Source organism: Bacillus sp. RB3 (assembly GCF_030164735.1).
GTDB lineage: Bacteria > Bacillota > Bacilli > Bacillales > Bacillaceae_G > Bacillus_A > Bacillus_A cereus.
In genome coordinates, this window is sequence record NZ_JASNGE010000029.1 from 1 (window position 1) to 52,516 (window position 52,516).

The window sequence follows — 52,516 nt, forward strand, 5'->3', positions numbered from 1 at the left end:
GCCAATAACATCATTGGAAAACGAATAAGGCGTATAGAACTTGATAAATCATAATTAGAAACAATAAATGATGCAATGGCTGTAATAGATACGATAATAACCATAACGTTACTCACAAGTCCAGCTTGAACAGCCGCCTGTCCAATTACAATCCCTCCAACAATACCAATAGTTTGTCCAATAGGTTGTGGTAAGCGAATACCAGCTTCACGTAGCATTTCCAGTGTAATTTCCATTATAAAAGCTTCCAATAAGGGAGAGAAGGGGACCTTAACTCTTGACGTTGCAATAGAAGTGTATAAATCTATAGGAATGATCTCAAAGTGAAAGGATACTATAGCAATATAAAATGCGGGTAAAAAAATAGCTATAATAAATCCTGCAAATCGTAATAAGCGAAAAAAAGATGCAATGAGCCAATGAATATTATAGTCATCTGGGGTTTGAAAAAATCCAATCAAATTCATAGGAACAACCATAGCACCAGGGGATCTATCCATTAACACTGCTACTTTCCCATCAAGTATATGGTTTGAAATGGCGTCTGGACGTTCGCTTAAATAAGCCTGTGGAAAAGGAGTCCAATTTTGATCTTTTGTATAATTAGATAGCTCTCCAATACTTAATACCGCATCTGTTTTGATTTTGCAGATTCTAGTTTCTATTTCTTGGACTACATCTGCGTTTGCTACATCACCTAAGTAAATTAAATAGACTAAAGAAGTGGCTCGTTCTCCAATCGTCAGCTTTTTGATTTTTAACTCTGTAGAAGGAATATATCGACGAATTAGGCCTATATTTTTTGTGACATTCTCAATAAAACCATCATGTGAGCCTTTAATAGTAACTTCTGAAATTGGTTCTTGAATGGCTCTCTCTGCCCAGCCTTTTGTATTTATTAGAAGTGACCGATTTTCTCCTTCCATAAACAGTACACATTGACCCTCAAGTAATCCTTCTTTAATTTCATTCCATGTATATACGATTTTTGTATGAGTAGCAATAATATTAGAATTAAAAATTTGACTGTCTTCATTTACTTCTTGTAATAATGGTGTAACAACATTGGCTTTTAATGCAACACCATCTGTAAGGCCTTCAAAATAATAAAGTAAAATATTCGTGTTTGTTTTTAATTGCAAAGGATGTTCAATCAAATCTGCACTAATATCAAAGATATTATCTAGTGTATTTTTAAGTTGTTTTAGGTTATTTGTTTCGATCTTTTCAATGGTTTTATATGTCTTAGTTTCTAAGGTCTCTTCATTTAAGGACAAAATTGACACCTCTTTAATATATACCGATTAGTTGTAGTTATTATTTTTATATAATTGAATTTTATTCATTAATTTAATCGAATTGGATGTAAGAATTGATAAATTTGATGTGCTATATTATTAATTCAATAATTGAGAGGAAAAAAGTAGAGGTAATTTGTGTGAAAATCTAAGTTTCAAGATAGAATTAAAATTTCAATGATTATAACAAAAAAGAACCATTGATAGGCTCTTTTTCATAGTTGGTAAATATGTTATCAACAATAGATGGCGATTAAGGTAGTAATTTAGATGCCTTTAAGTTAATCATCTGAATTTTGTAGGAAGAATTCTTTTTCCATACCTTAATGCTCAATGAAAAAGGATATTTCATTTATTTGGGTGTTCTAGTGTATTTGAATCTTGCGCACTAACAAATTTTGTTTAGGGACAAAATGTATTTTCTTAATAATCAGAAAAATAACGCGGCAAAATTCTTATTAATTATTTTGGTAGGTATCAAATATTCCTTTGGCCTTATTTTCATGATATTACCGTACGCTTATATGTTTCTAAGGGAAAGAAATACTTTCATTTTTATGACCATCTATTGTTTGATTAAGATCGTAACACGAAATAGAAGCGTTTACAACCAGAAAATAAAGAAAAAATATTAAAATAAGACTTTTTTCGACAATTATTTTATGTTTATATTTCATTTTATTATAGGAAAAGGCGGGGGAAGCGGACCTTTTCCTATAAAATGTTTTGTTGGAATTAGAAATAACTAAAAAAGTAATATTAGCTTAAAATTAAAATGAAATTCAATGATAAGATTATAATTGAATTTTTAAACCTCAGGTGTATTGAAAGTATGGTCAAATTTTAATCCACTTTGCGTTTCTTCCCTTTGTAACTAGCTTAATATGGCCAAACACTTGCAAGGAATTTAAAGCCTTACTGATTGTACTTTCTGCAATGTCTGGATAAGTGTTACGAATACTCTCCTTAGTAAAAGGTTGTTTTTGTTTAAGTATAAAATCTTGAATTCTCTCAACTTTAGTATGTTTACATATAGAATCTAGAACTGTGTTATGAAGATCTTTGTAAGCCTCTAATATAATTGTTAAAAACGTTTTTAACCAAAAGCTATTATTATGTTCCTCGCAGTACCAATTGACCGAAGATTTATAAATCGAATTGTAATAATCAGATTCATTTTTCTTAATATATTTATCCAAACATACATATTTTACAAATGTATGTCCACTCTTAATTAACAGCAATTGCATTAACATAAATGCCAGCCTGTTATTACCTTGATTGAAAGGGACTATGCAATAAAAATTTAATATAAAACGAGCTATTAATAAAAGTGAATGTAGCCCCTTACTAGTATTTAATGAGTTGTATTGATCACATAATTGCTCCATAAACTGTGGAATGAGTTCATGCGGAAGAATGCGGTAACTATTCAAGTGCATTCCATGCTCAGGAATACCTGGAATAATAAAAGGTTTTTCACGCCATTTGGCACTGTCAGAGGTAAGGTAATGTATTAGTTGAAAATGTAATTCCTGTATAGTTGCTGGATTAATTGATAAAGTACAGGAGTTTTTATGTACAAAAGAAAGTGTTTGATAATAACAAAAAATAGCATCTTCAGAAATATTTTGAGGTACTATATCATCTAAAATAAGTTCTTTTAATCTTTTATTAGGAACTTTTATATCCTCATAAATAGTTGTGAAATTTTTTATGTAATGTAGTGGTATAGTTTTTTCTAAACTATTAAATATGTCAGGGTTTTGTTCCTGATAAGCAGCTAATTTTCCTTTGAATTCGCTAATTTCACTTATTAAATTGATTAACCTCCTTTTTAATTCAATATTTTTGTACTTATCATCAAAAAAGTCTCTCATTTTTGTTCCTCCTGTAACCCCTTAACACGTTGTTGCATATATCTTTCCATTCTAAAGGTATGCTACGACATCATTGTAAAATAAAGATATTTTCGGTCTGATTTTGAATATATATCAGAATCTATATTTTTATTTAACAATTAAAATATGGAAATTATAAAGAAGAATCGTTAGGATTCAATTTTAATAGGCATAATCCTAACATCAAATGCACAAATGTACAATAAAAAAATAAAAAAAATAAAACTATCGACTCTTTTGAAATATTATCTAAAAGAGTTTTAAGAAATTGTAGGTATAGATGTGCTTTGGTTTAGGAGTAAATAATAAAGCGGTAATAGAGTTTTCATAGGTAATTAAAAAGTAGATAGACTATTAATTTGTGACAATTACGTGCCTAATCTATCATATGCTTTTATGAGAATTTTAAAATTAAATCCTAACGAGCTGAATTTTCTATATTTAGCATAAATATTAGGGAGGCGTGCTGATGAAATGTATCATTTTATATAGAAATATGTAACGTTTAACACTCGTATTGTAAAATATTTTGACATACGTTAATTTAAATATTAGGTACAGGAACATTTAATAAAAACTCAGTACTAAAGTACCCTTTAAACGTTTCACCCTAAGAACGTTTCTCAAGCACACTGAAGTTTACCCGTTGTTTCTGTGCCTTATTAGATAAAAATAATATAATAAATTTTTAGAATATGATAATGAAAAATGGGTTTTCAAATATTTTCTCCTTAAATATTAACAATCTCTTGATAATCTGCTTAAAGTAAGAAAATGCAGGATAGACAATGGTTATTAATAAAGAAAATACAGTTAAGCTAGATACCTTAAGTCATTTTATAAGTAATTAAGCGTTAGATTGAATTAGTAAGAATATTATATGTGTTTGCTAAATGGCTTGTTTTAATTGTTCTGTTACTATTAATTTATGAATTTTAACATTTAGAAGCTAGTCAACATATAGGTTATATTGATTATGTGGGTTTTAAACCTCAAGTGTATATGTTTAAGGTTAAGGGATTTGTGAGTGTTATAAAAGAAGTGAAAGTCTGGAAGAAACGGGTATAATCGGTTTCTTCCAGACTTTTTTTGCTTTTTTGTAATATAAAAAAATTATTTTTCCTACATGATTTAATTATCTGTTTTAATATTTGAATTTTTTGTGAAATTAAACAAAGTTTTTATTCTTTTTTAAAAACATAATGTTACAAAATAGACTTATTGTATTTATTTTATTTTTATATGAGATTAAAAATAATAATAAACGTACCAATGTATGAGAGGTATTAGTATATTTATTAGTAATTTGTTCGTTTATCTCTATATTGCTATTATATTAGCGATAACAATAATATATTGGGGGGACAAGAATGAATTTGAAATTAACATCTAAATTGGAAAGATTAAGAAAAAGTAAAAAAGGAATTGGTGCTTGTGTTTTAGCTGCAGGGGTAACGGCTATTACTATGATTCCTCAAAGTGCTTATGCACATGGATTTGTTGAAAAGCCAAGTAGCCGTGCTGCTTTATGTAGTCAGAATTATGGAGCACTGAATTTAAATTGTGGAAATATAATGTACGAACCTCAAAGCCTAGAAGCACCTAAAGGATTCCCAGATGGGGGACCGATTGATGGAAAAATCGCTTCGGCAGGAGGACTGTTTGGAGGAATTCTTGACCAACAAACATCAAATCGCTGGTTCAAAAACACGATTAAGGGTGGAGCAAATACCTTTACATGGAAATATACAGCTGCACATCCTACAAGTAATTGGCATTATTACATTACAAAAAAGGGATGGGATCCTAATAAACCATTAACACGTGCTGAATTAGAACCAATTGGAACTGTGAAACATGATGGTTCTGCCGCATCAAATAATTTAACACATACAATTAATGTACCAACTGATCGCAATGGTTATCATGTTATTTTAGCTGTATGGGATGTAGCAGATACGTCAAATGCGTTTTATAATGTTATTGATGTAAATCTAGTAAATAATGAAACTCCCGATACAGTAGCTCCAAGTCAACCAACTGAATTAAATGCGTCTAAAGTTACTGCCAATAGTGTTGCACTAACATGGAAGGCTTCTACGGATAATATAGGTGTAAAGGAATATCAAGTGTTACGCAATGGGGAAGTAATTGATACGGTACCAGGTACAACATTTATTGATAAAAAACTAAAAGCAAATACGGAATATACCTATACAATAAAGGCGTTAGACTCTGCTGGAAACATATCAAAAGAAAGTGAAGAACTAAAGGTTAAGACCACAAATGAAATCCCAGATATAGAAGCTCCGACTCAACCGAAAGGATTACATAGTATGAGTACAACAGCAACAACTGTTGACTTGATGTGGAGTCCGTCTGAAGATAATGTAGGCGTAGACCATTATATTGTATATAGAGAAAGCGCTGGGGTTATGAATAAAATTGGGATAGCTGCTAATACATCCTTTATGGATAAAGATTTGAAGGCTAATACATCGTATAAATATGTAGTGACGGCGGTTGATTTAGCTGGAAATGAATCTAGTAGAAGTGATGTTTTGAATGTAACAACAAAATCAGAGGATTCCACATATGAAAAATGGGATGCAAGAAAAGCATATACTAAGGGTGATAGAGTAGTACATGAGGGAAAAGTGTATGAAGCGGTTCAAGATCATCAAGGAAATGGTGACTCAAATTGGATTTTTGCCTTATCGCTTTGGAAGCCAGTTTTGAATAAATGATAAGGTGGAAAAGGTAGTTAACAATTTTGAATTTCTCTTTAAAAAGTAAGGGCCGTTCCAAACATGAATTATCTAATGGTTTAAATGGTATATAAATAAATTTAATCATCATCCTAATGTTAACGAATTAAAATCAAAAAAGAATCCGAATGGTATTCCATCAAAAAGGAATTTCATTTGGATTCTTTATTTTTTAATTTGTAATAGCATATATTTTCACTGTGAATTTGCTAGTGGCACCAATTGGACTTGCAATATAATATTTAGTATTTGTGTAAGCTTCAGTCCTAGATCCATGTGAAATGTTTTTCCAACGAGTAGAATCTATTCCAAGGGAAACATCAATCATTACATTGAAAGAGATAGTAGAAGAATAATCTTTTTCTGAAGGCTCAATAACCCATTTTAATTCTTTGGTACCTACAGGTAAACTATCAATTTTAAAGTTTTGACTGGATCGATTTTGTTGTCCGGATAATGGACTAGATTCAGATGATGTTTGCGAAATTAATATTTCTTTTTCATTAGAATGTATACCATTTAATTTAATGATACTACCAATTAAACCTGGACCAGGAAAATCAGCTGCGATGATACCAGAATGTTTAATGATGCCTTGTTGTAAGAGTTCGGTCCCAAGTGTATTCATTCCTCCATAGTATACTTGTTCGTTTCTATCGCGAGGGAAATCACTCCATGCATTTGTGGAATTCGTTTGAATTAATTTAGGACTACTATCAGTATTTCTGCTCTCTTTGCCGCTTGCAATAAACCAAGGATATACATTATTTAAAAATGCTGCTGCGCCTCCTGTACCACTAAAATGGTTGAGATAAATTTTTCCATTATTAAAGTTAGTATTTGCATTTTGTAGATGGGTTTTTATCTCAATCCATTTTGCATATATTTCATCTGGTCCGCTTCCAATTTCAAACTTATCTTGTATATTCAAACCTTCGTAATCAATACCGTACAATTGAGTGGATGTAAAGTTTTGTAAGATTACAATTTTCCCGCGGGTATCTCCTAAAGCAGGGTTATTTCTATCTGAAGTTGGTACGGAATTAGGGTTCCAAAAATATGAAGCATTAACGTTTTTATATTTTAAAAATATCTCCTCAAATGATAGAGAGCCGCTTTCAGGAGTAGTTTCTTCTTTTAGGCGCATTAATATTGTTTCTGTTGGATGATCTTTTAAAAATTGAATTGTCTCTTTTAATACATCTTCAAACATAGCTTTTTGATTTACAATGCCATGATACATTGCAAAAGAATCTTTTCCACGTTTAACACGCATATCTACATATCGGATTCCAGAATTTAATTGTTGGGATAGACTCATAGTTTGATTTCTTGTCAAATTTTCATCAAGAAAGCTTGCTCCATGTAAAGCCATAGTACCATGAGTCCCTGGAATAGATATTTCACTTAATTTTGTAGAATCTTCTATTTTCGACATCCACGCTGGATTTTGATATCCTATATTGGATTCATAGGAATAACCTGAATGACTATCAGCTAAAATAGTAGATGGTGTACTTAAACTTGCTAGTGTAATACAAGTGAGGATGCTAATTTTAATGGAATTTCTCATTTTTATTTTCTTCATTTGATCTCTCCTGACTTTTAAATAATCGCTAGAAGATTTTTTACTATATTTATTGTTTTTCATTCTTAAGGTAATAAATTTTTGGAGTTGATAATAATTAAAAATAGGGGGAGTAAGTTATTTGAGACTTTAATAATTTGTTTTTATAAATTGTACCTAATAGCCAAACGTATTCTTGAAAAATCGAAATATAGCCTCCAAAAACCAACCGTTGCTCGTATTGTATACAAACAAAACAGAAGCCTTAAAAAAGACTTCTATTTTATGACATATAATGAATGATTAGGTGGTAAACAAATCAAGATAATGTGACTGAGTGGTAAAAATTTATTAATAGCTGTTTTAGAATCTCTTATAATAAGGCTAATTACGAAAAGTGGATCTCTACAATGCTAATAAAAATTGGGAAATCCTACTTGTTAAAACTTAGACTAACTACAGTTGCGATTGATTGGGCTGCATGTTCCCAGCTTCCATCTATAACTTTACCAATCTGCTGACCAAGTGTATTTAAATCATTTGGATTAACTGGAATTCCATTATACGCAGCAAGAATTGATAAAAGTGGAGCAGCAAATGGTGTCCAACCACCTCTATCAATATTAAATACAGGTTTATCTAGTACCTTTCCATCTTGTACGGTAAACCCATAATAAAATTGATCATCTGGACGAAAACTTAAATGATGAGAAATTTGCCCCTTAACATATTTTTTCCTGCACCTAGATTTACTACTTCTATTTCTTTCACATTAAATTCATGTTCAAATACTTTGATTTTTTTGACTTCTGGACCGTTTAAGGCAGCTTGAACGGCTGTTTCCAAATTGTTTTGTGCAAAAGGTTGAATACTCATTTGTGCCTCTTTTTGTTGAATAGGAACCTCTTTTTCTGCAGCAAATACCGAGGTAGTAGGTAGTGCACCTGTAGCTAATGTAGCTGCAAGGGCTGTTGTCATGATGCTTTTTCTTTTCATCTTCATAGTTTTCCTTCCTCTCTTAAAGTTATGATATATAATCTTTTCAAGACTGACACGGTACAATTTTTTCATAATGTACGTAAAAATTAGTTTAAGAATAATGTGAAATTGTGTCAGAAAATTAAAGTTAATTATATATATTTAAGATGATATATATCTACACGTATTTTTTAAATTTTTAGATAAATGTAATAGTAATGATTTCTTAAGAATCAATTTAGCACCTTGTTTATCTGGAAAAGTCCTATAAAATACATTTAGTTCATAGTAAAAGTAATATATTTAATATCAAGCGTCTTACATAATGCGATAAAATTTCACAATTTTTTATTATTATATACAGAAAAAGGTAACGGAAAATAAGCAATATGTAATACTTGTTATAGGTGTGAATTATGCGAATATACTTATTGTAACAGCTAAGATGTTAGATAATATTTTGCTTAAAAACATTACTTATTCGGATTAATGAAAAGCATTTTAATGTATTAGTTTGATTTGACATAAAAAGAGGAAGCATTTTTATTTGCGTCCTCTTTTTATAATAATTTATTTAGTTCATTTTCTATCAATCCGTTTAATCCTTTAATAATACTGTAGGCTCAGGAGCTTTTTCTTTTGTTTTATTGATAATACTCCTTCTTGGTACTATTCTAAGTATTTTTCGGCTAGGTAAGACGGATATGATGAAATAGGGGGGGGCCATTTTAAAGTAGGATAAATTACTTTTTGAAGTTGGTATACAGTTCTTTAATAAATAAAGTTTTTGCAATATGCCTTTATCTTTAGGATGAAGCATGGAATCTGTCATTATGAAATATTTGTGATGATAGATAAAAACTTTTCCTTCCGGTATGATCGTGTAATTAGATACATTCGGATAAATAGGTGGTCCATCTAAAAATTGATCTAAACTACGTTGTGAAACTTTAATAATATCTTGAATTGAAAATTTAAATTTGCGAAATGCTACGGTGTTAATAAATGGACGTTTTTGATTATTTTCTATATAAAATAATACTCCTTTTTCATTTTGCACAACCCGTAGATTTGATATTGATGTTGTAAGGCTTATGGGTGGTCCTTCTGTATATTTGTAGATAAGCAGAATTATGTGAAACGAGAGATTGCGAGAAATTCAAACATGGCTATGATAAATATGTTGAGTTATTAGCTAAAATCCTTCGTGATTGTGGATTATCAGTAAAAGGATTATGGACTCTTTACTATGTAACAGCTTGGGAAGAAGTGAAGAAAGATGAGCTTCCTACGAAGGTAAAAGAAAAATTAGGTGTGTAATAATCAGTTATTTGTGACGGCGGATTTTCCTACGGGGTGGGTTCGCCGTTTTTCTTATTTACATCGAGAAACTCATGTATTCTATGTTAGAGTGCAAGTTATTTAAAATAGTAACCTCCATAATGAGTGAGTTATTTTTATAATAAGTTAGTCTTTTACAAAGAGCTGGTATAAAGGAAGTAGTTAATTTAAAAGGCGGATTTCTTGAGTGGAAAAAGTTTGGATTACCATACGAGAATTAATTTTTATCTAGTAATTCATTAAATTAGATATTTATCTTATTAATAAATTGCTTATGTTATTACAATTATAATAAATATTGGGTAATAAAACCAGTCTTGTAGTATAATGTATATCGTATTAATATTTATATATTCTTGTTAAATATTATAGGATTGGGTGATGATATTGATGAAAACAATTAAATCTATAACATGTATGTCAGTTTTATTATTCATTTTTACATTATTTTTACCAAAAAATTTAGCATTCGCAGAAGAGATGGATAAGGTTTGGGATCCAGAGAAAGGGACTATTTCTGGTTATATCTGGTTTGATGAAAATGAGGATGGTTGGATTGATCCTGAGGAACAAACAATCGCACCTGAAATAGGTGAAATAAAGTTATATTTAATTAATGAAAATGAAGAAATAGTTGAAGAAAAAATAGTGTCTAGATTACAAAATGGGCAAGCTCATTACTATTTTGAGGTAGAAGAAGGAAAGTATAAAATACGAGCTGAATTTACTGAAAAGGGAAAATATCAGCTTACTAGAGATGGAAGAGATTCATTTTTCAATTCTACAACAAACGAAACAAGGTATTTTGAAATTATGAAGTCATACAATATAGATAGTATTCAGCTAGGGTATAAAAAGCTTCTTAAGTCTATTTAAAGTAAGGACAAAAGCTAAAGATGATAGTAAAAAGGTTGGATTTCAATTTTAAGTGGGGCATGCGCCTCGCTTTTTTTATAACAGACTTGTTGAATATATTATTTGATGTGATGTTATATGAGAAAAGTGGAGGCGTTTATCGTTGATGATTTTTGGACGATTAGATCGTGAACAGAGCTTTAATGTTTTATTTTGTATCTTTACTGTAATGGAATTATGTGCGACTACAGCACCAGAACATTGAGTTTTCTAGTTCTTTAAAATAGAGACTTGTATTTTATTGTATCATTAGATTAATCTCACAGAATAAGAAAATGTAATATGCCCCTATTTGAAGGTTTTTTTATTATTGGTAATTTCATGTACCGTATTTAAAAATAAATCCAATTGGGAAGAAGTGAAGCAGGATGAGCTTCCTACAAAAGTGAAAGAAAGACTTGCTGCGAAATAATAAAAAGGATTTGGCCTTAAAGGTCAAATCCTTTTCTGTTTTCAAAATCTTTTTGTGAAATGAATATAAATCCATATTTTTGAGCCTTATTTATAAAATAGATGCTGCTATCCTTCCACGAATTTCGTATGAAACTTAAGAACAAACGTAAAACGGTATGAAAAGACTAGAAATTCTCTTCATACCGTTTGTATTATTTAGTCATTTAACATATTGATATATTTAATTGTGAATCAGACCAATGTTAATCTGGATTAGTCATTACTATTTTTGATGCCCACTAATACTTAACGTAAGATTTGGTTTGATTGCTACACAGACTTCGTAAGCGAGAAATTGTACACTATATAAAACAGTAAAATAAAATAGCCGATCCCTTAGCGTGCAAGGAATCGGCTATTTTATGTCTAAATTCTGTTCAAACGCACAGTTTTCTTTTTTGATATTGTGACTCTATGCCCACCAAGCTAAGATTTTTAATTACCCCTAAAAAGAAAAAGTTATTTCTCTACAGTCATTTATGAAAAATTAATCGAATTTCTTTTTTTTACAGATGATTAATTTTTAAAAATTATACTCAAGGGTTAGGGTTTCACAATAACTTTTATGAACTATTAATACTTCATAAAAGTTATTGTGAATTTTGTGAATGAGTGTTTTTGACTTTCTACTTTAATAAATCCATGGTGAGCTTCGATAATTGATTTCGCTAGTGCTAAGCCAATTCCAATGGAGCCTTCTTTATTAGAATTTTTTGTTTTGTAAAATCTATCGAATATATATGGCAAATCTTCTGATGCAATACCTTCACCAAAATCTTGAATTATTATTTCAGTATGAATAGGAGAGTTTGTGACTTCAATATAAATAGAACTACTATCATTTGAATGTTCAATGGAATTCTTTAAAATATTTAATAAAGCTTCTTGCATCCAAATACTGTCATGGAAAAGTGATATTTTTTCATTGGTTTTTAAATGTATGCTCATATTTTTTTTATTTAATTTACTGTTCAAACTAGCAATGACCTCATAAATTGTATCAATAATATCAGAGTTTTCTTTTTCAAATAGTATTGCTCTAGCATCTATTTTTGAAACTTTTAATAAATTATGTATTAAAAAGTTGATTCTTGAAATTTGAACATCATTATTGTGTAAAAAATGATATTGTTGTTCATTTAATTTACCTTGTAATAAGATATCATTGTTCACTGTTAGTGTTGAGAGGGGTGTTTTTAGTTGATGAGAAATATCTTGTAAAGTTTGAATTAAAAATTGTTTTTCTTCCATTAAATTATGCATACTTTTTCTAATAACATTTTTCAGTTTATGAAAAGAATTAGCAAGTTTAGCTAGATCACCTTCTCTATTTTCCTTGATATCAATGGTGTAATCACCTTCAATAATTTTATTCGCTGCAGCTGTTACATTTCTAATTTTTAAGAAAAAAGATTTATATTGTAAGTAATTTAGAAAAATTAGGATTAAGCTGAACCCTATTGCTCCAAGGAACATGTATATATTGTTTTGGGATATATGTTTATTTAAATAAGGAAAAAGTCTTGAATCCAATTCAGCAGATAGACCGTATTGTTTTAATAGCATTTCTCCATCACTGGAGTAATCTTTTTTATTGGCTGTATCATTTGTAAGTGCTTGTATTATTTCGTATTCATTTTCTGGGTTTTGTTCAATTAGTTTTCCAGTAATTTCACTCCAAATAGTAATATAATCATTTTTTAAATGGTCATATAGAATATGAACTGTGATAACTTGATATATAATAAATAAAAAAGAGATTAATGCTAATGTAAGTATATTAATTTTTATTTCTCTATTTATCATTAAATTACTCCTTACTGACGTCTTTATTCCAGAAATATCCGACACCTCTTTGTGTGATTATACAGTCAGGATTTTGTGGATTATCCTCAATTTTACTTCTCAATCTTTTTACATAAACAGAAAGAGTATTTTCATCGAAAAACACTTCACCTTCATCTGCTATTTTTTTCAATATCTCATTTCTTTGTAACACTTTATGAGGATTTAGCATTAACGTTAATAAGAGTTTGTATTCTAAATGTGTTAAATTTATACTTTTCTCATGCTTAAAGGCTCTGGCTGCTTCAACTTCAAGCTGTATATTTTCAGACTTCAATATAGTATTAGAAGCTGTTTTAATTTTTTTTCTTAATTGTACTTTTACTCTAGATAATAGCTCTTTTACCCTGAAGGGTTTTGTTATATAATCATCTCCACCAATATCAAGGCCCATTACTACATTTGCCTCCTCATCCAGTGCTGTGAGAAAAATAATAGGTATATCACCTTTTCTTTTAAGATAGGTACATAAATCATACCCATTTCCATCTGGGAGTCCAACATCCAATATAGCTAAGTCAAATTTATTATTTTCGTATTGGTCTTTTGCATCTTGTACAGTAGAAACTCTTATGACCTCAAGTCCTTCTCCTTTTAGAGTAAACTCAATAGCCATTCCTAGATCGTTATCGTCTTCAACGAATAATACTTTATCCACAGTATCTCTCCTCATTTGTCTTTGATTATGGCAGTATTTTAGATTATGACAGTTATTTTACACGTTGATTGGCTAATTTAAAATAGTTTAGTATGGAAATGGATTTTTAGAGGCTTTTCTGAGTATAAGCATAATACCCAAATCGACTTAAAGCTTTTCAGTACATAATGAGATACAACAATTACTTAAAGCAGAATATTTATGTAATTCATACATGTACTTGCTTAAATTTTGAAAAACCTTGTAATAGTGTCTTGTTGAATTTGTACGTTTTTATACAATCAGTAAAGTTTTGTTTAAGTTATCTTATACAAAAATGTTAAATGAAATTTGAATTCACATTAATTATGTAAATGAATTTTAAAAAACAGATCATTGAGAATAAGAGCCGAATGGGAGCGGATTTTTGAGAATTTGAAAAGTATGTGTGTACTTAAATAAGTGTATAAAAGCCGTTTAATTTTAAAGTATATCTTAATCAGAGTTACGAGTATATAAAAAGTTAGATTTAGTAATCTTACTAAACTGTAAGATTAAAGTATATATAGTAAGACAAGAGTTATTCAATTAACAATTAAAGACGTCTATACTGAAAGTAATCATTCTTTATTAAAACTTGTAGCATTTTAGCCACTGTTTATATAAAGAAAAAACCTACTGTTCTAATCCCAGATTAAACATAGTATATGAGGAGGAAGAAAATGAAAAAAATAATAGGCTTTCTAGTAGTAACAGCAATTTTTATAGGTATAGGGTTTGCTGTAAATCGGTATATAAATGGTCCCTCACAACCAGTAAACGGTATCATGGTATCTGGAACGAAAGAAAATATATCAGCTGTCAAAAATCTGTATAAAGATCAAAACGTACGAACAACAGATTATAGTTATAAATTGGTCACAGAAATAATCAAACAAGAATTCACTACCGAACAGAAAGAAGAAATTAAGAAAGAATGGAAAGAAAAAGGAGGAAATATGACTGAAGAAGAGATAGACAAGGAACTTAATAAACCATCTGTTACAAAGAAACAATATGCGGTTATTACAAAATCTACAGCTGAAAAATTCTTAAAAAAAGGAATTATAAGAACACCCTTATCTAAAGAAGATAGTTCAATGACTTCAGCCTCGGTAAAAGAAATAAAAGAATTAGCGAGGGAAAAAAACATCTTTTATAGAAAAAATGCGGAAGATGGGGAAGTTAAGGATGGAAATTTAAATTTAAATGGACAAATGATACCTGTTCAACATATTGAACAAAATAATTGGATTGGCTATTTTTCATCACCGATAGTAATTGTTAATGAGGAAACATATAAACAATTAAAAGAAAAAGAAGTAAGCCTTTCGTTAATTCAGTTTGCAAAAGAAAATTTTGATTATAAAAATAAAAACAAGGTAAAAAAGGTGGTCGAATACGTTTCGAAAGTGTATGCAGTAAAAGACGAGAATGGTGAGTACGATAAGGATAAAATCTATTTTGTAGAGATTCAAAATTAATCTGTGAAAAGGATGAGTTGTATGGAGGTTGTTAGATTAGAAAATGTAGTAAAGACATATGGAGAGGGAGAAACGCAAGTACAGGCGTTAAAAGGAATTAATCTCTCCATTCATAGGGGAGAATTCGTAACCATAGTTGGAGCATCAGGTTCTGGTAAAAGTACCTTATTGCATATTTTAGGAGGGCTGGATCGTCCGAGTTCGGGAAATGTGTTTATAGGTGATGAAAATATCTACAATTATAAAGATAATGAACTCTCTATTTTTCGCCGAAGAAAAGTTGGCTTTATATTTCAGTTTTTTAATTTAATTCCTGTCTTGAATGTACAAGAAAATATTGCTTTGCCAGCTCTATTGGACGAAGAACAGGTAGATGATCATTACCTGGATGAAATTATAAGAACACTAGGGTTAAATGAAAGACGAGATCATTTGCCTTCTGAATTATCGGGTGGTCAACAACAAAGGGTATCTATTGGTAGATCTCTTATAAATAAACCCGATATTATCTTAGCGGATGAACCAACCGGAAATCTAGATACAAAAAATACAAAAGAAGTTCTGAATTTATTAAAAGTAACGGCTAAAAAATATAATCAGACGGTGATTTTAATTACTCATGATCCTGCTATCGCATCAAACTCTGATCGAATTATAACCATTACAGATGGCATGATTATTTCAGATAAACAATTAGTGCAAAATCAAGAAAAATGTGGAGGGGAGGAGTATTGATTCATAGTTACAAACAGTTAAGTCAAAAATATCTCAGAAGTAATATAAAACGTACTTTGCTAACATTAACAGGTATTATTCTAGCGTTGGCGCTAATAACAACGATTGGACTTTTTTTAAATAGTGGATACACTTCGGGAATTGAAAATGCTAAAAAAGGTTCTATGGGTTCTGCAAATATTTCAGTTGAAAATTATAATCAAAAGCTTTTCAATATGATAAAAAGTAATCCTAATATATCTTCTTATGGCATCATAACTCCAGGAGAGGTAATCCAATTTGATGAGATAGCTGTCTCTTATATGTATGCAGATCATCAAGCATTGAAGCTGTTAAAGTCTAGTATTCCTGTAGAAGGTAAGCTACCTTCAAATGAAAACGAGGCTGTTTTAGAAAAATGGATGCTGCCTTACTTCGGGCCTAATCTTAAATTAGGCGGTATGTTTACTATTCATGAAAAAAAATATAAACTTGTTGGTTTGTTAAATAAGTCTAGTAGTAATCAGGAAAATAAGCCCGGTCAATTATTGACATATAAAAATAAGTTTAAAGTTGGAGAAGGTAGCGTATTGATTGAATTGCATAAGTACGCAAACTTTGATGAAGTTGAAAATCAATTTAAATTATTGACGAATAAAGAAAATATAAGAGTGAATGACCAATTAAAGAAAGCCTTAAAGCCTAGTGTGGAGATAATGGCGGCAGCCGCTATTAGTATTGGGATTGTTGTGATTTCTACAATTGTTATTATTTATAATGCATTTCAAATTAGTATAGTAGAGCGAATGAAACAGTTTGGCCTATTGAGGAGTATAGGAGCTACAAAAAAACAAATCAGGAAAATTGTGATAAGAGAAGCAACATTTCTTTCTATTATTGCTATCTTTTTTGGGATTTTGTGCAGCATATTAGTAGTCTTTTTACTTAATCAAGTACTGATAAACATACTTAAAAACTCTATGGGATATACAATTAAATTAGATTGGTTAATTATATGTGTATGTTCTTTAATTACATTGATAACTGTTTATATTTCAAGCTATTTTCCTGCTTTTTTTGCAGGTAGAATTTCACCGTTATTGGCCGTAAGTAGCCGATTAGCTATAAAAAAAGAAAAAATAAAGAAAAAAAAGAGAACTAAATTAAAGAAACCACTATCTTTTCCGTTAAGTATGGCATTAAAAAATATCAAAAGGAATCCGAATAGATATACAGTTACAATTTTGTCTATTATTATAAGTAGTGTACTATATATCACGTTTACGTTTCTCATAGATACTGCCATTCAGCGTAAACAACCGGAAATTCAAGCTCTAAAATCGGATATATCAGTTACGGTTAATTCAAATTTAGACAAGCCTAGCATAGATCGTATGAGTCAAAATATTTATAAAGTTAATAACGTAGAGAAGCTGTACAAGCAATATCAGGCAAATAATTTTTATACGAAAGTACCAAAAAATAAACAAATTAAAGAATTACAAGGAAATGAATCGCTGTATCAAAAAGTAAAATATAATAATCAAACTGTAGAAATTATGAAAACACAAATAAAAGCATACGATGAGAATAGTTTAAAGAAACTAGCTGGAAATGTAACTAGTGGAAGAATTGATATTTCAAAATTAAATCGTGAAAAAGAGGTTGTTTTAGTAAAACAAGCTGCATCAAATGATATGAATACAAGTAAAAAATATATAGGTTCTCTAAGTACTTTTAAGGTAGGGGATGAAATCCAAATAACAAGTCAGCAAGAAAGAAAATCTACAGAGGAAATCTCCTACAATGAAGAAAAACTAGAAACTTTAAAAATAGCTGCTATTGTAGAATTGGACATTTTTAATATGAGCAGAGTGATGGATACCATAACTTTTATTACTAGTGAACAAATAGCCGAATATATTACACCGTCTCCACAAAAATTAACAGGTTTTGAAATTGATTTAGAGAATCAATCTCGGGCTGATGCTACAATTTTAGATATACAAAAGAAACTGGGTGGAGATGCATCTATAGATGTACAAAATAATATTGTTCAAAGTAATTTCCATACAGACAATATACTTTATATAAAAATATTAGGGTACGGATTTATAGCTGTTATTACACTAATTGGTTGTGTAAATATTTTAAATACCATTACAGTCAGCATCATTATGAGAAGAAAAGAATTGGCTGCTTTAAAATCGATTGGTATGTCGCAGAAGGATTTGAAAAAGATGGTTATATATGAAGGACTTCTGTACGGTTTCTTTGGAAGCATACAAGGGATCTTTTTCGGCTGTATGCTGTCGTATATTCTTTATGTAGCACTGTCAAATACGGTGTCGTTTGAATGGATTATACCTTATCAATCTAGCTTTATCACATTTATAACTGCACTTTTGATTAGTTATGTATCGGTACTAATTCCGCTTCGGAAAATTAAAAAGGATAACGTTATAGATGTAATTAGAGAAGAATAGCAGTAGTTAAAACAATATGTGATTCTGAAGTTTAACTGAGATACGTATAAAACGGTTCGTAATCTGTATTATATTTCAACTTTACAGTTCAAATCGAGGAATTCTAAAACATAAAATACAAAAGTACCTTATATTATATAAGGTACTTTTGTATTTTTTAAAATGACATAAGATACGTTTACTTGAGTTTTTTAGGTAGTTAGGGTTTGATATACTAACTTAAAATAAAAATGTTGAGTAGTTCATTTTCAGTATACATCAATATATCTGAATTAAAAATGCAATTTTGCATCGAAATATCTGCAGTACCAATTCCATAATAGTCTCAAGTCTATTACAGTGGGAGCATTGTTGTTACTAGTTGGTGGAGTCATTTTCTTAAAACATAAAAATACATAAAAAGAGAAGTAAGGACGAGTTACGTAAAGTTGTATATGATTACACGCAGTGAGAAACAAGAATTAGAAATGTGTATGATGTATTGATGGCTACATGTTATGGGGGGAGGATACTTGTTATTGGAAAAAGTATTTAGTGAAAACATAAATTGAAGTGTTTGTATAAAAAACCTCCCAAAGGAGGCTTTTTATGAAGATAAACGTTTTGAAGCAGTCATCTTTTTAACTTTCATAATAATTTCACGTTCTAACATTTCATTTTTCTTACCAATTCGGCTTCCAATAAAGAAAACATCGATTAAAGCCCAGAAACCAAGCCCTCCAAGAGTCAGTGTCATGGCAATTGCCATACCAAAGTCACGTGCGTAGTAGCGGTGACCACCAAGTCCGCCTAGAAAAAACCAAATTAGGTAAGCAAGTCCTTTTGATTTTTTCTTTTTCTCAAACTCTGAAGTAACAAGAACCATTTGATCCGTTGTTAAGTCCTTTTTCAATAGTAGGTTATCCATTAAAATTCTCCCTTTAAATGTAAGATATAATTATTCCGAATATAAATATATCACAATATTAACTTTAATGTAATAACCCAGAAAAATATTATTGGTAATTCAAAAATTAATGATTAAATACAATTTAAAGAATATGGTCAATCATTTGTGTGAAATAGCTTGTGTATACCATTTGGGATACTATAATTAATTTCCAATTTCATTTCAAGAACAACGGAAACAAAAGAGAAATCGAAACGAAATCATGAAAGAAACTATATTAAAAGCACTACGATTTAAAAATAGAAAAGGCCTCATCAAATAAAGATGACATTGGTGGGTCAGTTTCAAGTTGTATAAAATTTAAAGCGCATTTGTAGAATCATGGAGAAATAAGAGATTGTTTGTTCGGTTCGCATAGCGAATCTGTTATTTAATTAAAACAAGAGATTAAGAAATATATAACATACATAATTATTATAGATGTCAATGGAATTATTGTTGATGCCAATTTAAATGAAAATGTTAGAGAATAAAAAATCGTCAGTTGCTTTTTAAAAGCGCTGACGATTTTTTATATAGTCTCATAGCTAGTCTTAATTATTAAAAGCTAAATAAATTTCTATATGGTGTAAAATTAAAGAAATTAAATAGGAATTTGGGACTATATTTGTTTTAAAGGGATTGAGGTGGATCTAATTTCATTGAATCTATCATAACTTTAATATTTTTCGAATTACCGTTAACAGATAGTTTCACTTTTTCAATTTCCAATGTTTTTGAAAAATCTTCATTTCCTATTGAACCAATTAACTGATCTAATTCATTAGTCCATGTAATGTTAGTAGCTTGAATCATTGCCTTAATCGTAGGTATATCTGCGTAGCCAGTATACATAATTCCATCAATTACTTTTTCGCTTTCTCCTAACATAACACTTACCCATTTCATATCTTGATGTGATTTATCTACTTCTTTAGGGTAATAAAACCTATATGTATTAGATTTTTTTTCTAGTTCAAGATTAAATGGAAGAATTTCAATGCCTTGTGTAGATACAGTACTTTTAATTTTATTATAGTTTTTTAAATATTCTTCTGCTGTCATATGTTTAAGTGCAACTTTTTCTTTTACATCCACTGGTTCTTTTCCGGGTGCTTCTATTTTGTTGAGAGTATCTTTGTTTTCTATATCTGTGCAACCTAAAAGGCTAGCCGCTATCAGAAAGGTTCCGAGTATAAGTATTTTCTTTGGCATAAAAATCGCTCCTTAAGTGATATAGGAAAAAAGCCGAAGGAGTTGATATTCTTAACAATTTCGGCTTTTTTCAAGTTTGGATACTTAAATTTTTTTATAACGAAAAAGAATCATTTATATGATCTAATTGATTTAAGAAAGAACAGTACAATTAGTCCTGAAATAAATAATAAGACCCCATTTATTAATAAGATTAATGGTGGACCATAAATGTCAGCGAAAAATGAGGAAATTGCTAAAGCGACTGGTGATGCAATACTCGTAAGAGAACCTAGTGTTCCAAAAGTCCTTCCCTGTAACTCAGGATCTACCTCAACTTTAATAATCACATTGACTAACAATGTACAAAATGAAAAAAGTATTCCCAAGAGGAGAATTAATGGTACTGCATAAAGAACAGATGGAGCAAAAGATAGCCCTACAAAGATTGGAGCTAGTAAAACCATACTAAGGATTATCCACCAACCCCGTCGATGTAACTTATTATCAAAAAAGATAATAATGCCTGCGCCTAACATATAACCTATTGGAATGCTAGATTCAATTATCCCAAATTCAATCGGATTTGCCTTCCACACTTTTACAGACATTACTTGAATAAGCATTAATGAAGCAGTGAAAAATGTGATTAAAGTAGGCGAGAGTATAATAACAGATTTAGCAAAAGGGTTCTGCCATATATACTTGAATCCTGCAACAAGGTCCTCTTGAAATGAATTTTTGATTCCTGTTTTTTTTGTAGAATTAGGAAACTTTCCACTTAACAACACTAAAATAGCGGATAACATAAAAGTAACTGCGTCAACTGAGATAGCAATGCTACCACCAAATGCTGCAACTACAACTCCTCCTATTGCTAGCCCTGAAATACGAGATACATTATCTGCTACATTTAATACTCCAGTAGCTTGTTGAACCTTGTCTTTTCCTACAATATCAACTAAGGAAGCATGGAATGCAGGAGACTGAAATAATCCCGCACAAGAAGTAAGAGCCGTTAAGATAATAATAAGAATAAAGGGGGTACCGGGTATCGCAATACAAAATGCGATGCTTAGTATTAAAAGACTTCTTATTATATCTGTTATCCACATCAGTTTTCTGCGATCTACCCTATCTGCAACAGTACCTGCAATGGAAGAAAACAACATGCTCATGACCATATGAGTTATGGCAATTGTAGACATTAATTTGGCACTTCCTGTTGCTTGTAGTACCCAAAGGTTTAAAGCAATACTGTGAAATGAATTTCCGAACATTGATAAGGTATAACCTGTAAATACAAAAGTAAATGTACGATTTTTCCATAATGTCTTTTTCGAAGAAACAGCAAGAGCGGAATCTAATTCGACCTGTTGTTGCATAGTATTGTCACCTCACAAATTTAAGTATCTCATTTATAAAAATTTGTTTGCAAACTAATGGTGATGAACTTTAGTAATCGAGTTAGTTAGATGATTAATGAAATGGAATCTAATTGTAAAAGAACTATATTAATATATGATATTGTTATTTTGAGGTAAAAACGGTAGGTATGAAATCGATTTAAGTACATAAATGTTTGAAAAATAAAAAACAATATAAATTAACCATAGAAATCTTAGAATGTAAGTGAATTTAAATTGTTATGAAATTAAATTACTAGAAAATATCTACTAATGGCATTATCAAATTTGTAAAAGTAAATCTTTAATTTATAAAGAAAATTTTAATTAGCATTTAGGAAGGAACATTTTAACTGTACAATAATGTTTTAATTTTTATATAAGATTTTTAAAAATAAAATATTTCTCCAGATTATTTTGAAATTTCTTTACAGCTTCTCCCTAGGTTTTTAATATTTGTAAGAGCGGAAGCTATATTTATATTTTATAGTTTATTTTGGAATATAAGATTGGTATTAGTAGTATAAATAGTATTTTTATTAATAATCTAGTATTTATTTTTAATACTGCTCTCCACATAAAGTTTTACCAAATATTTTCAGGTGAATATTACCAAATAAAAAATGTTTTGTCTATGTATTTTATTGGGGCTATATTTTGTAAGCATAATTCCATGTAAGAATTTTCTATATTTATCCTCCCTATATAATGACATTTTTTCCCTTACTTCGACATAAATCAAATGGTACAGTTTATAGGACAAATATAGAACCCACTTGTAGACATTATTTTGTATGAAAAACTGAGTCGAAACATGAGTTACTAGTTAGGGGGCGAAATATATTTTAACTATTTTTCAAATAGTACTTAAGGGTAGAGTACTAAATGTTTGAAAATAGCTGGTAAATGCTTCTATGGGATGGAGGTTGTCATTTGAAAGAAAAAGATAAGCTTAGGGTGAATAGGAACAACGTTAATTTTTCTAAAGATATAATATATCAAATTGTAACGGACAGATTCCATAATGGGTGCCCATCATATAATCCCAAAGGGGGATTATATGATGAATCTAGGAAAAATAAAAAGAAATACTTTGGTGGAGATTGGATAGGGATTATTGAAAAATTAAATACAAATTATTTTACTGAACTAGGTGTGACGTCATTATGGATATCTCAACCAGTAGAAAATATCTTTACTCCAATAAATGATTTGGTAGGAAGTACTTCATATCATGGCTATTGGGCTCGTGATTTTAAAAGAACAAACCCTTTTTTTGGGACATTTGAAGACTTTCAAACCTTAATAACAACCGCTCATGCAAAAGATATAAAAATTATTATGGATTTTGCACCTAATCACACTTCGCCTGCATTACATGATGATGAGACCTATGCTGAAAATGGTAGATTATATGATAATGGATTATTACTTGGTGGATACGATAATGATTACAATCATTATTTTCATCATAATGGTGGGACGGATTTTGAAGAATATGAAGACGGAGTTTATCGTAATTTATTTGATCTTGCAGATCTAAATCACCAAAATATAGCTATTGATTTGTATTTTAAAGAAGCTATTAAACTATGGCTAGACCAAGGAATAGATGGTATACGAGTTGACGCAGTAAAACACATGTCATATGGCTGGCAAAAAAGTTGGCTAAATTCAATCTATAATTATAGACCAGTATTTATTTTTGGTGAATGGTATATCAATCCGAATGAGTATGACCATAGAAATGTTCATTTTGCAAATAATAGTGGTATGAGTTTATTAGACTTTAGTTTTGCTCATAAAGTACGTGAAGTTTTTCGAGATGGAATGGATTCCATGCATGGGTTACACAAAATGATTGAAGAAACATATCAAATTTATAATGATGTAAATAATCTTGTTACTTTTATTGATAATCATGATATGGACCGTTTTCACATTAATGGACAAAGTAAACGTAGAATAGAACAATCATTAGCATTCTTGTTAACTTCAAGGGGAATACCTTCTGTATACTATGGTACAGAGCAGTATATGGTTGGAAATGGAGATCCGAACAATCGTGGTCAAATGGAATCTTTTGATGTGAATACAGATAACTTTAAGATAATACAATCTTTATCTTCGCTTCGTAGTTTAAATTATGCACTTCCATATGGAAATACCAAAGAAAGATATATAACGGATGATATTTATGTATATGAAAGGTACTTTGGAAGTGATGTGGTATTAATAGCGTTGAATCGAAATTTAACAGAAGGATATGAAATAAAAGGTGTTAAAACAATTCTTCCTTCTAGAAAGTATAAGGACATATTGGATGGCCTTTTAGATGGTGAAGCAATTAGAGTTGAAAATAATAATATAGATTCATTATGGCTTGGACCTGGGTCAGTACATGTTTGGCACCATAAAGGAGTAAATAGTATACCTTTAATAGGAACTGTGGGACATAAGATGACAACAGTTGGTCAAATAATTTGTATTGAAGGATGTGGCTTTACTTCTAAAAAAGGATCAGTATTATTTGAGGAAAAAGAGGCGGAAGTTGTTTCATGGTCACATACTAGTATAAAAGTAAAAGTTCCAGCAGTGAACGATGGTAAATATGAAATTACTGTTGTAACAGATACAGGAACTAGGAGTAATATCTATAAACATGTAGAGGTCTTCAATACAAAGCAAGTTTGTATTCGATTTGTTATTGAAAATGGATATGAAATACCAGAGAGTGAAGTTTTTATAATGGGGAACACATATTCATTAGGAAATATGAATCCTTGCAAGGCAGTAGGGCCATTTTTTAATCAAATAATGTATCAATTTCCTACGGGTTATTTTGATATAAGTGTTCCGGCTGATACCTTGCTTGAATTTAAATTTATTAGAAAGATCAATAACACACTATTGATTGAAGGCGGAGAGAATCATAAGTATCGGACCCCGAGTTTTGGAACTGGAGAAGTTGTTGTAAAGTGGCAAACTGCAGAAAAAACTATCTTGGTGGAGTCTTAACTATATGGGGCTACTTTTTTACAATTGTAATTAAAATCGGGGGATTTCATTCTAGTAGCTAAAACAAAAGCTTATACTGAAAAATTCTCTTAAAAGTTAATAAAGGGTACGATTTTAAAGAAAAAACTAGAAAAGAACTGTATTAATGAAAGTGAAAAATAGAAAATTGGAGGTTACTATGGAACGAGCTTCTAAAGTGATTACGATTGAAAATTTTCATTCTGAAATACTTGAGAATAGTAGGAAACTATTTATATATTTACCACCTGGTTATGCAAGCAATTCGTACCAAAAGTATCCTGTATTATATATGCATGCTGGGCAGCGCTTGTTTGAACCAGTAGTAAAAAATGATGAATCATGGAATGTCCACAAAACGACTGATACGCTAATTTATGAAGGTAAAATTCAAGAGATAATAATAGTAGGTATAGCACATAAAAGAATCATAGAAAATAATGAGTTTTGTCATTTCATTTCACCAGATAATAATATAGAGTGCTCAGGTTTATTATATGAAAAATTTATAATCAATGAGGTGAAACCTTACATTGATGAAAATTTTAGAACATTGACTAATGCTGAAAATACAGCTCTAATAGGGTCATCAGCAGGTGGTTTATCAACTTATAATATTGGTTTCCGCAATCCTGAAGTGTTTGGGAAAATTGGGATGTTATCTCCATTCTTTGTGAAAGTTGAAGATGATCATTCGGAATTAAAATTATATGAAATGTATGAAGGAAAAAAAGACTTGAAAATATGGATGGATATAGGTAGTGCGGAAGGTTTTTTCTTGGTAAAACATGTGAGGGATATTGCAGAAACTTTATTGAAAAATGGTTACAAATATAGAGATGATTTAATTTTTTATCAGGATCCAAATGGTGCACATTTTGAGAAAGACTGGGGAGAACGTATGCATCTACCATTAATATATTTCTTTGGAGATGTTGGTAATATAGTTAATGTTACATTAGATGGTCGAGATGTAGTTGGATTAACTGGAATGAAAGTGAAAATTAATCCAATTGTTACGTACGATAGTGGTTTTGAAATGAGTGTTTTAGATGGTGTATTTTTAGTTGATAACCCAGATGTGTTAGAGGTTATGGGGGATGGAACAATTATACCTAAGAAAATAGGAGAAGCCGAAGTTACCTTTGTGACACAAGGTGTAAAAGGAATACCTAAAAAATATAAGGTAATAGAAACATTATCAGAATTTGTAGATGTTTCTGTAACAGTCGAAGTACCTGAAAATACACCAGTTGGTGAACGAATTTATATGAGTGTAGGCATGATACTAGATAGAATAGAAAAAAATCGTTTTGCAGGGAATTTTAAAGTGCCAAGGGACCTTGCATGCAGGTTTAAGTTTTCAAGAGGCTTTAGGCTCTTTGAAGTGGATAAATTAGGACAACCTATTCCAAATAGAAAATTTAAAGCTACTAAGGACTTACAGTTGAATTATACTGTTGAGAACTGGATAGGGCTGTAAAAAAATAAATATGGGGTGAGTGCTGTAGTGAAAATGAAAGAATTAATTCCAACTTTTGATGTCCCTTATTATTATTCATGCTATATACCAATTCTTCACGATAAATTAAAAAGTATGGGTAGCGTTAGTTACATGAGTTTAATAGCGAATGAAGAGTTATATAGTATACCATCATATCGTATGGATACTATCACATCGATACCTTCTGTAGCAAGATATACACAGTTGTTAGAATATAATCAAACATTTCGTATGGAGAAACATGTATATTCTAATTTCGAAAAGGGGCTTCAATATATAAAAGAATGTTTGAATCGTCAAGAAGTATTTATTGCCTTAGGAAGCACCTTTTTTCTACCATATAGTAATGATTATTTGAACCCCAAATTTATAAAAAGTCATATAGATGTCCATACGGATAAATATGTTACAGACCATTACCTCGCAATTAACAAACTTACAGAAGATAAAGTATTTGTTCAAGATCCAGTTCCTAATAAATTTATGGGTGAGATATCAATGGAGGAGTTCCATTCTTTTTGGAAAGGAGGAAAAGCTATACCTGAATTGGCTCAAGCAAAAGGTATAGAAAGGATTTCACCTTACTCATCAATTGATGTAATTATACAAGAAAAAATAAGCATGGAAAATCTTAGAGATATTTTTTTAAGAACACTAAAAAAAATATCAAGTGAGTATGTTCGAGGTTTAGTTATGCAAAAAAACAATAAGATATATTATTTTGGTAAGATTGCAGCCCTAGAACTTAAAGAAAATATAAATGAAGATTTTCATAAACAAAGAAATATGTTTCCTTTGTATTTGAAATGTTTATTTGATATGAGATGGAGTAGATATTTTTTATATGACTTACTTGTAGACATGAATGAGTTATTTGAAGATAAATTTATTCATCTTACTAGTGAGTTAATGGATATAAAACAATCATGGGAAAGACTGTATAAGATTGCACATATTAAATTATTAAAAAAAGATAGTAACTTAACTGATCTCAAATCTTTTAATTTGATAATGATGGATATTATTAATAGAGAGTGTGTCTTACATGAGAATATTTTATTTCTTCTGCAACATAATTATAGCCTTCAGTCTTGATAGGGAAAAGATAATTGAGAGAAGTAGAGTAAGGCCACTACGTACACTTACGAACCTTATCAGTAGTTGAATAAGTGTATTCAATGTTCATGTTATACAGTACTACAGTTGTTGAAAGGAACTCTTCATAGTAAAAAGATGATTCATAAAAAGGAGTGTATTTACTTGGAAGATACAAATAAAGAAAAAATTATTCAAATCGTATTGTGCTGTGTTGAAGAAGTGAATGAAAATCTTGAAAATGAAATTGATCTTGAAAAAGGAGTGAAAGCACATCTTTATGATTGGGAGGGGTATTTAGATTCGTTAGGATTGGTATCTTTACTGGTAAGTATTGAACAAGGCTTGGAAGACGAATTGGGCTTATCAGTTGATTTGGTTAATTTAGATACAATGTCGCAACATAATAGCCCATTCAAAACAATAGAAACATTAGTTGCGTATATTTTAGAATGCCAGGAACAATTAAAATCACTGACATGACAAAATATTAAAGGAGAAAATTTAAAAGGAGGTTAGGTATGCATATTGATTTTTTATTTGAAAGATTTGAAATGAATAAAGAATGCGAAGCTATTGTTTGGGAGGATAAAACTTACACATATGAGTGGTTTCTAAATCAAATAAAGATTTATACAAGGGAGTTAAATGAACATAGAAAGATGGATTATACAATAGTCTCTTTGGAAGCGGATTATTCTCCATACTCTATAGCAATGTTTTTAGCACTTATTGAATTAGGATGTACCGTAGTACCGATATTAAATTCATTGGTTGACAGTAAGAAGAAAGAATACTATGAAATAGTTGAATTAGAAAATGTAATTAAAGTTGAAAGGGCAAGCTTTGAAATAATCAATATACAAAGGGATTACATTCAAAATGAATTATTATTACAACTGAAAAAGTTAAAACATCCAGGATTAGTATTGTTTTCATCTGGTACAACTGGACGTAGTAAAGCAATTGTACATGATTTTACATTACTTCAAAAGAAGTACAGTGTCGCAAGGAGTGCAAAACGTGTTATACCATTTATGTTATTTGATCACATTGGAGGAGTTAATACTCTATTCCAAATAATTTCCAGCTCAGGGTGTCTGGTAATTATTGATGATCGTACCCCTAATCGAGTATGTAACATGATTGAGAAACATCAAGTACAAGCTCTACCCGCATCACCAACTTTTATAAATCTACTTATACTGAGTGAGGTTTATAAAAAGTATAATTTAAATAGTTTGCAGACCATTTCTTATGGATCAGAAGTTATGCCTGAGGCTACACTAAGTAAAATAAACGAAATATTCCCTCATGTTAAAATTACACAAATGTATGGGTTGTCAGAATATGGAGTTTTATATTCACAATCTAAATCGAATGATTCTTTGTGGATCAAACTAAGCGATAAGAATATTGAGTCAAGAGTAGTGGATGGAATGTTGCAGATCAAATCAATGTCTACAATGATTGGCTATATTAATGCTCCAAGTCCATTTACTCAAGATGGCTGGCTTATGACAGGAGATATGGTGGAAGTAGATGAAGATTATATTAAAATTTTAGGAAGAAAATCAGAGATTATAAATATTGGCGGAGAAAAAGTATTTCCAGCTGAAGTTGAAAATGTAATACAGGTAATGGATGGAGTAGAGGAGGTTGCTGTTGTTGGTGAAAAAAATGCAATCACAGGGCAAATGGTTAAGGCTGTGGTTAAATTAAGTACAAATGAAAGTGTAAGTGAATTTAGAAAGCGATTAAGAGAGTTCTGTAAAGATAAACTACCATTATATAAGATTCCACAGAAAGTGGTATTAACAACTGAGAAAATGCATACAGAGCGTTTTAAAAAAGATAAGAAGGTATTTATGTAACCAAAAGTTGAAGTCCTTTTATACAATAATTTAAAAGTAAATTATAAATCCCTTATATTTTGAAAAAACTTTTTCAAAATATAAGGGATTCTTTTTATTTTTTCGGATCTAAATTGAGTAATTCATATAAATAAGCTTCTTCGCAAAATAAAAATTTACGTGTTAAGGAGAAACTTTATGTTTATAGAGTTCGTTGTTGTTTATTATTACGATTCGATAGGAGTTTATCTAATGATATAGATTGGCTGTTATTTACTACAAAAAATAAAGAAACAGCCAATAATAATAAATCAAATTCATACCCTCCTATAAATCCTTGATCAAATTTCACAGTAATAATAGCTCCGGCTATAAGTAAAGAAAATAAGGTTGAAATAATTCGTGTACCAAGCCCCAGAATAACTAAAATTCCACCCACTAGTTCAAGAATTGCTACTGGATATGCAAGCCAATCGAATATTCCTAGGCTGTTGAAGAAATTTTCCGTATTATGAATGCCATCTTGAAATTTTGTGAGTCCATGAGCAAAAAAAGTTAACCCTAATACTAATCTAATAATGAAAAAACTTAACTCATTTTTGTTTGACAATTGATTTCCCCCATTCAATGATTTTGAAGTACTGTTAGCCATAGATTTTTCCTTTTCCTTATTCTAATGATCTATATATGATATAGAATCAAAAAACAGTATATTTTTTTGCTTGCAACTTTACTACTTGATCACTTTTTGTTTATAGGAATAAGGTTCTATCCCTTTAATATTTATTTCAATATCCTGAATTGCTGTATTGTTAATGGATCCTTCAATTATTCCAAACGTTTTATTTAGGATGTGACCGGCGCTTTTAAACCCAACATAATGTCCACGAACCATACGTGGAAAACATGCACCAAACATGCCTTGTACTGTTATAATTGATTGGAAATGTAGAACCTCAGTAATTAATGTTCCTATCATTGCAATTTTCATTTTACTATTTGGAGGTACTTTAATAGAATGTTCAATTGAAGGAGAGGTATGAATTGATTTTGAATTACTTTCTCCTACAAAAGTTGAAATATTAAATTCATTACCCGATTGAAATTTACCTGCAATAATAAGATCTGATTTTAAAGTTAAACCTGTAATAGATTTCGAACTCCAAGATTGTATATTGACCCATTGTTCTTTTATTGTCACTACAATCTCTTTTTCTTCATTATTAGGATTATATACAAATTGTTCCTTTAGGGTTATTTCATTTATTGAAGGTTCTTCAAGATCTCGAAATATAAAAGGGCCCAGCATTTTATAACAAGCATGGCCATAACGTTCAGTAATAGCAGGCTTATTATGAATTGGAAACGTCTCATTATTTAATGCAATTTCGTCAGGAAGTATTCCATAAAGATCTTTAAACGCATCCATTATGGAGTCTGTAGTTGAATCTAATGAATCTAGATCTGAAAAAGATAATTTTTCTTGTATAATCATACTAATGCTCCTTACCTACTTGTGTATTTTATTCGTTTGATCGTGGTCAAAAGACAATTAAAATATGAAGAAGAGATAAACTAATAGTTTGACAGATAGAATAATTAATAACTTTTGAGAATAAATTCCATTTTATGCTGTGGTATTCCTATCAATTAATACTCATTAGAAATTTATAAAGATTTGATTGAATTTTAGGAAAATAGAGGTTGTTATTGAAAATCTAACTAAGGATAAAGTTATGGAACGCATCAATAAACGGATTATTAAGGATGGAAAATAACGGATAAATAGCAGAGAGATGAATATGAACGGAAGAAAATCTTGTGGCTCACAAAGAATTTAAGAGCTAGAGATATAAATAACAGTACAGATAAGGTTGAAGAAATCTACAAAAAGCTTTATCAATTCTAGCTAAATGATAAAAGCCCTGCAGGGGATGCAGGGCAAGACTAAGGGTATTGAAGAATTGTCGATTCTAAAAGTAAAGGACTTCTTGGAATGTTTTAAGTTTAACACGTAATATATTAAAACGTTATATAAAGATGTTACAGAAATATGAACATAAAAAAACTCTCATAAATATTATGAAAAAGTTGAGAATCTATAGAAGCTATAAGGGATTATATTTGCAATGGTGTCTTTATAGAGTTAATAGGACAGGCTTTTGTTTGTCTTAGTATTCGGGAATCCCGAATACTAAGACAGGTTCCTGGGTATTACGAAGCATGAAAGCATCAAAAAAGCCCGTACAGAAGCACAGGCCGGTTGATACACATATCGGTAACTAAATATTAACAGAAATAGTTAGTAAGTACTATTGAAAAAATAAAAAACTGCTTTCCTCCTAAGACGGTTTGAAGAAAACACATATAATAAAGCACTTATATTATACCAAATGTTTTCTCCTAATTAATATATAGTATATATTAATCATCCAGCAGAGGTGCTTTTTACTTCTTTTATAGAATTTACACATTAAACATATATGTATACGCATTGCATTGTTACTACACGCTCAGGAATAGTAATAAAAAGATGATACCAATAAAACTGTATAAAAACAAAAAGAATCCTAATAGGGGTAATTCTTTATGAAAGTTGAGCATGACAAACCTCCTTGGATATATAGAATATTTTAATATATTGTTGGTCTATTTAAAAAGAAAAACATAACTTGGTACATTGGATTAGAGGATATCTATATGAATAGGTAGAATCTAATTATCTGGTTCACATTTTAAACCAAGGGGTACAAATTCGATGCGACGTGAAAAGGATTTGTTGAAACAATGGAAGGCGGATTTGCAAGCTATCCAAGAAGAGAAAAGGCTGAAGAAGAAGTCTAAGAAAAAGAATAAGAAATATAGCATTTCTGGTAATACAGCTGACTTCATGAATGGAAAGAATACTTTTCGTAAAGAGAATGGGGTATGGAAGCAAAGAAATAAATAATGTGAGGATAAATGATTTTGATTAAATGTATAGGAATTATAGTAGGCGCTGCCTTGATTTTGGCGACGTCTTATTTGTTGTTAAGGAAAGATAACAAAACAAATAAATACAAGGTGAAAGGATATTAACGAAAAAGCCAAATTAGTAGGAAGTAAATTTAAAAAGTCCTGTCTTTTGACAGGACTTTCAAAAAGGGAACAACAGTTAACAATTGAAGGTGCCTTTATATTACCATTACTGGTAATGTAATTCCATGTGTTATGTGTTGAGAAATAATCTTCTATAAGATGAAAAAAAGTAACCAATGAAGTTAAGTAACGAATTGATGTAAAAATGACATTTGGACCTGTAAGTAATGGATATGAAACATATAGTTATAGTCAAGAAAATGAACAGTTCATAAGCTAGAAATTTTAGCTTGCATATAGTATATGTTGTAAAGAAAGGGTGGGGATGAAGTATGGAACGACCGAACTGGGGCATCGGGGGATAGTATTCGTGGGCTGTACATTTCTTGGTGCGGGAGTGGGATCTATGTTTGGGGGCGCCAAAACTGGGTGGATGATAGGGATGGGCGCTGGGTTTCTTGGTATGGCTTTGACGAGAGGGATTGGGAAATAATATAACATGTTCACTTTCTTCGATAAATAAAGCGATAGGCACATAAGAATGTACTTACATAGGATTTCAAAAAGAGACACCAAAGGGCGTCTCTGCATACTTACATTTCCACTTTAATTATTACAATACCCTTTTAACATACCTTTAGAAAAACGATTTGGATATAAAGCAATAAGCATCCCGTAGGGGCTTCCTTTCCAATAGCGTTGTAAGGGTGTCCGTAATTTTTGTTTTATGAGCCATCGTTGATTAAATACGTTTAATAGCTGTTTTTCATCCAGTTTTTCTTTCTCTTCAATGGTCCATCTTAATGCTTCTAGTGCTTTACATTTGGACCAATAGCCAACTGGTGTAACTTTAAATTCCCATTCTTTAAAGCGACCTGGATATAAGTCGTTTATCATTTTAAATGGACTATTTCCCCACATTAATTGACATGGAGACGCTAATCTGTGAGTCTTTAGCCACTTTATACTGTATACATCCAGTATTTGTTCGGGTGTTAATTTTTCTTTTTCTTCAATGGTCCATTTTAATGCTTCTATTGCTTTTTCTTTTGTCCAGAAGTTATTGGGCGTCATGAGAAATTCCCATTCTTTAAAACGACTAGGGTACAAATCGTTAATCATTGCAAACGGACTACTATTCCAGTACATAGCCAGAGGGGCACTAAGTTTGTTTTTCTCCAACCATTTTTTGCCGTATACGCGTAAGAGCTTTTCGTTCGATAAACCTTTTTTTTCTTCAATCATCCATCTCAAAATCGTTAATGCCTTTTCTTTCGTCCAAAAATTTAAAGGAGTCATACCAAACTCCCATTCTTTAAACTCACTTGGGTATAAATCATTTATTGCTTTAAAAGGGCTATTTTCGTATCTATGTTTGAGTAATCCTCGTAATTTATACTTTACAAGTAATTGAGTGTTCCATTTTTTTCTGATGTCTTCCTTATCCCATTTTAAGATACTGTGTAATAAATATGCGATTACTCTGCGGGCGAGTTTATTATCCAAATCTTCTTTCCAAGTATTTGGAGGGAATCGTTTCCTTTTGCCATCCAATATTTCTTGATAAATTTCTTCTATCGTAACTGCTTTCATTGCCAATATATAAATCCTCCTATATTTGTATTTATATTTGTACAATATCACTATCGGAATTATTATATATATATTATATAATTTACATAAAATTATCATCGAAAACAACACATAAATTAGTTTTTTCTTAAAAATCTAATTATTACACAAATAAAAAAATATTCAAATTTTCTATTTTTTGGTATATACTTAAAAATGAATTATTATATTTGTATATTAGGAGTGTATTTGTATGGAGAAGCTTAACAAAAGCGATATCATTCGCACCGTTCCACAAAATGGTTTCTTTGGACATCCAAAAGGGCTATTTACCCTATTCTTTACAGAATTTTGGGAGCGATTTTCTTACTATGGAATGAGAGCAATATTACTTTACTATATGTACTATTCCATTTCTAAAGGTGGCTTAGGGATGGATCACGCCACAGCTGCATCCATTATGGCTATCTATGGTTCGTTAGTTTACATGTCTGGCATTATTGGTGGGTGGATTGCTGACCGCCTATTAGGTTCAAGTAGAACAATATTTTGGGGTGGTGTTTTAATAATGATTGGTCATCTCATCTTAGCTCTACCAGGAACGGTTAGTACATTATTTATCTCAATGGTATTTTTAGTACTTGGAACAGGGTTATTAAAACCGAATGTATCTAGTATTGTTGGTGATTTATATAGTGAAACAGATACTCGTCGTGATTCAGGTTTCAGTATTTTCTATATGGGTATTAATTTAGGAGCACTATTATCTCCGTTTGTGATTGGAACACTCGGTCAAAAGTATAACTTCCACTTAGGTTTTGGTGTGGCAGCAATTGGTATGCTATTTGGATTAATTATGTATGTCCTTACGAAAAAGAAAAATCTAGGATTAGCAGGAACGCAAGTACCAAATCCTTTAACAGACAAGGAAAGAAAAAAGGTCCTTATACAGTTTAGCATTGGTATTATCGCAATTGCACTAGTTTGTGTGTTAACAATTCCAACAGGTATTTTAACGATTGATCGATTTACTTTACTTGTAAGTATCTTAGGTATTCTAATTCCAACAGGCTACTTTGTCTTTATGTACCGTAGTCCAAAGACGACAAAAGTTGAAAAATCTCGCTTAATTGCTTACATACCACTATTTATCGCTGCTACAATGTTCTGGGCGATTCAAGAGCAGGGAGCCATCATCTTAGCTAGTTATGCTGATCAACGTACGCAGTTAAACTTTGCAGGATTGGAGGTTCAATCTTCATGGTTCCAATCATTAAACCCTATTTATATTGTTTTACTAGCACCAGTATTTGCTTGGCTTTGGGTAAAGCTGAATTCACGCCAACCAAGTACAGCAAATAAATTTGCTATCGGTTTATTATTTGCTGGTTTATCATTCTTAGTGATGATTATTCCTGCATATATCCATGGTACCGAATCCCTTGTTAGCCCAATTTGGTTAGTCATTAGTTTCCTTCTAGTCGTAATCGGGGAACTTTGTTTATCACCTGTAGGTTTATCTATTACTACAAAACTAGCTCCAGCAGCGTTCTCTGCTCAAACAATGAGTCTATGGTTTTTAACGAGTGCATCTGCACAAGCTATCAATGCGCAGCTTGTGCGATTATATAATCCTGAAACAGAGATTATTTATTTCGGTGTAATTGGCGGAGTATCCATTGTTTTAAGTGTTATTTTATATTTCATGGCTCCAAAGATTCAGGTACTTATGAAAGGGATTAAATAATAGAACTGTGCCAAAAACTTGTTACCATGCAGGTTTTTGTGCACAGTTTTTTTAGTGCTTTATCGTATGTAAAACTAGCTCCTTTTAAACGAAGAACAACAAAGGCAAATTGATCAGAAGTAAGTCATTTATCGATATGGATGATTAGGAGAAAACATTTACGGTAACCCCAAGTCGAGAATATTCCGATGCTAATATAGTTTATACAACTAACCCTATTTAATAGGTTAGTTTTGAAAGATGGAACTCCCGCATTCGAAAATGATGTACATAAGTTTTCCGAATGGGCAGCTTATTTTTTGTTTTGGGGTTACTTCAATATCTAAGCTAAATGCCTATGGAGCAAAACTAAAAAAAGACGCCAAATGGCGCCCCCAACTTGGGTTAATGAGGTTTTAGTTTTCCAATCTAAAGAAATATCGTATCAGCTCACAAAGAGAGTATATCATAACATCCAAGAGAAATAATATGCATTCTTACATATCGAAATAAATTTTGTATTCTTGCACTGACGGACCAGGAATAGCAAGATATGAAGCAAATAAGCGCTGTAAAAATATCAATTCATAGAAGCGATTAATTTCTGATATGACATGTTTTAATATCACAAAAGCCATCACTAAATGATGATTGCATGATGGCTTTTGTTGTTTTCTTATTTCTTTGTCTCATTGACCCATGTAACGATGTCCTGGATGACATACGCAGGAACATTGGAAGGGACTTCGTATTCATTAGGGTGACTGAATTCCCCGTCGCCCTCCGTGAAGATGTGATTCAATTTCGGATATTCTTTGAACTGAACATTACTGCGGCTTGAAAGCCCTTCTTGCCACCTCGTAAAATCGTCTTTTACAGTTACTTGATAATCACGTGCGCCTTGCAGAATCAGTAATGGCTCTTTTCGTGATTTCACTTCCTCAACTGGACGCCAACGAGTCACATCATACATGAAATGTGGAGAAGGATAATTATAGCCAGCTGGTGGGTGATTTGGATCAAAAGTAGGATCCTTAATATAAGCGAATTGTTTTTTTAGTTCATCAATAAAATCCTTAGGTGCCCCGAGGTACTGATACTGATCAAGGAGCATGTCAGTAAAAGGACGTGCAGGAGGTGCCATTAAAATACTTCCTCTTACAAGTGATGAAGGTGCTTTGCTTAGTATGCGCGGCATGGTGCCTGCTCCTTGGCTATGTCCGAGAATGAAAATGTTATCTGGATCAATGCCTTCCTGCTGCGCTGCTGATTTTGCTGCATATATGGCATCATCTGTAGTATCGCGGTCTAATGTAGCAGGTTCTGCACTCATTTTAAAACCGTGTTCTAAGGAACGTTTCTCGTAACGTAGCACTGCGATACCTCTTGATGAAAGACCAGCTGCAAGGTCTCTAAAGATTTTAGCTCCCATAAATGTACTGTCACGATCTTGTGGACCAGAACCGTGAACAAGAACCACAACAGGTACTTTTTCGCCAGGTTTATGTTTTGGAACCGTTAATGTGGCTGGTAACGGGTATGTAGTATTTCCAATTACGATTTCACGTTCTTGGTAGGAATCAGGTTGGTCATAACTAGGATGCGGGATGGTATAAGATTTCTGTGGCATCGTCCTTACGCCAACTTCATCAACTTTGCCGCCAGGCGTGAATTTAAGGAGTAGTGGAATAGTAGTTCCTTCGATAGCTCCTGGAATTTCAACCGTTTGATGGACTAAGTTTCGTTCTTTAATAACAGGTGTTCCCATGCTTGTAATCCTGCTCCCGCCACTTTGTGTCCACCAGTTTTGTAATATGTTTGCCGTAAACTTGGATTGAAAAGCAGCAGACGTTAACTGAAGTGCTTCTGCATATTTATCTTGCTGGAGATAGTCAAAAAATAATGACGTACGCTCCGTTAAAGAGAGTTGTTTCTTTTCTGCAGTTTGTGCCCCTTGTGTATCCGCATGAATGGTTGTTGTAAGCGGAAAAGAAGAAATACCTAAAGAAAAGAGTAGGGTAAAAGAAAGTGCTGATTTTTGTAACTTCTTTTTTTTCATCCTGTTTAACCTCCAAAATGTAATGGTATGAAATGGGTATGGTGATTAATGGAATGATTCCCTATTGGGGTTTCGGTATATGTATGGGTGAATCCTGCATACATATCATAAAAAGTCCGTATGAAAGAGTAGAATAGTTCAGCAATGGATGTATACATAAACCTTTGCTACATCATAGAAATCCATCGTTTTTCCAACAATGATTCCAATCTCGTTATGATGTCAGGGAAGAAAACAAGAGGAGAAGGAGGCATACGATGAAGAGATTTTTATGGTTCATTTCTACATTGTGCATGATTTTAGGATTGGTAACAGGGTGTAGTATAGCAAAGATGACACTGAAATTCCCGTTACAAGAAATGTAGCGGAGAAAGACCAGCAGAAAGGAAGCGAAACAAAGAGAAACAAAGCAAAATTAGAAAGAAGAGAATAGTTATGAGGCAGCAGCGTTCGTACCTGTAAAAAAGAAGAGTTTACGGGTAAACTGCAGTATCCAGAATTGGTCGAGCAAGCAATAAACCCAGTACCTGGGGAGAGTAAGAAACAAAATGCTAATAGAATTATCAAAGCTACGATACTGGATCATATCGATGGTGATACGTTTCGAGTGAAGTTAGCAAACGGTAAGGTAGAGGATGTGAGATTTCTATGTATTAAGATACGACTGAAGTACATCATCCAAGACTAGGGCTCCAACCATTCGGATTAGAAGGAGCGGCATTTACCGCAAAGTATGCGCCAGTGGGAAAAGAAGTAGAGTTAGAAATGGATGTAGGGGAACGTGATAAGTTTAAAAGATTAGTAGCCTACGTGTGGGTCGATGGACAACTCTTAAATCAAGTGCTGTGGAAAGGGGATTAGCGCGTGTTGCTTATATTTATCAGCCCAATACGAAGTATGTAGATTATTTGGAGAAGACGCAAAATTAAACACAAAAAGAAAAACGTGGCATATGGAGTGTGGAGGATTATGCTACATCAAAAGGGTAACAACTGAAAAAGTAACGTTTCCTATTAAAAATAGGAAGCGTTTTTTATATTGTGGTGTACTCGAACAGGCTAGAGCGACTATAGTGATGTAATTATGTTTTCTGTGTAATACTATGATATCATGCTTTTACAGATACAAAAAAAGGAGCTGTTAGTAAAGCTAACTGCTCCAGATCAAGGAATCTCCAAGGGGAAAGGAGAAAGACTAAGGACTTTAAATGAGTTTTGGCTAATGCCTATCCCTATTATTGACGGAATAATAAGTTTTATTCAATCGTAACGAAAGTAATGTGTAAGTATGTTACAAGAATAGTCCAATACCTATCCATGCAACTCCTAATATAGACAATGATTCGATAATAATTAAACGTTTAGCCTCATCTTGTTTTGGCGTAGTTAGCTTCCTAATTAGGGAGAATAGTCCACTTATTCCACACAAAGTAAGAGCTAATAGTAGTAAAGTACTTGTCATCCTGATCACTCCTAGTATTTGGATATTCTTATTGTATACCAAGCTACAGACTGAAAAATAGTAATGTTATTGTATCTTTTCTATGAAGTATGTAAAGTGTGACGTGAATCTTCAATGGATAGAGGTCGTGTAAGGTAACTTTCAGTATTAGAAGTATGAATATTGCGTGAAAGGAATGCAGACTGTTGAAAATATAAAAAACGTATAGTACAATAAGGGTGTAAGCTAGATTATAACGAACAAGAAGTCGGGTGGTTCTGATTCTCGTTCTATTGATAGGTCGTAAGCTTCTTGAAAAGTCTTGGTTTGGTCACCAAGGCTTTTTTCGTACGCAGACAGGAATAAAAGCACTGCATGTCGCAATACTATATAGAGTAGTAATCTGGGTTTCAACGTCTTTGCACTTCAAAATGATACTGCATTGGTCGTGTGCAATGAAAGTATGGTCAGTACTTCACCTTGGAACCCAATCATAACTACAAACTGGTCTTAGTGTCGCTACTTATAGCGGCACTTTTTTATTTAAGAAGATGTCTTACATATTCAGTTATACCCTTACCTATTTCACTTTTGGTGAAATAGTAATGTATATTTCTAAGGAAACTGAATGCTGTAACGATTGTGCCAAAAGAAAAAAGACGCTTACGTTTCTTTTCTCTCTCTGAACGTTTACGGGTGGTTCTAGTATTCTCCACGTTCTATTGTCACCTCCTCTAAAAAGAGAAGGGCAAAGACGGCACATATTCAGTGTACAGTGTTTGACAAATCTCTACAAGAACTTATTTTCTGGTATGGAACATTCGAATATGTAGGATCAATTTCGAGTAAGATGTTTGAAGAAAAGTACAAAGGTTATATGTACTGATTCTCTTTTACTAGATAAATAGTATCAGTGGATTTAAGATTTTTTCATGTTGTAATTAAGCTAAGTTAATGGAAGGAATTGGATGGTTCATAACATAATACATAATAGATTCAAACTACGAGAAATCGAAGAAAATGATTGGAAGGATATACATATATACACATCGCAGTCCATTGTGTACCGATACCAAGCATGGTGCCATAATTCGGAAACGGAAACAAAAGAATTTGTAAACCAAGTTCTTCAAGATGCAAGTAAGGTCCAGAGAAGTCGATTTTCTTTTGCATTGGTTGAATTGGAGTACGAAAGAGTGGTAGGGGCAGGTGCGATTATGATTCGAGATTTTACTAATAGGGAGGGAGAAATAAGGTATAACATAAATCCAGATTATTGGGGAAAGGGAGTTGCAACGGGAGTAGCAAGGTTGCTGATTACATTTGGATTTGAGAAATTAAATCTTCATCGTATTATCATGATGAATGCGAATGCTGATGTACGGGTTTGCACTTACATGAAGCAGAAAGTACACAGAATGTGGTTACACCGATTGGTAAAGTAGGGGGGGAATGTGACTTGAAAAACAGCTATATAAAGGGATTTACAATAAATCACTTTATATAGCTGTTTACATAACATATCTAATAGGGATTTATAAAAAACAAGTGAATAAATCTCAAAACGAAAAAAATACTTATATCATTGAGACGGAAAGAGAAATTTAGTAGTTACATTTTGAAATTTGCATTTAAATAATATTTAGCAGAATGCTTAGCTAAACCGGCTATAATGAAAAGAATTAAAGGAAATGCTCTATTTCGACATCACAACAATTAAATTTTGTAAAATACACCATCTATTTAGTCTTAAGGAGTTAAAGTAAACTGTTTCGCATTAAAATGTTATATATTAGATATGTTCTATAAGCAATCGTTTATAATATTAATATGTATAGCTGAACGTACCAGAAACTAAAAGATATTTATACTGATGAAAGGTAGGGTATATGATGCCTTTATAAAAGCGTGAAAAAATAATCATTAACAACTTCGCACGAAATACCAATTTTACGAACAATAAGATAGTTAAATAAAAATCTAATACAGTATTTAGGGATTTTAAGCTCGTTAGCATGAATCTCTTTATATTTGTATGTGCCTATATAATTCATGCTTTATATAGAAATCATTAAATGCTAAGTTAGTCATTAATATTTTTTATAGTAAATTACATTTTAATTTATAAGATTTTTTCTTAAGTTCATCTAATTAACCCCTCATAATCATGCTTAAATTAGCCAATTCATGTTAGATAACGAATTTTAAACTGTTTTCATATATTGATTATTTGTATGAATTTATATATAAAAATTGTTTTATTTTACATACATTTATATGTAGTTTTTACACTAATTTTTATCGTTTTATACAAATTTATCACTTAATTAGCTATAATTTTCATTTGACTAACTACACATACCATTCAGTTTTGAGCATATTTTAGTATTCCATAATTTAATTATGTAAATAAGTTTGTGTAAAAATTGAATTTAACGCGAACTTGTGTTCGCTTCCGTTTTCTGTTATATTATATATGAGGTGATTTTTATGGACTACAGCAAGCAACGTCAAAAATCCGTACATCGTAAAAAATTATATGAAAATCTAAATGAAATGCCCTTTTACATAGAAGAATTTGTGGAGTACAAAGAATTGCATGATGCCTCTCCCTCCACCCTACTCAATTATGTATATGATTTTAGAGTCTTCTTTAATTGGCTATTATCTGAACAAGTTATTGAATTAAAACCCATTAAAGACATATCCTTCGCTGATTTGGAGAATTTAAAGAAAAAAGATGTTGAAAACTTTATGAGATTTCTAAAACTACAACAGAACATGCAGAATTCTTCTGTTAACAGGAAAATTTCAGCCTTAAAATCTTTATTTAAATACCTTACCTCCCTATCAGAGAACGAAGATGGAGAATGTTATTTTTATAGAAATGTAATGGCTAAAATTGAAATACATAAAGATAAAGAAACATTAAATGCCCGTGCAAAACGTATGAGATCTAAAATATTTCATAATAATGATGATCAAGAGTTTTTAAATTACGTTAAGTATGAGCACGAAAAATCTTTAACAAAACATCAGTTGTTCTATTTCCTAAGAGATAAAGATCGCGACGTAGCAATCCTCTCCCTTTTTCTTGGCAGTGGCATTCGTGTAAGTGAATTGGCGGATCTTCGTATGGAAGATATAAACTTAAAAGAAAGACTCATTGATGTAATCCGAAAAGGGAACAAAGAAGATTCTGTATGGATTACCCCAATTGCATTAAATGATCTAGAAAAATATATGGAAATTCGAGATAACAAATATGCTCCAGGGAAAGAATTAAAAAATGTGTTTTTATCGAAGTATAAACATACTGCACAGCCTCTTTCGGTTAGGGCTATCCAAGATATCGTAGAAAAATATACTAAGGCCTACGGTAAAAGAATGTCTCCTCATAAATTAAGACATACATTGGCAAATAAATTATATATGGAAGAAAAAGACTCGTTACAAGTGATGCAGCAACTTGGGCATACGAGTCAAGATACAGCTTTGCTATATACACAACTTGGGGAAACAACTATTAAAGATAGTTTAGGCAGAATAGGAAAGAATAAGGAATAAAAGTTCAGCAATTTTACATTGTTGAACTTTTATCTTTTTACATACTTAAGTTGAGATTTAAACGCTATTTATTATTCGCTTTAAATTTGATTTTATTATGTAAAAAATACATAATTTGAATCCTTCTATAATTGGTATATAAATACTCTCTCTTGATGGATATAAATGAAAATTTTAGATTCCTACAATTGTTGGTTACGTTAAACTCGAATTTAATGTAAAATTGATAGTTTGAGGTATTTCCTCCCTTTTTTACAATAACGTTATTTTTGTACAAAGACATGAAAATAGATAATTTTTAGACAAGAAAGTGTTACTTTTATTTTATTAATAACTTTTTCAGACAGAACATCATCCCAAATGTTAATGGTTAGTCGTTTTTCGAACTGATGCTTAGTATATTCATATTTTTATTTCTATTTATAAAGTACCCACTCTCGTGTCTTTTTACAAAAACCAACGTTTCCAATTGAAGTTATAATAATTTATTATAAAATTCTCATATTTAACTGTATTGTAACATTCGAGATGCGCAAGCTATTAATTTATATGGTAACATTTACCTGTAAGGCGAATTATTAAAATAGGAGGCAGATTTATTATGAAAGCAAGAAAACCAAAATCATTTGTAAAACAATGTACAGGAATCGCGTTGGCCAGTATGATTGGATGTAGTGGTATTGGAGTTTTCGCAACAAGTGTAAGTGCTGCCGAGAATGCTAATCCAGCTCCTATGAACCAATCTCTTCAAGCAGAAGTGATGACAATTACACAGTTACAAGATGCTATTCAGCATAAAAATGATCCTTTTATTAATCAGGTGAAAATATTTATTGATAAACACAAGGCAGAATCAGAATTTTTATGGGGAAAAGTGAGTACTTCATTAAAAAACGACATTGTAGACCTGCTCACAGGTAACCAAAAAAATTACTCTAATAAAATCAATAGAGCCCTTGTAAAACATTTTAGAGAGGTCCCTAAATTATTGAAATTAGCAAGTCCAGAGTTTAAAAATGAAATTATTCAATTACTAAAATACTTATAAAAATGTATATTAAGGGTTTATATTTCAAAGGTTTTGATATTAGTATTTCCGTAAATTTGTATTTACAAAGCACCTTTCAGTTAATAAAATTTGTATATAAATATATAAAGAAGTTATTTGTATAGAATGGAAATAGGTTTAAATGCACATAGGGTAAATCAATCTATAGTGTATTCCAGCCATGGATACACTAAAAAACTCATGATCCCCCTTTTACTCAAGCTAGAAAGATGAAAAAAACCTGAAGATGAATCCTTTTTAAAAGGATTCATCTTCAGGTTTTATAATTATCTTTATCACACTTAGAATAAGTGGTGTCATAGTGCTAGAAGCTCCAATAACTTCAGATTTTTTCGTTTAGTCCCCAAATCTCATTTCTAATAACGTTATTACTTTATATAAAATTAACACGAAATAAGGACGTTAAGTAAACGCCTTTATTTATATTATATTTCTTCCTTTAAAATATCTCATGTCTGATGCTCCTAAATCCTGTTTTCGAGAGTGTAGCTTCATGTAGAAAACTTTGCAGCAGAACCAAAATTACTAAATATCGCCTAAATTCCTTTTTTATTTTATTTAGGAATAGCTGCTATACGTAAAGGTGCCCAATGGTATCCCGGTAGAGAAGTAGTTAGATAATAACTTTTATCACTTTTAGCATTTAATACAACCCAGCCATCATCTTCTCTAACTGTATTTATTAAAACACCTCTATCGTCAGCGTCTAAAGCCAAATAATGTTCTTTTCGCGTTGTACGTTGATCCTCAGAAAGATTAGGAGCAAATACAATTTGGACATCTTCTCTTGGTTTTATTCCAATTTCATAAGTCATACCATAATTTCCGTAGTTATATACCGTTTTATTATTAGATGCTTCATCTATACCTTTAGAGATATCATTGTCAGGAATCTTCCAAGGTGAATTTAAGTTATTGTTTTTAACGTGTGTATAACTAGGGCTAAAGCTAATTTGCTCACCTGCATATGCTCTCCATTTGAATGACTTTATAGCAGTAGGAAATAGCCCTCTTATTTGATGTCCATCGTCTTTCAGCACTGTATTCTCTTTAATCACACGACTTGGATCTCCTTTGCCATCATAGGTCGCATAAGTCTTTAGTTCAATTCCACCTGTTACATAATCATCATTTTCGTCAGTAATCGTAATATCATACATACCCGAGCCATAATATCTTTTTGCTACCGGAAACCCAACATACGTTGATTGATTTTTTGATAATGTCGCATACTTATAAGTCTTGTGGCTAGACTCTAAATATTTTTGGAGGACTTCTTGTCCTAATTTGGCACCATCACGACTTTCTACGTGAGCACGTTTTTTGAAGTTGACATTTATCTTTTTCCCAGACGTATTCTTGATATAGAAACCGACGTAATTTTCTGAATCATTATAGTTTTGGTGTGCCCAATAAACACGAAACTTACCAGTCCGATTTACTTCCGTACTATAAGCTAAAATACCCTGACGATTAAACATTTCAGGACTATTACTAACAAATAGGGGCCATTTCGTATTATCCTCAAACTCTAAAGATCTTGATACATTAGTGTAATCTTTTGGGTAGGAAATAACATTGTCTAAATCATAAGATGATCTCAGAAGAGATTTACTAGATCGGTTGTTTTGAACTTCAGTTAAAACACTAAAATTGGTATTTTTACCTTTATTATCCTCGAAAGAATCAGTTTCTGCCTGAGCAACACTATAAGAACTAGAAATTATGAATAGGGATAATACTGTTGGGACCAACTTTTTAAATACTTTCATACTAAAATTCCTTTCTCTACCTATTTTTATTAAAAATACTACTTCTGATTGTTAACGCTTACATTCCTGCTACATGCAAATGATATGCTTCCTCCCATACCTGTTAAAGCTAAATTGATTGCTGGAATAACTAACATTTTCTACATAATAAAAATCCCCCTTAATAATTTTTTCTGTTCACAAAACAAACTTAACACATTTTACAAATAATGTTAGTTATTTAAATTTGATAAAATAATATTTTAATATTCTGTAATTCAAATTAAATATAGTTAATAGAATTATATAGACTTTTCTTAATGGATGTGTGGCCTCATAAAGAAATTCACAATTGATTGATTTTTTTAAAAATAAGTTAAAATTAATCAAATAATGTTGCTAGTTTGCTATGATGGTAATAAATAGGATTAGGATACTTCTATGAGAGGCAGGAAGTTATCATGAGTATTTCAGTAAAGAGGAGACGTTATCTGTACAGAAACTTGTTAAATTTTTTATTATATTGTACTTTAAGTTTTTTATATATTTAACAATTTATTTCATCGCTATAAAACCTGCTATTATTACTGCAACATCAATTGATTATAATAGGCTGCAATTTGTTACACTATTACTTCTACATATTTTAGTTTCTATGGTAAATGGTTTAATAATAAAAAGATTAATTCGTCACAATTCTAGATCATCCGATTCTATTGCAAACGAAAGTTTTTTATTTATATTTAGTCATATTTTTACTGCACTTATTCTCTTTTTTATTATATCTATTTAGACTGTTAAACGAGTACCAAGTAAGATGGTATTTTTTAAAATTTTTAGCGAATGATTACGGAGAAATGTTGAAAGGCATATCACAACGAAAGTATAGTTTTTTTCAGTGTGATAAAGGAAGAGATATAGCCATTATAAGCCTCATTTTAGGCACTGGGCTTCGAGTTTCTGAGGTAGCTAGTCTTACTATCTCTAGTATAAACTTCCGTCAGGGTACCATAAAAGTGACTCGTAAAGGTAATAAAAGATCTTCTATATTAGCCACTCGCTCTTGCTTAGACGATGTTCAAGAATATATAAAGGTCCGTCCTAGTAAATATAACTGCCCTCAAGATGAAGACTTACTTTTCGCAACAAATTATAAAGGGAAATATACGCAGTTAACTGTTAGAGCTATACAGAAGTTATGTGACAAATATTCAAGTGCATTTGATGAGAAGCGTAGCCCTCATAAACTACGACACACATATGCTACAATCATTATAAGGAAAACAAAGATCTTGTATTACTCCGAGATCAACTTGGTCATACATCTGTGGAAGTTACTAGTATCTATACAAATATTAATAATGAGAAGAAACGTGAGGCTGTTGATCGCTTGAAAAGAAGACAATTTGAATGAAAATACTAATAATTGCACAAAATCAACATTTTGTGCAATTATTTAGAGGAAGCTACATTGTTATAGCTTCCTCCTCTTCATCAAAGTACCTAATAAAATCTCTTCACTTTTTATCTCATCCAAACAAATTGTCTGAAAATTATTCAACCTCACTAGATAAGATATTCTTCCTAAGATATAAATAAAGTTCCTGAAACGACCATTTTCGGTTCTTGTAAAAAATAATAAGATACAAATTAGATCCAATTTAATTATCAAATATAGTTAACTTTCTCTATTTTGAGGATTTTTTCAGGGGAAATACAGATGTCTTCTTTCAGAAAAACCATATAGTTTTCATCTGGTCCCCAGTAACCCGTTCGCTTGAATAGAATGTACTCAATTGCCTTTAGAACATGGCTTGTTGGTTCAAAAGAGTTAATATCTCCATAGTTTACAAGTAGTGATAGTTTTAATGGTTTAGCCTTTTCTTTCCATTTATAAACTATCTCTGGCATTTTAATTAGCTTACCTATATCCCATATAAACTCAGGACATTCTCGAATATGACTTACATTATTATTATTCTCAGCATCTTCATTTATCAAAAAACCATTTATGCATTTATCATTTTTAAAGCGGTGGAACAGTAGTTCTTCCTTATATTCTTTTCCTTTAAATTCAAGTAAAGGAGGAGAATCATCCTGATAGCATACTTTTATTCCGCATTCTTCTAAAAAACCAGAAAAAATGTCATCTTTAATAACTGATTCTAAATTTAATATCCCTTTTTCTCGAAAACTATTATCATCCAGAGCAGAGGTTAAATGAAACATCACTAATTTATCAGGAATAATTTCATTTTCATTTAAATCAAAATAAGTTAGTATATCTTCAATAGTAAGATCATTGTAATTCCATAGGCCATCATTATTAGTTATTCGATATTTGTTGCTATCTATAAATGAATTTAAAATCTCTTCCTTAGTTTTAAGCAATGTAGAAAGTGACTTTGTTGTGGTTTCAACACTTGAACAATTTAGTATTCTCATTTTTTTCTCCTCTAATATTTATCTTGTTTTTTTATTTGCTCCTTTAACCGCATTATATAGTGCACTTTGTCCGATATGCGTTTTTAGATTTCTTTAAATTTAGGTCTTGATAACGTAAGAAATTCGCGTTTTGTTGGTGCTACTTTATAACAAAGTACTTCCTTCTTTAATAAAGCTCATCACAGCTGCATACACCTCTACAACTAATTATAAGAATCCCTATCATTTTTTTCTTCCAATGAAATGTGTTTGTTATACCATTTATTTATTTTTCCTTTGTAATACTTTTCGACTTCGTAATCCGGAATCCAAATTTCACAATCATAGATTTTACTCATAACACTTTCTAAAACATTCTCATGTTCTCTCGGTTTTAATCTACGGTTATGAACCTTAATCTTCTCTCTATATAAGCTTCTCTTAGCCAAGTTGATATGTTTTCACGCTGTTTTTGCTTTAGGTGAGACCATTTCTTATTAGTTTGTAGTAATTGTCCCTTAGGATTCCTTGTGTGATTCTTCATTGGACGCTACCTCCCCTACTTTATTTTTACTTATTTCTTATTTGAACCGAAAACACAGCGCATTCCAAATCGAGTCACAGCATATGTCGTGCCAATTTTACGGATTGAGCCTTTTGGGAAATCATTTATCCTTTTACGTAATGTTGATGATTCAATTCCCCACTCTTCTATTGCATCCGTACTACTCATAATTTCGTTATTCAATAGATTGAGGTCTCCCCAATCAACATCTTCAAAATTAAATCCATCCATCTCTAACTGCTGCAGCATGTCTCTTTCGTCTCCTTTTACCGCAAACAAATTATGATCCTCTCCCTGATGGACTTCTTCTAACACTTCTACGTTTAGATACTCATTGTCAGTTACCTCAATCGTACTATTCTCAGATATATAATAGTAGCTACCTTCTTTAACTTTGAATATAGCCTTATTCCATATACCATCTGCACTAGTACCTTCAAAAATCCGTTCCGCTTTCATATTAATCCATTCCCCTTTCACGCAAACGTGATACAATCCGACTCACTTCAACTATATCACGTTTGCGTGAATTACTAAAACAAGAGTTATGATTCAAATATAAGTAGGTGTATAAAGACAATAAAGTTATTTAACTTTAATACCTAAAACAAGCATAACCCCGTACTAAATTTAGGACGGGGTTAAAATATAGTTATTTAATTTTCGATATCAGATACTTCACTGTACTCAAAAATATAACAATAAAGTCGTTTGGAAATCTAAGGTTTATTCAATAATAGCGCGCGATCCTGGAAAATTTAAAAAACGTTTATTTTTCTTTTAACATTGAATACTTTTGATAAGTTTTATAGAAGCTGATACCAATGAAAACAAGCATAAGGGCTGGAAGCAACCTCAAAAGGATAAATGGAGTTTCAAATAATAATGCTTTCCAAAACAATGCACCTTTCATACTCCAAAGACCTTCAGTTAAATATAAACCTGAATTCTTGTAAAGCATATGAAAATAAGGCAATAACAGTATACCAATACCAGATGAATAACCCATCAATCTTTTATAATAATTGCTCTTTGATTGGCGATCCGAGAAGATTTCATTTTGATCATCATCATCTTTTTGCCAATATCGAGTTCCACTAAGCCAGGGCCCCTTTATATAGTTCCAACCGAAATCTTCATATATCCCTCTGTAATCTTTAAACTTTTTCTTTGACAAGTAATCTTGATAATCCAGTCGCATCACATATCTCTTGTCGGTTTTTTCGAAAGTGTATATTCCTAGTCCACTAATATTTGTACAACGATAGCCCTTTTGTAATTGCTCGTTCAGCCATTGCTCCTCTTTTCCAATATCAAAAAATATCTTAAATTTCTTCATTAGATTCACTTCTTTCGTACAGAGATAAAATATGTAATAACCTGTTTTGTTCCATTTTCAAAATGGCGCTTCCTTCTGCAGTTATCATATAAACTTTTCTTCGACCCAACTCTCCAACAGGTTCAATCCAACCATGCTTATTCAAGTTTTCAATCGCACCGTATAATGTACCAGCTGCTAAAATGACAGTACCTTTACTTATCTTTTCTATCTTCTGCATTACGGCATAGCCATGGAGTGGCTCACGCATAGCTAATAAAATATAATGCATTGTTTCAGACAACGGTAATAATTTATGTTTCATATCCTCACCCTTTATTCAGTTCGACTATATAGTTCAACTTAATAATAACGTAATACAGTTCAACTGAATAGTCAACAACATTTTCAAAATTAGTCAAAGGAACTTAAAATAAATAGCTTGATAACAAGGGGAAATCAAGCTAAAAAGTCACTTTCCTTACGTAAGGAAAAGCGACTTTTTGTGTAGTCTTATTCAATTAAATGGCTCAATTGTTGAAAAACATGACCAGCATTTTTTAAATAACTTTATTATGTTTTAAACGAATTTATTGTAAATTAATCAACTTTATTATCTCTGGACAGTAGGACGCTTTAATTAACTGTTTTTTCTGAATTTTATTGAAAAATAAAAATAAAATAGTTAAATACAAAGGGGGTTGTTACAATGGTAATATATAACATTAGCATACTTCTATAGGATGGAGGAATATATAATGATTGTTTCAGTAAAGGGGAACGAGCAAGTTACCAAAATGTTAAATGACTGGTATATAGAGATACGTGCCAGACATGTAGGAAAGGCACATAATTTAAAACTTGAGATTGATCAAAAAATACATAACATCGAAGAAGATCAAAACCTACTTTTATACTATGCTCTTTTAGACTTTCGTCATCAATATATGCTTGATAGTTTAAGTATTGGAAAAGATAGTTTTGATAAAGTAGATTCATTAGGTGTACCTGCAGATCAGTTTCTACAATACTACTACCACTTCTTTAAAGCTATTCATTCAAATATTACAGGTGATTTCACATGTGCAAAAGAACATTATAATCAAGCTGAATTACTCTTAAAACACATTTCCGATGAAATTGAGCATGCTGAATTCTATTTTAAATTATCAACTTTCCATTATCATATTTATAAACCGCTTGCTGCAATTAAAGAAGCTACCAAAGCAAAGGATATCTTTAAAAAGCATGCAGGATATGAAACTAATATTGGGTTATGTGATAATTTAATTGGATTAGCTTGTACTCATTTAAAACAATTTGAGGAAGCTGAAGAACATTTCATTACAGCTATTAATACATTCAAAAAATCTGGTGAAGAAAAGAATATCACGTTTGTACGCCATAACTTAGGTTTAATGTATTCAGGTCAAAATTTATCTGAACTAGCAATACGATACCTCTCTGAAGTAACACAAGAACTCCCTAAAGATTATAAAGCAATTTTTATTAAAGCTAGGGAACATATGAAAATCGGTGAGTCCAAAGAAACTTCTAATCTTATAGTGAAAGGCTTAGAGATTTGTAAAGAGCTAAAGAATGAAGAATACGAACATCACTTTTTAATTTTAGAAAAATTAAATCAAAAGGTCTCTGCTGACGAATTAGAGAAGACAATTAAAACAGGAATCTCTTATTTTGAGAGAGAAAACCTACATGAGTACGTACAGGAATACGCTAAAAAATTAGCAGTTTTATTCCACCAAGAAAATAACCGTTCAAAAGCAAGCGATTATTTTTATCTTAGCCATCAAGCAGAAGAACAAAACTTTGAAATGGAGGCTTTAAAATGAAAAAAGTAATGTCTAGCTTAATTGGATTAACAGCCGTATTCACGTTTATGTTTAACGCTAGCAATGTAACTGATACACAAAAAGCTCTTAGCGAGGATAAAATCGTACAATATGCTCACGGCCATACTGGTGGATGATAAATAAACAAAGGTCTTCACTTCATTGTGAGGGCTTTTATTTTTATATGGGATCTCTGCGTAAGAATAACAATATATTAAAATCCTAAAATTTTAATATATCAAAAATGTTATAATTATACCGTTCTTTTTGCATCCATAAGAATGATCTAAAAAGATTAGAACATTTAAAGAGAGGAAGAAACTATTAATGCATACACAAGAAAATTTTTATAAGAAGTTAATAGAGGGAAAAAGATTAGTAACGATATTTTTACTAAACGGAGTAAGAGTACCTGGAATCATTATCGCTGTTGATAAATTTTCAGTGCTAGTTTCTAGTCACGGAAAGCAACAATTCATTTACAAACAGGCTATTTCAACAGTTTCTTTATGAGGGGTACCGTCAGCATTTCGGAAAAAAAACACGCTAAGTAAAAAATAAAATAAGCTGCCCATATGGACAGCTTATTTAGTCGGGTAAGCGGGGGGCATCGCTGCCCCCAACTCCCCTCAGAACCGTACGTGACAGTTTC

General features: G+C 31.3%; 37 protein-coding genes and 9 pseudogenes. 25 read left to right on the forward strand and 21 right to left on the reverse strand.

Annotated elements, in window-relative coordinates; translation table 11 throughout:
• The coding region (locus QO049_RS24835) for a spore germination protein (protein ID WP_284489566.1) at positions 1 to 1,277 on the reverse strand (1,277 nt) is incomplete at its 3' end.
• 857 nt (positions 1,278 to 2,134) lie between these two features.
• Positions 2,135 to 3,178, reverse strand: coding sequence for a Fic family protein (locus QO049_RS24840; RefSeq protein WP_001204220.1), 1,044 nt, complete (start codon positions 3,176 to 3,178; stop codon positions 2,135 to 2,137).
• Positions 3,179 to 4,569: 1,391 nt separating this feature from the next.
• Between QO049_RS24840 and QO049_RS24845 the strand changes: the two genes are divergently transcribed.
• Positions 4,570 to 5,946, forward strand: coding sequence for a lytic polysaccharide monooxygenase (locus QO049_RS24845; protein WP_153600653.1), 1,377 nt, complete (start codon positions 4,570 to 4,572; stop codon positions 5,944 to 5,946).
• A 193-nt stretch (positions 5,947 to 6,139) separates the two neighbouring features.
• On the opposite strand, the gene QO049_RS24850 is transcribed toward QO049_RS24845, so the two are convergent.
• The 3 genes and pseudogenes from QO049_RS24850 to QO049_RS24860 form a co-directional block, all read right to left on the reverse strand.
• Positions 6,140 to 7,555 carry a phosphatidylinositol-specific phospholipase C gene (locus QO049_RS24850; RefSeq protein ID WP_284489567.1) on the reverse strand — a complete coding sequence of 472 codons (1,416 nt, stop codon included), beginning with the start codon at positions 7,553 to 7,555 and terminating at the stop codon, positions 6,140 to 6,142.
• A gap of 412 nt (positions 7,556 to 7,967) precedes the next feature.
• Positions 7,968 to 8,536, reverse strand: a pseudogene (locus QO049_RS24855) (methyltransferase).
• Positions 8,537 to 9,181: 645 nt separating this feature from the next.
• Positions 9,182 to 9,635 (reverse strand): annotated as a pseudogene (locus QO049_RS24860) (glycosyltransferase family 2 protein); the annotation flags it as partial.
• 5 nt (positions 9,636 to 9,640) lie between these two features.
• On the opposite strand from QO049_RS24860, the pseudogene QO049_RS24865 reads away from it, so the two are divergent.
• The 3 genes and pseudogenes from QO049_RS24865 to QO049_RS24875 form a co-directional block, all read left to right on the forward strand.
• Positions 9,641 to 9,775 (forward strand): annotated as a pseudogene (locus tag QO049_RS24865) (N-acetylmuramoyl-L-alanine amidase); the annotation flags it as partial.
• Positions 9,776 to 9,981: 206 nt separating this feature from the next.
• A pseudogene (locus QO049_RS24870) lies at positions 9,982 to 10,074 on the forward strand (rhodanese-like domain-containing protein); the annotation flags it as partial.
• A gap of 169 nt (positions 10,075 to 10,243) precedes the next feature.
• Positions 10,244 to 10,729, forward strand: a complete 486-nt coding sequence (locus tag QO049_RS24875) for an SdrD B-like domain-containing protein (protein WP_284489568.1) — start codon at positions 10,244 to 10,246, stop codon at positions 10,727 to 10,729.
• Positions 10,730 to 11,794: 1,065 nt separating this feature from the next.
• On the opposite strand, the gene QO049_RS24880 is transcribed toward QO049_RS24875, so the two are convergent.
• Both QO049_RS24880 and QO049_RS24885 read right to left on the reverse strand, forming a co-directional pair.
• Entirely contained in the window at positions 11,795 to 13,027 is a 1,233-nt protein-coding gene (locus QO049_RS24880) for a sensor histidine kinase (protein ID WP_087948258.1), read from the reverse strand.
• Between the two features lie 4 nt (positions 13,028 to 13,031).
• Entirely contained in the window at positions 13,032 to 13,724 is a 693-nt protein-coding gene (locus QO049_RS24885; RefSeq protein WP_000362055.1) for a response regulator transcription factor, read from the reverse strand.
• Between the two features lie 701 nt (positions 13,725 to 14,425).
• On the opposite strand from QO049_RS24885, the gene QO049_RS24890 reads away from it, so the two are divergent.
• From QO049_RS24890 to QO049_RS24900, 3 genes are read left to right on the forward strand one after another with little or no spacing between them, the layout of a single operon-like run.
• A complete protein-coding gene (locus QO049_RS24890) occupies positions 14,426 to 15,226 on the forward strand; it encodes a lipoprotein BA_5634 family protein (protein ID WP_098221080.1) in 801 nt (266 codons plus the stop codon).
• A 21-nt stretch (positions 15,227 to 15,247) separates the two neighbouring features.
• Positions 15,248 to 15,961 carry an ABC transporter ATP-binding protein gene (locus QO049_RS24895; RefSeq protein WP_000454407.1) on the forward strand — a complete coding sequence of 238 codons (714 nt, stop codon included), beginning with the start codon at positions 15,248 to 15,250 and terminating at the stop codon, positions 15,959 to 15,961.
• A complete protein-coding gene (locus tag QO049_RS24900) occupies positions 15,958 to 18,426 on the forward strand; it encodes an ABC transporter permease (RefSeq protein ID WP_284489569.1) in 2,469 nt (822 codons plus the stop codon). Before QO049_RS24895 ends, QO049_RS24900 begins: the two co-directional genes overlap by 4 nt.
• A 586-nt stretch (positions 18,427 to 19,012) precedes the next feature.
• Here the strand turns inward: QO049_RS24900 and QO049_RS24905 are convergent.
• Positions 19,013 to 19,333 carry a TM2 domain-containing protein gene (locus QO049_RS24905; protein WP_000369371.1) on the reverse strand — a complete coding sequence of 107 codons (321 nt, stop codon included), beginning with the start codon at positions 19,331 to 19,333 and terminating at the stop codon, positions 19,013 to 19,015.
• Positions 19,334 to 19,445: 112 nt separating this feature from the next.
• Between QO049_RS24905 and QO049_RS24910 the strand changes: the two are divergent.
• Positions 19,446 to 19,705: pseudogene (locus QO049_RS24910) on the forward strand (IS3 family transposase); the annotation flags it as partial.
• 282 nt (positions 19,706 to 19,987) lie between these two features.
• Here the strand turns inward: QO049_RS24910 and QO049_RS24915 are convergent.
• The gene (locus QO049_RS24915; RefSeq protein ID WP_284489570.1) at positions 19,988 to 20,569 is read right to left on the reverse strand and encodes a hypothetical protein; all 582 of its coding nucleotides are present in this window, start codon (positions 20,567 to 20,569) and stop codon (positions 19,988 to 19,990) included.
• Between the two features lie 110 nt (positions 20,570 to 20,679).
• Positions 20,680 to 21,933, reverse strand: a complete 1,254-nt coding sequence (locus tag QO049_RS24920) for an MFS transporter (protein ID WP_001187351.1) — start codon at positions 21,931 to 21,933, stop codon at positions 20,680 to 20,682.
• A gap of 954 nt (positions 21,934 to 22,887) precedes the next feature.
• Here QO049_RS24920 and QO049_RS24925 point away from each other — a divergent pair.
• The 5 genes from QO049_RS24925 to QO049_RS24945 all read left to right on the forward strand — a co-directional run bounded on the left by QO049_RS24925 (position 22,888) and on the right by QO049_RS24945 (position 29,463).
• Entirely contained in the window at positions 22,888 to 24,972 is a 2,085-nt protein-coding gene (locus QO049_RS24925; RefSeq protein WP_246963606.1) for an alpha-amylase family glycosyl hydrolase, read from the forward strand.
• Between the two features lie 178 nt (positions 24,973 to 25,150).
• Positions 25,151 to 26,473: an alpha/beta hydrolase gene (locus tag QO049_RS24930; RefSeq protein WP_246963607.1), complete on the forward strand. Its 1,323-nt coding sequence runs from the start codon at positions 25,151 to 25,153 to the stop codon at positions 26,471 to 26,473.
• 27 nt (positions 26,474 to 26,500) lie between these two features.
• Complete coding sequence (locus QO049_RS24935) at positions 26,501 to 27,589, forward strand: hypothetical protein (protein ID WP_340689350.1); 1,089 nt, start codon at positions 26,501 to 26,503, stop codon at positions 27,587 to 27,589.
• Positions 27,590 to 27,754: 165 nt separating this feature from the next.
• Positions 27,755 to 28,072: an acyl carrier protein gene (locus QO049_RS24940; protein WP_246963608.1), complete on the forward strand. Its 318-nt coding sequence runs from the start codon at positions 27,755 to 27,757 to the stop codon at positions 28,070 to 28,072.
• Positions 28,073 to 28,110: 38 nt separating this feature from the next.
• A complete protein-coding gene (locus QO049_RS24945; RefSeq protein WP_063549991.1) occupies positions 28,111 to 29,463 on the forward strand; it encodes an ANL family adenylate-forming protein in 1,353 nt (450 codons plus the stop codon).
• A gap of 181 nt (positions 29,464 to 29,644) precedes the next feature.
• Here the strand turns inward: QO049_RS24945 and QO049_RS24950 are convergent, their stop codons facing one another.
• The gene (locus QO049_RS24950) at positions 29,645 to 30,052 is read right to left on the reverse strand and encodes a DoxX family protein (protein WP_242315477.1); all 408 of its coding nucleotides are present in this window, start codon (positions 30,050 to 30,052) and stop codon (positions 29,645 to 29,647) included.
• Positions 30,053 to 30,175: 123 nt separating this feature from the next.
• Positions 30,176 to 30,937 carry a hydralysin-2 gene (locus QO049_RS24955; RefSeq protein ID WP_097861875.1) on the reverse strand — a complete coding sequence of 254 codons (762 nt, stop codon included), beginning with the start codon at positions 30,935 to 30,937 and terminating at the stop codon, positions 30,176 to 30,178.
• A 1,263-nt stretch (positions 30,938 to 32,200) separates the two neighbouring features.
• Between QO049_RS24955 and QO049_RS24960 the strand changes: the two genes are divergently transcribed.
• Both QO049_RS24960 and QO049_RS24965 read left to right on the forward strand, forming a co-directional pair.
• Positions 32,201 to 32,392 (forward strand): hypothetical protein, encoded by a 192-nt coding sequence (locus QO049_RS24960; RefSeq protein ID WP_246963609.1) that lies wholly within the window; start codon positions 32,201 to 32,203, stop codon positions 32,390 to 32,392.
• A 498-nt stretch (positions 32,393 to 32,890) separates the two neighbouring features.
• The gene (locus QO049_RS24965) at positions 32,891 to 33,013 is read left to right on the forward strand and encodes a hypothetical protein (RefSeq protein ID WP_255285204.1); all 123 of its coding nucleotides are present in this window, start codon (positions 32,891 to 32,893) and stop codon (positions 33,011 to 33,013) included.
• Between the two features lie 113 nt (positions 33,014 to 33,126).
• Here the strand turns inward: QO049_RS24965 and QO049_RS24970 are convergent, their stop codons facing one another.
• Entirely contained in the window at positions 33,127 to 34,119 is a 993-nt protein-coding gene (locus QO049_RS24970; protein ID WP_284489571.1) for a DUF4046 domain-containing protein, read from the reverse strand.
• Positions 34,120 to 34,345: 226 nt separating this feature from the next.
• Between QO049_RS24970 and QO049_RS24975 the strand changes: the two genes are divergently transcribed.
• Complete coding sequence (locus tag QO049_RS24975) at positions 34,346 to 35,839, forward strand: peptide MFS transporter (protein ID WP_097861872.1); 1,494 nt, start codon at positions 34,346 to 34,348, stop codon at positions 35,837 to 35,839.
• 655 nt (positions 35,840 to 36,494) lie between these two features.
• Here the strand turns inward: QO049_RS24975 and QO049_RS24980 are convergent.
• The gene (locus QO049_RS24980) at positions 36,495 to 37,877 is read right to left on the reverse strand and encodes an alpha/beta hydrolase family protein (protein ID WP_284489572.1); all 1,383 of its coding nucleotides are present in this window, start codon (positions 37,875 to 37,877) and stop codon (positions 36,495 to 36,497) included.
• Positions 37,878 to 38,594: 717 nt separating this feature from the next.
• On the opposite strand from QO049_RS24980, the pseudogene QO049_RS24985 reads away from it, so the two are divergent.
• Positions 38,595 to 38,738: pseudogene (locus QO049_RS24985) on the forward strand (thermonuclease family protein); the annotation flags it as partial.
• Between the two features lie 429 nt (positions 38,739 to 39,167).
• Here the strand turns inward: QO049_RS24985 and QO049_RS24990 are convergent.
• Positions 39,168 to 39,338, reverse strand: a complete 171-nt coding sequence (locus QO049_RS24990) for a hypothetical protein (protein WP_000204757.1) — start codon at positions 39,336 to 39,338, stop codon at positions 39,168 to 39,170.
• Positions 39,339 to 40,285: 947 nt separating this feature from the next.
• Between QO049_RS24990 and QO049_RS24995 the strand changes: the two genes are divergently transcribed.
• From QO049_RS24995 to QO049_RS25005, 3 genes are all read left to right on the forward strand, one after another.
• A complete protein-coding gene (locus QO049_RS24995; RefSeq protein WP_284489573.1) occupies positions 40,286 to 40,762 on the forward strand; it encodes a GNAT family N-acetyltransferase in 477 nt (158 codons plus the stop codon).
• 1,045 nt (positions 40,763 to 41,807) lie between these two features.
• On the forward strand, positions 41,808 to 42,884 hold the full coding sequence (gene xerS, locus QO049_RS25000; protein ID WP_000386619.1) for a tyrosine recombinase XerS: 1,077 nt from the start codon (positions 41,808 to 41,810) through the stop codon (positions 42,882 to 42,884).
• 601 nt (positions 42,885 to 43,485) lie between these two features.
• On the forward strand, positions 43,486 to 43,932 hold the full coding sequence (locus tag QO049_RS25005) for a hypothetical protein (protein WP_088045666.1): 447 nt from the start codon (positions 43,486 to 43,488) through the stop codon (positions 43,930 to 43,932).
• A gap of 575 nt (positions 43,933 to 44,507) precedes the next feature.
• On the opposite strand, the gene QO049_RS25010 is transcribed toward QO049_RS25005, so the two are convergent.
• Positions 44,508 to 45,725, reverse strand: a complete 1,218-nt coding sequence (locus QO049_RS25010; RefSeq protein WP_284489574.1) for a hypothetical protein — start codon at positions 45,723 to 45,725, stop codon at positions 44,508 to 44,510.
• A gap of 470 nt (positions 45,726 to 46,195) precedes the next feature.
• On the opposite strand from QO049_RS25010, the pseudogene QO049_RS30800 reads away from it, so the two are divergent.
• Positions 46,196 to 46,497: pseudogene (locus QO049_RS30800) on the forward strand (hypothetical protein).
• A gap of 31 nt (positions 46,498 to 46,528) precedes the next feature.
• Positions 46,529 to 47,118: pseudogene (locus QO049_RS25015) on the forward strand (tyrosine-type recombinase/integrase); the annotation flags it as partial.
• Between the two features lie 254 nt (positions 47,119 to 47,372).
• On the opposite strand, the gene QO049_RS25020 reads toward QO049_RS25015, so the two are convergent.
• The 5 genes and pseudogenes from QO049_RS25020 to QO049_RS25040 all read right to left on the reverse strand — a co-directional run bounded on the left by QO049_RS25020 (position 47,373) and on the right by QO049_RS25040 (position 50,336).
• Positions 47,373 to 48,149, reverse strand: a complete 777-nt coding sequence (locus QO049_RS25020) for a hypothetical protein (RefSeq protein ID WP_098330007.1) — start codon at positions 48,147 to 48,149, stop codon at positions 47,373 to 47,375.
• 203 nt (positions 48,150 to 48,352) lie between these two features.
• Positions 48,353 to 48,672, reverse strand: a pseudogene (locus QO049_RS25025) (transposase).
• A gap of 30 nt (positions 48,673 to 48,702) precedes the next feature.
• On the reverse strand, positions 48,703 to 49,152 hold the full coding sequence (locus tag QO049_RS25030) for a helix-turn-helix domain-containing protein (protein WP_284489575.1): 450 nt from the start codon (positions 49,150 to 49,152) through the stop codon (positions 48,703 to 48,705).
• Between the two features lie 310 nt (positions 49,153 to 49,462).
• Positions 49,463 to 50,032: a DUF2812 domain-containing protein gene (locus tag QO049_RS25035; RefSeq protein ID WP_284489576.1), complete on the reverse strand. Its 570-nt coding sequence runs from the start codon at positions 50,030 to 50,032 to the stop codon at positions 49,463 to 49,465.
• Entirely contained in the window at positions 50,019 to 50,336 is a 318-nt protein-coding gene (locus tag QO049_RS25040) for a PadR family transcriptional regulator (RefSeq protein ID WP_000681016.1), read from the reverse strand. The genes QO049_RS25035 and QO049_RS25040 overlap by 14 nt, the downstream gene beginning before the upstream one ends.
• Before the next feature lie 433 nt (positions 50,337 to 50,769).
• On the opposite strand from QO049_RS25040, the gene QO049_RS25045 reads away from it, so the two are divergent.
• The 3 genes from QO049_RS25045 to hfq all read left to right on the forward strand — a co-directional run bounded on the left by QO049_RS25045 (position 50,770) and on the right by hfq (position 52,377).
• Complete coding sequence (locus tag QO049_RS25045) at positions 50,770 to 51,864, forward strand: Rap family tetratricopeptide repeat protein (RefSeq protein WP_246963616.1); 1,095 nt, start codon at positions 50,770 to 50,772, stop codon at positions 51,862 to 51,864.
• Positions 51,861 to 52,001, forward strand: a complete 141-nt coding sequence (locus tag QO049_RS25050; protein ID WP_000757474.1) for a hypothetical protein — start codon at positions 51,861 to 51,863, stop codon at positions 51,999 to 52,001. The genes QO049_RS25045 and QO049_RS25050 overlap by 4 nt, the downstream gene beginning before the upstream one ends.
• 190 nt (positions 52,002 to 52,191) lie before the next feature.
• Positions 52,192 to 52,377 (forward strand): RNA chaperone Hfq, encoded by a 186-nt coding sequence (hfq, locus tag QO049_RS25055; RefSeq protein ID WP_000557411.1) that lies wholly within the window; start codon positions 52,192 to 52,194, stop codon positions 52,375 to 52,377.
• The last annotated feature ends 139 nt before the right edge of the window (positions 52,378 to 52,516 follow it).

Coding starts and splice junctions, on each gene's coding strand:
- QO049_RS24840 (WP_001204220.1), bottom strand. CDS start 3,178: ATGAGAGACTTTTTTGATGATAAGTACAAAAATATTGAATTAAAAAGG.
- QO049_RS24845 (WP_153600653.1), top strand. CDS start 4,570: ATGAATTTGAAATTAACATCTAAATTGGAAAGATTAAGAAAAAGTAAA.
- QO049_RS24850 (WP_284489567.1), bottom strand. CDS start 7,555: ATGAAGAAAATAAAAATGAGAAATTCCATTAAAATTAGCATCCTCACT.
- QO049_RS24875 (WP_284489568.1), top strand. CDS start 10,244: ATGAAAACAATTAAATCTATAACATGTATGTCAGTTTTATTATTCATT.
- QO049_RS24880 (WP_087948258.1), bottom strand. CDS start 13,027: ATGATAAATAGAGAAATAAAAATTAATATACTTACATTAGCATTAATC.
- QO049_RS24890 (WP_098221080.1), top strand. CDS start 14,426: ATGAAAAAAATAATAGGCTTTCTAGTAGTAACAGCAATTTTTATAGGT.
- QO049_RS24895 (WP_000454407.1), top strand. CDS start 15,248: ATGGAGGTTGTTAGATTAGAAAATGTAGTAAAGACATATGGAGAGGGA.
- QO049_RS24905 (WP_000369371.1), bottom strand. CDS start 19,333: ATGGATAACCTACTATTGAAAAAGGACTTAACAACGGATCAAATGGTT.
- QO049_RS24915 (WP_284489570.1), bottom strand. CDS start 20,569: ATGCCAAAGAAAATACTTATACTCGGAACCTTTCTGATAGCGGCTAGC.
- QO049_RS24920 (WP_001187351.1), bottom strand. CDS start 21,933: ATGCAACAACAGGTCGAATTAGATTCCGCTCTTGCTGTTTCTTCGAAA.
- QO049_RS24930 (WP_246963607.1), top strand. CDS start 25,151: ATGGAACGAGCTTCTAAAGTGATTACGATTGAAAATTTTCATTCTGAA.
- QO049_RS24945 (WP_063549991.1), top strand. CDS start 28,111: ATGCATATTGATTTTTTATTTGAAAGATTTGAAATGAATAAAGAATGC.
- QO049_RS24955 (WP_097861875.1), bottom strand. CDS start 30,937: ATGATTATACAAGAAAAATTATCTTTTTCAGATCTAGATTCATTAGAT.
- QO049_RS24960 (WP_246963609.1), top strand. CDS start 32,201: ATGCGACGTGAAAAGGATTTGTTGAAACAATGGAAGGCGGATTTGCAA.
- QO049_RS24975 (WP_097861872.1), top strand. CDS start 34,346: ATGGAGAAGCTTAACAAAAGCGATATCATTCGCACCGTTCCACAAAAT.
- QO049_RS24980 (WP_284489572.1), bottom strand. CDS start 37,877: ATGAAAAAAAAGAAGTTACAAAAATCAGCACTTTCTTTTACCCTACTC.
- QO049_RS24990 (WP_000204757.1), bottom strand. CDS start 39,338: ATGACAAGTACTTTACTACTATTAGCTCTTACTTTGTGTGGAATAAGT.
- QO049_RS24995 (WP_284489573.1), top strand. CDS start 40,286: ATGGTTCATAACATAATACATAATAGATTCAAACTACGAGAAATCGAA.
- xerS (WP_000386619.1), top strand. CDS start 41,808: ATGGACTACAGCAAGCAACGTCAAAAATCCGTACATCGTAAAAAATTA.
- QO049_RS25005 (WP_088045666.1), top strand. CDS start 43,486: ATGAAAGCAAGAAAACCAAAATCATTTGTAAAACAATGTACAGGAATC.
- QO049_RS25010 (WP_284489574.1), bottom strand. CDS start 45,725: ATGAAAGTATTTAAAAAGTTGGTCCCAACAGTATTATCCCTATTCATA.
- QO049_RS25020 (WP_098330007.1), bottom strand. CDS start 48,149: ATGAGAATACTAAATTGTTCAAGTGTTGAAACCACAACAAAGTCACTT.
- QO049_RS25030 (WP_284489575.1), bottom strand. CDS start 49,152: ATGAAAGCGGAACGGATTTTTGAAGGTACTAGTGCAGATGGTATATGG.
- QO049_RS25035 (WP_284489576.1), bottom strand. CDS start 50,032: ATGAAGAAATTTAAGATATTTTTTGATATTGGAAAAGAGGAGCAATGG.
- QO049_RS25040 (WP_000681016.1), bottom strand. CDS start 50,336: ATGAAACATAAATTATTACCGTTGTCTGAAACAATGCATTATATTTTA.
- QO049_RS25045 (WP_246963616.1), top strand. CDS start 50,770: ATGATTGTTTCAGTAAAGGGGAACGAGCAAGTTACCAAAATGTTAAAT.
- QO049_RS25050 (WP_000757474.1), top strand. CDS start 51,861: ATGAAAAAAGTAATGTCTAGCTTAATTGGATTAACAGCCGTATTCACG.
- hfq (WP_000557411.1), top strand. CDS start 52,192: ATGCATACACAAGAAAATTTTTATAAGAAGTTAATAGAGGGAAAAAGA.